General features: G+C 68.7%; 45 protein-coding genes. 12 read left to right on the top strand and 33 right to left on the bottom strand.

All coding sequences use genetic code 11. From position 1 onward, the window contains the following. From Q7V15_RS08855 to Q7V15_RS08940, 18 genes are all read right to left on the bottom strand, one after another. Nucleotides 1-468: periplasmic heavy metal sensor (locus Q7V15_RS08855; protein ID WP_304755155.1), on the bottom strand; the 468-nt coding region annotated here is incomplete at its 3' end. After that, nucleotides 468-890, bottom strand: a complete 423-nt coding sequence (locus Q7V15_RS08860; RefSeq protein ID WP_304755156.1) for a hypothetical protein — start codon at nucleotides 888-890, stop codon at nucleotides 468-470. The genes Q7V15_RS08860 and Q7V15_RS08855, both read right to left, overlap by 1 nt. Nucleotides 891-915: 25 nt before the next feature. Continuing rightward, on the bottom strand, nucleotides 916-1,461 hold the full coding sequence (locus tag Q7V15_RS08865; RefSeq protein ID WP_304755158.1) for an RNA polymerase sigma factor: 546 nt from the start codon (nucleotides 1,459-1,461) through the stop codon (nucleotides 916-918). A 41-nt stretch (nucleotides 1,462-1,502) separates the two neighbouring features. Beyond that, entirely contained in the window at nucleotides 1,503-1,934 is a 432-nt protein-coding gene (locus Q7V15_RS08870) for an EF-hand domain-containing protein (protein ID WP_304755160.1), read from the bottom strand. A gap of 62 nt (nucleotides 1,935-1,996) precedes the next feature. Then, nucleotides 1,997-4,897 carry a bifunctional [glutamine synthetase] adenylyltransferase/[glutamine synthetase]-adenylyl-L-tyrosine phosphorylase gene (locus Q7V15_RS08875; RefSeq protein WP_304755161.1) on the bottom strand — a complete coding sequence of 967 codons (2,901 nt, stop codon included), beginning with the start codon at nucleotides 4,895-4,897 and terminating at the stop codon, nucleotides 1,997-1,999. Between the two features lie 63 nt (nucleotides 4,898-4,960). Beyond that, nucleotides 4,961-6,361: a HAMP domain-containing sensor histidine kinase gene (locus Q7V15_RS08880; protein WP_304755162.1), complete on the bottom strand. Its 1,401-nt coding sequence runs from the start codon at nucleotides 6,359-6,361 to the stop codon at nucleotides 4,961-4,963. Nucleotides 6,362-6,372: 11 nt separating this feature from the next. Next, nucleotides 6,373-7,044, bottom strand: a complete 672-nt coding sequence (locus Q7V15_RS08885) for a response regulator transcription factor (RefSeq protein WP_304755163.1) — start codon at nucleotides 7,042-7,044, stop codon at nucleotides 6,373-6,375. 28 nt (nucleotides 7,045-7,072) lie between these two features. Further along, nucleotides 7,073-8,620, bottom strand: coding sequence for a Do family serine endopeptidase (locus Q7V15_RS08890; RefSeq protein WP_304755164.1), 1,548 nt, complete (start codon nucleotides 8,618-8,620; stop codon nucleotides 7,073-7,075). Nucleotides 8,621-8,768: 148 nt separating this feature from the next. After that, nucleotides 8,769-9,221, bottom strand: coding sequence for a cytochrome c-type biogenesis protein (locus Q7V15_RS08895; protein WP_304755165.1), 453 nt, complete (start codon nucleotides 9,219-9,221; stop codon nucleotides 8,769-8,771). Next, nucleotides 9,218-11,239, bottom strand: a complete 2,022-nt coding sequence (locus tag Q7V15_RS08900) for a heme lyase CcmF/NrfE family subunit (protein WP_304755167.1) — start codon at nucleotides 11,237-11,239, stop codon at nucleotides 9,218-9,220. Before Q7V15_RS08900 ends, Q7V15_RS08895 begins: the two co-directional genes overlap by 4 nt. Continuing rightward, complete coding sequence (gene ccmE, locus Q7V15_RS08905) at nucleotides 11,236-11,757, bottom strand: cytochrome c maturation protein CcmE (protein ID WP_304755168.1); 522 nt, start codon at nucleotides 11,755-11,757, stop codon at nucleotides 11,236-11,238. Before ccmE ends, Q7V15_RS08900 begins: the two co-directional genes overlap by 4 nt. Beyond that, the gene (ccmI, locus tag Q7V15_RS08910) at nucleotides 11,754-12,839 is read right to left on the bottom strand and encodes a c-type cytochrome biogenesis protein CcmI (protein ID WP_304755170.1); all 1,086 of its coding nucleotides are present in this window, start codon (nucleotides 12,837-12,839) and stop codon (nucleotides 11,754-11,756) included. Before ccmI ends, ccmE begins: the two co-directional genes overlap by 4 nt. Nucleotides 12,840-12,896: 57 nt before the next feature. Continuing rightward, complete coding sequence (locus Q7V15_RS08915; protein WP_304755171.1) at nucleotides 12,897-14,192, bottom strand: hypothetical protein; 1,296 nt, start codon at nucleotides 14,190-14,192, stop codon at nucleotides 12,897-12,899. Between the two features lie 158 nt (nucleotides 14,193-14,350). Next, entirely contained in the window at nucleotides 14,351-15,739 is a 1,389-nt protein-coding gene (locus tag Q7V15_RS08920; RefSeq protein ID WP_304755172.1) for an ATP-binding protein, read from the bottom strand. 19 nt (nucleotides 15,740-15,758) lie between these two features. Then, on the bottom strand, nucleotides 15,759-16,445 hold the full coding sequence (locus Q7V15_RS08925) for a response regulator transcription factor (RefSeq protein WP_304755174.1): 687 nt from the start codon (nucleotides 16,443-16,445) through the stop codon (nucleotides 15,759-15,761). 25 nt (nucleotides 16,446-16,470) lie between these two features. Continuing rightward, complete coding sequence (locus Q7V15_RS08930; RefSeq protein WP_304755175.1) at nucleotides 16,471-16,806, bottom strand: PepSY domain-containing protein; 336 nt, start codon at nucleotides 16,804-16,806, stop codon at nucleotides 16,471-16,473. Nucleotides 16,807-16,901: 95 nt separating this feature from the next. Then, nucleotides 16,902-17,837, bottom strand: coding sequence for a J domain-containing protein (locus tag Q7V15_RS08935; protein WP_304755176.1), 936 nt, complete (start codon nucleotides 17,835-17,837; stop codon nucleotides 16,902-16,904). 116 nt (nucleotides 17,838-17,953) lie between these two features. Further along, complete coding sequence (locus Q7V15_RS08940) at nucleotides 17,954-18,421, bottom strand: YcgN family cysteine cluster protein (RefSeq protein WP_304755178.1); 468 nt, start codon at nucleotides 18,419-18,421, stop codon at nucleotides 17,954-17,956. A gap of 66 nt (nucleotides 18,422-18,487) precedes the next feature. On the opposite strand from Q7V15_RS08940, the gene Q7V15_RS08945 reads away from it, so the two are divergent. Then, the gene (locus tag Q7V15_RS08945) at nucleotides 18,488-20,725 is read left to right on the top strand and encodes a PBP1A family penicillin-binding protein (protein WP_304755180.1); all 2,238 of its coding nucleotides are present in this window, start codon (nucleotides 18,488-18,490) and stop codon (nucleotides 20,723-20,725) included. A gap of 37 nt (nucleotides 20,726-20,762) precedes the next feature. Here the strand turns inward: Q7V15_RS08945 and Q7V15_RS08950 are convergent, their stop codons facing one another. From Q7V15_RS08950 to Q7V15_RS08960, 3 genes are read right to left on the bottom strand one after another with little or no spacing between them, the layout of a single operon-like run. Beyond that, a complete protein-coding gene (locus Q7V15_RS08950; RefSeq protein ID WP_304755181.1) occupies nucleotides 20,763-21,233 on the bottom strand; it encodes a response regulator in 471 nt (156 codons plus the stop codon). After that, on the bottom strand, nucleotides 21,220-22,227 hold the full coding sequence (locus tag Q7V15_RS08955; RefSeq protein WP_304755183.1) for a sensor histidine kinase: 1,008 nt from the start codon (nucleotides 22,225-22,227) through the stop codon (nucleotides 21,220-21,222). The genes Q7V15_RS08950 and Q7V15_RS08955 overlap by 14 nt, the downstream gene beginning before the upstream one ends. 2 nt (nucleotides 22,228-22,229) lie before the next feature. Further along, nucleotides 22,230-22,760, bottom strand: coding sequence for a methanogen output domain 1-containing protein (locus Q7V15_RS08960; protein WP_304755186.1), 531 nt, complete (start codon nucleotides 22,758-22,760; stop codon nucleotides 22,230-22,232). A 160-nt stretch (nucleotides 22,761-22,920) separates the two neighbouring features. Between Q7V15_RS08960 and Q7V15_RS08965 the strand changes: the two genes are divergently transcribed. The 8 genes from Q7V15_RS08965 to Q7V15_RS09000 all read left to right on the top strand — a co-directional run bounded on the left by Q7V15_RS08965 (nucleotide 22,921) and on the right by Q7V15_RS09000 (nucleotide 32,088). After that, nucleotides 22,921-23,169 carry a hypothetical protein gene (locus tag Q7V15_RS08965; protein WP_304755187.1) on the top strand — a complete coding sequence of 83 codons (249 nt, stop codon included), beginning with the start codon at nucleotides 22,921-22,923 and terminating at the stop codon, nucleotides 23,167-23,169. 47 nt (nucleotides 23,170-23,216) lie between these two features. After that, the gene (locus Q7V15_RS08970; RefSeq protein WP_370689797.1) at nucleotides 23,217-25,049 is read left to right on the top strand and encodes an ABC-F family ATP-binding cassette domain-containing protein; all 1,833 of its coding nucleotides are present in this window, start codon (nucleotides 23,217-23,219) and stop codon (nucleotides 25,047-25,049) included. Between the two features lie 530 nt (nucleotides 25,050-25,579). Then, entirely contained in the window at nucleotides 25,580-27,673 is a 2,094-nt protein-coding gene (locus Q7V15_RS08975; protein WP_304755190.1) for an ATP-binding protein, read from the top strand. A 70-nt stretch (nucleotides 27,674-27,743) separates the two neighbouring features. After that, on the top strand, nucleotides 27,744-28,736 hold the full coding sequence (locus Q7V15_RS08980) for an ABC transporter substrate-binding protein (protein WP_304755192.1): 993 nt from the start codon (nucleotides 27,744-27,746) through the stop codon (nucleotides 28,734-28,736). 12 nt (nucleotides 28,737-28,748) lie between these two features. Further along, complete coding sequence (locus Q7V15_RS08985; protein WP_304755194.1) at nucleotides 28,749-29,501, top strand: ABC transporter ATP-binding protein; 753 nt, start codon at nucleotides 28,749-28,751, stop codon at nucleotides 29,499-29,501. Beyond that, a complete protein-coding gene (locus tag Q7V15_RS08990; protein WP_304755196.1) occupies nucleotides 29,498-30,265 on the top strand; it encodes an ABC transporter permease in 768 nt (255 codons plus the stop codon). The genes Q7V15_RS08985 and Q7V15_RS08990 overlap by 4 nt, the downstream gene beginning before the upstream one ends. Before the next feature lie 37 nt (nucleotides 30,266-30,302). Beyond that, nucleotides 30,303-30,983: a hypothetical protein gene (locus tag Q7V15_RS08995; RefSeq protein ID WP_304755198.1), complete on the top strand. Its 681-nt coding sequence runs from the start codon at nucleotides 30,303-30,305 to the stop codon at nucleotides 30,981-30,983. A 7-nt stretch (nucleotides 30,984-30,990) separates the two neighbouring features. Then, entirely contained in the window at nucleotides 30,991-32,088 is a 1,098-nt protein-coding gene (locus tag Q7V15_RS09000) for a DUF2336 domain-containing protein (protein WP_304755199.1), read from the top strand. Between the two features lie 12 nt (nucleotides 32,089-32,100). On the opposite strand, the gene Q7V15_RS16500 is transcribed toward Q7V15_RS09000, so the two are convergent. From Q7V15_RS16500 to Q7V15_RS09040, 7 genes are all read right to left on the bottom strand, one after another. Then, nucleotides 32,101-33,159: an energy transducer TonB gene (locus Q7V15_RS16500; protein WP_370689798.1), complete on the bottom strand. Its 1,059-nt coding sequence runs from the start codon at nucleotides 33,157-33,159 to the stop codon at nucleotides 32,101-32,103. Between the two features lie 63 nt (nucleotides 33,160-33,222). After that, the gene (locus tag Q7V15_RS09015) at nucleotides 33,223-34,602 is read right to left on the bottom strand and encodes a hypothetical protein (RefSeq protein WP_304755201.1); all 1,380 of its coding nucleotides are present in this window, start codon (nucleotides 34,600-34,602) and stop codon (nucleotides 33,223-33,225) included. 200 nt (nucleotides 34,603-34,802) lie between these two features. Beyond that, nucleotides 34,803-35,537 carry a 16S rRNA pseudouridine(516) synthase gene (locus Q7V15_RS09020; protein WP_304755203.1) on the bottom strand — a complete coding sequence of 245 codons (735 nt, stop codon included), beginning with the start codon at nucleotides 35,535-35,537 and terminating at the stop codon, nucleotides 34,803-34,805. Next, nucleotides 35,534-36,442: a class I SAM-dependent methyltransferase gene (locus Q7V15_RS09025; protein WP_304755204.1), complete on the bottom strand. Its 909-nt coding sequence runs from the start codon at nucleotides 36,440-36,442 to the stop codon at nucleotides 35,534-35,536. The genes Q7V15_RS09020 and Q7V15_RS09025 overlap by 4 nt, the downstream gene beginning before the upstream one ends. 3 nt (nucleotides 36,443-36,445) lie before the next feature. After that, nucleotides 36,446-38,041 (bottom strand): peptide chain release factor 3, encoded by a 1,596-nt coding sequence (locus Q7V15_RS09030; RefSeq protein WP_304755205.1) that lies wholly within the window; start codon nucleotides 38,039-38,041, stop codon nucleotides 36,446-36,448. A 71-nt stretch (nucleotides 38,042-38,112) separates the two neighbouring features. Further along, a complete protein-coding gene (locus Q7V15_RS09035; RefSeq protein ID WP_304755207.1) occupies nucleotides 38,113-38,493 on the bottom strand; it encodes a hypothetical protein in 381 nt (126 codons plus the stop codon). A 99-nt stretch (nucleotides 38,494-38,592) separates the two neighbouring features. Then, on the bottom strand, nucleotides 38,593-38,925 hold the full coding sequence (locus Q7V15_RS09040) for a DUF1491 family protein (protein ID WP_304755208.1): 333 nt from the start codon (nucleotides 38,923-38,925) through the stop codon (nucleotides 38,593-38,595). 177 nt (nucleotides 38,926-39,102) lie between these two features. Here Q7V15_RS09040 and Q7V15_RS09045 point away from each other — a divergent pair, with 177 nt between their 5' ends. Further along, nucleotides 39,103-40,005: a hypothetical protein gene (locus Q7V15_RS09045; RefSeq protein WP_304755209.1), complete on the top strand. Its 903-nt coding sequence runs from the start codon at nucleotides 39,103-39,105 to the stop codon at nucleotides 40,003-40,005. Between the two features lie 15 nt (nucleotides 40,006-40,020). On the opposite strand, the gene Q7V15_RS09050 is transcribed toward Q7V15_RS09045, so the two are convergent. Next, on the bottom strand, nucleotides 40,021-41,682 hold the full coding sequence (locus Q7V15_RS09050) for a HAMP domain-containing sensor histidine kinase (protein ID WP_304755211.1): 1,662 nt from the start codon (nucleotides 41,680-41,682) through the stop codon (nucleotides 40,021-40,023). A gap of 254 nt (nucleotides 41,683-41,936) precedes the next feature. On the opposite strand from Q7V15_RS09050, the gene Q7V15_RS09055 reads away from it, so the two are divergent. Next, the gene (locus Q7V15_RS09055; RefSeq protein ID WP_304755212.1) at nucleotides 41,937-42,764 is read left to right on the top strand and encodes a sensor histidine kinase KdpD; all 828 of its coding nucleotides are present in this window, start codon (nucleotides 41,937-41,939) and stop codon (nucleotides 42,762-42,764) included. A gap of 55 nt (nucleotides 42,765-42,819) precedes the next feature. Further along, nucleotides 42,820-43,251 carry a SufE family protein gene (locus Q7V15_RS09060; protein ID WP_304755213.1) on the top strand — a complete coding sequence of 144 codons (432 nt, stop codon included), beginning with the start codon at nucleotides 42,820-42,822 and terminating at the stop codon, nucleotides 43,249-43,251. A 7-nt stretch (nucleotides 43,252-43,258) separates the two neighbouring features. Here the strand turns inward: Q7V15_RS09060 and Q7V15_RS09065 are convergent, their stop codons facing one another. From Q7V15_RS09065 to Q7V15_RS09080, 4 genes are all read right to left on the bottom strand, one after another. Continuing rightward, nucleotides 43,259-43,756, bottom strand: a complete 498-nt coding sequence (locus Q7V15_RS09065; protein WP_304755223.1) for a PAS domain-containing protein — start codon at nucleotides 43,754-43,756, stop codon at nucleotides 43,259-43,261. Between the two features lie 171 nt (nucleotides 43,757-43,927). Then, nucleotides 43,928-44,347 carry a MucR family transcriptional regulator gene (locus Q7V15_RS09070; RefSeq protein ID WP_304755215.1) on the bottom strand — a complete coding sequence of 140 codons (420 nt, stop codon included), beginning with the start codon at nucleotides 44,345-44,347 and terminating at the stop codon, nucleotides 43,928-43,930. A gap of 218 nt (nucleotides 44,348-44,565) precedes the next feature. Further along, nucleotides 44,566-45,783 (bottom strand): DUF2336 domain-containing protein, encoded by a 1,218-nt coding sequence (locus tag Q7V15_RS09075; RefSeq protein ID WP_304755218.1) that lies wholly within the window; start codon nucleotides 45,781-45,783, stop codon nucleotides 44,566-44,568. A 58-nt stretch (nucleotides 45,784-45,841) separates the two neighbouring features. Continuing rightward, nucleotides 45,842-46,378 (bottom strand): enoyl-CoA hydratase-related protein (locus Q7V15_RS09080; protein ID WP_304755219.1); only part of this gene is annotated, 537 nt, incomplete at its 5' end.

A 46,378-nucleotide genomic window follows, 5' to 3' on the forward strand; every position in this document is an offset into this window, starting at 1 on the left:
GCCTCGCCCTTCCCCACGGCGCGCAGGCGGACGCGAGAGCGCCCCGGCCAGAGCCTGGCGTTCCTCCAGGCTGAGGTCGGCGGCGAAATCGACGATGCGGCTCTCCAGGCGGCTGCGGGCCTGGGCCTCAATAGCCTGGGCGCTGGCCAGGGCTCGCCTGACGGCGGCGGGATCATAGGGGTCGGCGGCGAGGTCGCCCCAAGCCGCACGCCGGGCCTCACCAGCCCGCATCAGCGAGCGGCCCACCTCGCGGGTTTCCCCACGCAGGGCCTGTCGATAGGCGTCCTGCCGCGCCTCTGGCAGGGCCGAGGCGGCGGAGAAAATCGGCGGCGGACCTGGGCGCATGGCGTTCATCCTCCCTTCGGACATTCGGACCCCGATCACCAGTCCGCCCACAACAGCGCCGATAGCGAACAGATTGACCGCCAGGGAGACGAACAGGGCGATGGTCAGGCTGCGCTGCGACATCAGACGTCTCCCACCAGATCGACATCCAGGGTGTCATAGGCGCTCACCGCCGCCGTGATCACCTCGAGTTCGCCGATGGGTGCGACGGCCCCCGACACCACGACTCCGGCCATGACGCCGGCGACGCCGGCGGCCATGAGCCCCGCTCCCAGGCTGGTGCGCCACAGCCATCCCCGCCAGGGCGGAGCCCGCTCAGCCGGCGCGCAGGCCAGGATCGCCGCCTGAAGGTTCGCACTCGCGGCCGGAACGCGCCAGGCGTCCAGCGCCCAGTCCAGGTCGCTCTCGCGCGCCAGTACAGTCGCCGCCGCCTCCGGCGTCGTCGACATCAGCAGGGTGGCGTCCTCACGCTCATCGGCCGGCCAGCGGGACACATCGCCCCCATAGGCCTCGGCGAGGGCGGCGAACCTGTCCAGATCCATCATCGGTCCTTCCTTCATCCGAGCGCACTCACCGCATGTCGGCCAGAGCGCCGCGCAGGGCGCGCCGACCGCGGGACAATAGGCTCTCCAGGGCTTCGACGCTGACTCCCATCAGGCCTGCGGCCTCGATGTTGCCCAGCTCCTGATAGTGACAGAGCACAACGGCTTCCCGCTGCCGGTCCGGCAGGCGGGCCATGGCGGCGGCCACCCGGGAGCCCACCTCGGCAGCCTCCAGACCCCGATCGGGGGCTGGCCCCTCGTCGATCTGCTCGGGCGGGAATTCGGTGGGAATCTCCCGGCGACGGCGCAGCCGATCGTAACAGAGGTTCAGCGCCACCCGGTGCAACCAGGTGTCGAACCGGGCCGCGCCCGGCCGCCATTTGGGCGCCTGACGCCAGGCGCGGACAAAGACCTCCTGGGCCACATCCTCGGCCTCGGCGCCATCCCCCAACATCCGCTGAGCTAGGCCATTGATCCGTGGAAGCTTGCGGGCCATCAGGGCGCGCACGGCCGTGGGGTCGCCCAGGGCCACCCGGCCCAGCAGTTCCTCGTCCGGGTCGGTCGCAGCCGCCAAGCCTCACCTCGCCCGCGCCATGGCCGGGCCCTGTCGGTTGATCACGATCCGCCACTCGGGAGACTCTGACGAAGACTGGTGAGCTCGGCCCGGTCAAGTATGCCGTCCTTATCGGCGTCATTCGCCGCAAAGCGGCGCTCGGCGCTGGCCTCGATCTCGGCGCGGGTGATGACGCCATCGCGGTTGGCGTCGAGGCGAGTCCAGATATCCGCCGCCTGAGCGGCCCCGGCAGATCCGCGGAACCGCCGCGCCATATTCTCCATCGGCTTGAATTCGGCCCGGGTGATCTGACCGTCCCGGTTCTTGTCGAAAGCCTGCAGCATGGAGTCGGCCTGGCTCTTGCGGAACTCGGCCAGGGTGACCTTGCCATCCTTGTTCAGGTCAGGATCTGGGGCGCGGCCCATCATCTGTGCGTGAACGGGCGTGCTCAGCAGGGCAAGCGCCAGGGCGCTGAACAGAAGCTTGCGATACATGGGCGACCTCCGGGAGTGGCGCATTCAAGGGGTTGAACGCAGCGTCACGCCATTTCCGTCGATCAAGGTTGCACCAGCATTTCATAGGCTGTCCGCGCCGCCTTGCGGGCGGACTCCAGCCGGGGCCGGACCTTTCGGAAATCGCTTTCCCCAGCGGCTCTGGCCATCAGTCGTCGGAAGGCGGTGGGTTCCTGCGAGGGATCTGCCCCATCCTCCAGGGCGACCTTGATCAGCTGGGTGAGGTTCTGCTGCAGACGCCAGGCGTCCTCCAGGACCTCCAGCGGCTCGGCCGGACCCAGGCCCGCCTCCCGGAAGGCCGCCAGGGCGCGGGCCGTATGGGGATGGAGGCGACCGCCGTCGGCGGCGTGGGCCAGCTGCAGGAACTGGGCGGCGAACTCCACGTCCACCAGCCCCCCCCGGGCCAGTTTCATGTCCCAGAGCCCCTTGGCCGGTCGCTCCTTCTCCAGCAGGGCGCGCATGGCGCGGACATCCCGGGCGAGCGCCTTGCGATCCCTTGGTCGACGCAGAGCCGCCTCAATGAGGCCTGTAGCCTCCTCAGCAAAGGCCGGCGTGCTGGCCCACACCACGCGGGCCCGGGTGAGCGCCAGGAACTCCCAGGTCTCGGCCTCTCCGGCGTAATAGGCCTCAAAGGCCGAATGGCTCACCGCCACGGGCCCCTGGGTGCCCGACGGCCGCAGCTGCATGTCGACCTCATACAGGCCGCCCTCAGCCGTCGGCAGGGACAGGGCGGCGATCAACCTTTGGGTGAAGCGACCATAGAAGGTCTCGGCCCCCCACCCTTTCAGGCTCGACATGGCGCGGGGATCATCGGCCCGATACAGGGTCATCAGGTCGAGGTCGGACGAGGCGGTCATCTCCCGCGAGCCGCACTTGCCCAGCGCCACGACCGCCACCTGGCCTGGAAAGGCCCCGCCCAGCCGTTCAGCCTCGGCCAGGGCGGCCGGCGCCAGGGTGCGGATACAGAGATAGGCCAGATCGGCGAATCCCCGGCCGACCCGTTCGGCGCTGGCCACACCGCTCATCACCTGGACACCCAGGCGGAAGGCCTGCTCGCGATGAACCCGGCGTACGGCGTCCATGACGGCCTCAAACCCGTCGGCCCGGGAGACGGCGATCGCCATCACGCCTTCGTCCTCGGCGGGATCGATCTCGGCGAAGAAATCCCCATCGACCAGGGCGTCGATGGCCGCGGGTCGCCGCGCCAGGGTGGCGGCCAGTTTCGGGGCGAAGGCCAGAACCTGAACCAGCAGTTCAAACAGCTTCGGATTGGCCAGGAACAGGGACTGGATCTGCACCCCCGATGACAGGCTGGCGAAGAAGTCGCTAAACCGGTTGAAGGCGGCGTTGGGCGCGCCGGTGGCGTTGGCCGCCTCCAGCAGGCGCGGGGCCAGCCGGGTGAACAGCTCCCGTCCCCGTTCGGTACGGGTGGCCGGAATGCGGCCGTGGTGCCAGGCGCGGATGGTCTGGGAGACCTGTAGCGGATTGTCGAAGCCCATGCGCGACAGGGTCTTCAGGGTCGCGGGATCATCGTCGACCCCAGTGAAAATCAGGCTGCCAAAGGTGGAAGACAGGGGCTCTTCGTCGGGAAACAGTTCGCCATAGCGACGGTTGACCGTCTTCAAAACCCCGGTGATGGCTGCGTCGAACCCCTTGACCGACTCATGGCCAAACAGGGCCGCCACTCGGGCGCGCTCTCCATCGGCTTCGGGCAGGCGGTGGGTCTGTTCGTCAGCGACCATCTGCACCCGGTGCTCGACGGCGCGCAGCGCGTGGTAGGCGTCATGCAGTTCCTCCGCCGCCTCACGTGTCACGTGCCCGGCCTCGGTCAGGGCCTGGAGCGCCTCCAGGGTGCGCATTCCCCGCAACTCGGGATTCCGACCTCCCAGAATGAGCTGTTGGGTCTGGACGTAAAACTCGATCTCGCGGATGCCGCCCCGGCCAAGCTTGAGGTCGGCGCCCTTGGCCGTCAGCCGGTCGTCGACCTTGTGCACATGGATCTGACGCTTGATCGAATGGATGTCGGCGATGGCGGCGAAGTCGAGATTCTTGCGCCAGATGAAGGGGGCGAGTTCGTCGATAAAGGCCTGGGCCCGCGGCAGGTCGCCCCCGCAGGCCCGCGCCTTGATGAAGGCCGCCCGCTCCCAGTTCTGCCCTACGGTCTCATAATATTCGAAGGCCGCCGTGACCGACACCGCCAGGGGGGTCGATGAGGGGTCTGGCCGCAGTCTCAGGTCCACCCGGAAGACATAGCCCTCCTCGGTCCGGTCGTTGAGCAGGGCGGCGACAGCCTGGGTCAGCCGCACGGCGAAGGCGCGAGCCTCGACTCCCTCGGCCACCGGCAGCCGGTCGGGCTCGTAGAAGACCGATATGTCGATATCGCTGGAATAGTTGAGCTCGAAGGCGCCCTGCTTGCCCATGGCCAGGCAGAACCAGCCTGGAACCGGACCCTCGGCGCCCTGCCCCACCGCTGTCAGACGGCCCGCGGCGACCTCGGCCCGCGCGGTCACCCTCAGGGCGGCGGCCAGGGCCGCGTCAGCAAACTGGGTGAGCGCGCCGGTGACGGCGTCCAGGTCCCAGACGCCGCCCAGGTCAGCCAGGGCGATCTGCAGATGGGCCTCGGCCTTGAGCCGGCGCAGTTCAGGTCCCGCCTCCGCGGCGGTCTCCAGTTCGCCCGTGGCGGCGGTGCGCGCCAGGAGATCGACGAAGCGTGTCTCGGGGTCGCCAGTCAGTATGTCCCGCAGCCTGGAGGGCGCCCGCCGGGCGAGACCGGCGAGATAGGGCGAGGCGGCGAACACGGGGGCCAGGGCCGGCCAGGTCCGGTCAAGCAGATCGAGCCAGCCTTCCGCCAGTGCGGCGGGCGCCAGCATCTCCCGGGCCCGTTCGGCGGCTTTCGGATCAACAACGGGGCCGCAGGGGCGAAGCGAGTCAGCTAGCTGGGTCATGAGGCCAGTTTGGGCGGTCGCGGCCATCTGAGGCAAATCGCTGGTCGTATTTCCGGCGACCCTTCATGCTGGAGGCAGGATCACCGCCACCCGCAGGCCTGGGCCGATCTCGCCCACCTTGCCCGGGCCCTCGGACAGTTCCACCCGCCCGCCATGGGCCTCGGCCACGGCCGCCACCAGGGACAGACCCAGGCCCGCGCCCGGTTGGTTGCGGCTGTTTTCCAGGCGGACGAAACGCTCCACGACCCGCTCTCGATCAGCCTCAGGCACCCCGGGGCCGGTGTCAGTCACCGAGAACTCCACCTCGCCCGACGAGCGTCGACGGACCCGCAGCATGATGGCGCCGCCCTTGGGGGTGTACTTGATGGCGTTGTCCATCAGATTGGCCAGGGCTTGGGCCATGAACTCCCGGTTCGCCCGAATGCTCAACCCCCTGGCCAGCTCGGCCTTGAAATCGAGCCCGTCATCCTCGCACAGGGGCTCGTAGAGCTCGCAGATGTCGGCGGCCAGGTCGGCCGGATCGAACACCACCGGATCAGGGGCGGTCCCGGCGGCCTGCAGTCGGGCGATGGCCAGGACGGCGCCAAAGGTCTTCAGCACGCCGTCGGTGTCGTCGATCGCCTGAGCAAAGGCCGCCTGCGGATCACCGCGGCCAGCCTCCAGGTCCAGGAACGAGGCTTCAAGCCGGGCGCGGAGGCGGGTCAGGGGCGAGCGCAGGTCATGGGCGATGGCGTCGCCGGTGTGTTTGTGGCCGGCCATGGACCGCTCCAGGCGGTCCAGCATCTCGTTCAGACCGACCGCCAGCTCATCCAGTTCGTCGCGGGTTCCTCGCACTGGAGCGCGGGCGCTGAGGTCGCCATTGCGCACCGCGTCCACCACGGTGTTGAGCCCGAGCATCGAGCGGCTGACATTTCGGCTGACGACCACCCCGCCGGCGAGGCCCAGCACGATGATCAGGGCGCCCGCCCCCCAGAGGGCGCGGACGATCTTGACCACATAGGCTTCATCCTCGGCCACATCGGCGCCGACGAACAGGATCTCGCCGCCCGAGAGCCGCTCCTGAAGACCCCGGGCTGGCCGGTTGATCTCCCGGCCCTGAACGTCGAATTCCGTCACCCGGAAGCTGGTCCAGGTCGCCTCTCCGTTGAAGGACTCTAGGGGCGACTCTTCGATGGAGCCAGAGATCAGGGCCCCGTCCGGCCGCATCAGCAGGTAGAGATAGGGACGTTCGCTGGCGGCCCGCTCGATCAGGGCCTGGTTCAAGGCGTCGGCGCCGGCCCGCCCATAGGCGCTCTGCAGGGTGCGCATTTCCCGGGTGATCAGCTGATCGACGCGACGGGTCGCCTCCCCGGCGGTGGCCACATAGATATAGGCCAGGAAGGCGCTGGCCGAGGCTGCGAACAGGGCCAGGAACAGCAGGGTCAGCCGGAATGGCGTGGTGCGGAAGATGCGCGGCAGGCGCATGTCAGCGCCCCTTATGCGTCGAGCCGGTAGCCCGCGCCGCGCACCGTCTGCAGCATCGGCCGGTCAAAGCCCTTGTCGATCTTGGACCGCAGCCGGGAGACGTGGACGTCGATGACATTGGTCTGAGGATCGAAGTGATATTCCCAGACTTTTTCCAGCAGCATGGTCCGCGTCACCGCCTGGCCGGCATGGCGCATCATGAACTCCAGGAGCTGGAACTCCCGGGGCTGGAGATCGATCTCCTGGCCCTGGCGGTGGACCGTGCGGCCGATCAGGTCCATCTCCAGCTCGCCGACCCGCAGCAGAGTCTGGACCGACCCCGTCTCGCGTCGCCGGGCCAGGGCCTCGACCCGGGCGATGAGCTCGGCGAAAGCGTATGGCTTGACCAGATAGTCGTCGCCGCCGGCCTTCAGGCCATCCACCCGGTCGTTGATCTCACCGAGGGCCGACAGGAACAGGACTGGCGTCTGGTCGCCCTCACGGCGGAGGGTCTCCACCAAGGTCACGCCATCCATCTTGGGCATCATGCGGTCGACGATCATCACGTCGAACTCGCCCTGGCGAGCCTGATCCAGCCCGGCCTCGCCGTCGGCGGCGGAGACGCAGTCATGGCCGCTTTCGGTCAGGCCACGGGCCATGACGGCGGCGGCCTCCAGGTCGTCCTCAACAATCAGAATCCGCATGCCCGCCCCCGTGGATATCGACGCAAGCCTACCGCGCGATATCCAGCGGAAGGAAGAGGGTGCGGCCATCGCGATTGACGCCGATCAGGACGCTGGGCCGGCCGGCCTTCTGAGCCGCATCGACCTCGGCCGCCAGATCACTGGCCGCGGCGACGGCGCGGCTATTTGCCCGCACGATCACATCTCCCCGACGAAGCCCCTTGCGGGCCGCGTCCGAGGAGGACGCAAGCGCGGTGACCACCACCCCACGGATCTCCGCGGCGATGCCGAAGGTGCGACGGGCCGCATCATCGATCGGCGCCAGGGACATGCCCAGAACTTCCGGATATTCCGGCTGGGCGGGCGCCTGTCCGCGGGGAGTCGAGCGTGATCCGCTATTGTCGTTGGCCGCGAGTTCACGCTCATTCGGGCGCACGCCCGAGCGGACCTGAATGGTGCGGCGGGCGCCGCCGCGGATGACTTCGAGGCGCAGATTGTCGCCAGCGGTGGCCTTGGCCACTTCACGGGTCAGCTCCGAGGAGGTGCGAACCGCCACACCGTTCACCGAGATGACCACGTCGCCAGCCTGCAGACCGGCGCGGGCCGAGGGGCCGCCCGGGACGGTGTCGGAAACGATGGCGCCGCGCTGATCGCCGAGCCCTTGAGCCTCGGCCATCTCGCGGGTGTAGTTCTGGATGGTCGCGCCGATATAGCCGCGGGTCACGCCGCCGCTGGCGATCAGTTGCTTGGTGATCGTGTCGGCCGTGGCCGCCGGAATGGCGAACCCGATCCCCACCGAGCCCCCAGAGGGGGAGAAGATCGCCGTATTGACCCCGATCACCCGGCCATAGATGTCAAAGGTGGGCCCGCCGGAGTTTCCCCGGTTGATGGGCGCGTCGATCTGGATGAAGTCGACAAAGGTCTCGCCGATGTCGCGGCCATAGGCCGAGACGATCCCCGAGGTGGCCGTGGCGGTCAGACCGAAGGGATTGCCCACGGCGATCACCCAGTCCCCGACCCGGGGCAAGGCGGTGTTCTCAAAGCTCACATAGGGGAAGTTGGCCCCCTTGACCTTGAGGACCGCGAGATCGGTGGCTTCGTCGCGGCCGACAATCTCGGCGACGAGTTCGCGTTCGTCCTTCAGGACGACCTTGATCTCCTCGGCGTTCTCGACGACGTGGTTGTTGGTGACGATGTAGCCATCCGCCGAGATGAAGAAGCCGGAGCCCGCAGACATCTGGGTCGGACCCGGCTGTTCCTCTTCGTCTTCCGGCGTCGCGCCACGGGGCGCGCGGGGGATGATGCCGAAGGGCAGGCCCTCAAAGCCCGGAATCTGACGCAGGGCGCGCGCATCGGCGCGGGAGGTCACATTGACCGAGACCACCGCCGGGGACACCTGTTCGAAGATGTCGGCGAAGGACAGGGGCGCCCCGGGGGGCGGCGCAAAGACCGGCGCCGTCGAGGCGCGGATCACCGGCATGGACGGCCCTGACTTCTCCGCCATGGGCAGTTGCACATCGGTGGCCGCCAGGGCGGCTGCGGCGACGCCGATGCCAGCGACGGCGCCGAGAAGATATCCGGTCTTCTTAGAGGTCATAGGCCTTCGATTCCTTGCGGGCTCTTGGGGTCATAGCACATGCCCGCCCTCCCCTAGCTAGGATGGATGCGCCGAAGCGCAACCGATCTCAACTTACCAATTGGAAAGCTCTAGCATCGGTTCGCGGCGGCTATGAGGCTAATTGTGGTCAGGTTTCATCCTGGCGCAGGCGGGCCAGGGCCTCGGACTCAGCGCCAGTCAGCTCGGGTTCGGGCGGCGGCGTGCGCCAGCGACTGGCCAGCATTCCGCCCCCCGCCAGCACCACCAGGAACGGGATCAGCCAGAGCGCCGCATTGGCCCAGCTGAACCTGGGCTTGAGCAGGACGTACTCTCCGTAGCGGTCTGTGAGGAAGCGGCGGACTTCGACATCGGTGCGCCCTTGGGCCACCTCCTGGCGGACGATGGCCCGCAGGTCCTGCGCCAGTTCGGCGTTGGAGGCGTCAATCGACTCGTTCTGGCAGACCAGGCAGCGCACCTCCTTGAAGAGGGCCCTGGCCCGGGCCTCCTGGCCCGGATCGGCCAGACGCTCAGTGGGGTCGGAGGCCGCGCCCAGACAAAGGACGGCGCAGGCCACCACCAGCCATCGGGCCAGGCCGCTCACGCCTGCCCTCCCACGGGCCCGGGCGCCGCCGCCGGGGCCGGAGCGACGGGGGCGGCGCGGCGCCCGGCGACCAGCCGCAGGCGACGGTCCGAAAGCGAGATCGCTCCGCCCAGGGCCATCAGGCCGGGGCCAAGGAAGATCAGCAGAGCCCAGGGATTCCAGTAGCCGGTCACCAGCCAGACCGGCCCCCCGTCGGCGGCCTGCCGACGCTCGCCCAGGACCACATAGAGATGGCTGAGACCACGGGTGCAGATGGCCACCTCCGATGTGGTCTGGCCGCCGGCGGAATACTGGCGGCGTTCAGGCTGAGCCATGCAGGCGAGGGTTCCGTCGGGCGCGAGGGCGCGCAGGGTGGCCTGCTCGGCCTCATAGTTCGGCCCCTGAACCGGCGCCACATCCTCCAGGACCAGGACATAACCGGCCACCTCCAGGCGCTGGCCTAGGGCCAGAACCTCGGCGGTCTCGGCCTTCCAGGTGGTTTCGAACACGGCCCCGAGAACGAAAACGCCGAGCCCCGCATGGGCCAGCGTCATGCCCCAGGCGCCCCGGGGCAGGCCGCCCAGGCGGCGCAGGGCCTCCGCCCCCGGAACGCGGAATAGACGGATACGCTCGGCCACCTCGGTCAATGACCCGATGATCAGCCAGACCCCGAGGGCGAGACCCGCGGCCCCAAACAGGCTGCGAGGCTCAACCAGGGCCAGGGTCGCCACAGCCGCGACGGCGGCCAGCAGGGCGGCGACCCACAGCCTTTGCAGGGCCGCCCCGGCGTCGGCCCGCTTCCAGGCCAGCAGTGGCCCGGCCGGCAGCAGGAGCAGCAGGATGAACATCAGGGGCGTGAAGGTCAGATTGAAGTAGGGCGGGCCCACCGAGATGGCCTCTCCGGCGATGGCTTCGCGGATCAGGGGATAGAGGGTTCCCAACAGAACGGTGGCCGTGGCCGCCGCCAGCAGGATGTTGTTGAGCACCAGGGCGCTTTCGCGACTGATCGGGGCGAAGAGCCCGCCCCGGGCCATGGCCGGCGCCCGCCAGGCGAACAGCGCAAAGCCCAGCCCCGCCGTCACCCCCAGGATGGTCAGCAGCAGGACGCCCCGGGTCGGATCGACCGCAAAGGCGTGAACCGAGGTCAGCACGCCCGAACGCACCAGGAAGGCCCCGAGCATCGAGAAGGTGAAGCCGCCGAGCGCCAGAAAAATGGTCCAGCCCGGCAGGGCGCCGCGCCGCTCGGTGACCACGGCCGAGTGCAGCAGGGCCGTGGCGATCAGCCAGGGCATGAAGCTGGCGTTCTCCACCGGATCCCAGAACCACCAGCCCCCCCAGCCCAGCTCGTAATAGGCCCAGAAGGCGCCGAGCGTGATGCCGATGGTGAGCGCGCTCCAGGCGGCCAGGGTCCAGGGCCGAACCCAGCGGGCCCAGGCGGCGTCGGCGCGGCCTTCGACAAGGGCGGCGATGGCCAGGGAGAAGACCACTGACAGGCCCACATAGCCCACATACAGGAAGGGCGGATGCAGGATCAGGGCCGGGTCCTGCAGCAGAGGATTGAGCGAACGTCCCTCCACCGGCGGGTCGGTCAGCCGCCAGAACGGATTGGAGGCGAACACCGTATAGGCCAGGAAGGCGATCCCGAGGGCGCCCTGGGTCGCCACCGCCACAGACTTCAGTCCCGCCGAGAGTCCGCGACCATAGCCTGCCAGCAAGGCGCCGAATCCGGTCAGGGCCAGGCACCACAGGAGCATCGAGCCCTCGTGGCTGCCCCAGGCGCCGCCGACCTTGTAGAGCATCGGCTTGGCGCTGTGAGAATTGGCCGTCACGTTGGCGACGCTGAAATCCGACACCACGAAGGCGTAGACCAGGGCGGCGAAGGACACCGCCAGGGCGGCGAAGGCCGAAATGGCCGCCGCCTCCCCGACCGCCGCCAGAACCGGCGCCCGGCGGATACGGGCCAGGGCCGAGGCCACTGTCTGCAAAACGGACAGGACCAGGGACAGCACCAGGGCGAAGGCGCCGATCTCGACGATCATTGGCCTGCGCCTGCGCCATAGGGGCCGGTGACCGGGTCCCGGGGGTCGGGCTCGCGCGCCGCGCCGTCGCCGCGCCACTCCCCCTGTTCCCTCAGGGCGTTCTGCAGGTCGCGGGGCATGTAGGTCTCATCGTGCTTGGCCAGCAGGCGCCGGGCCTCGAACACCCCGTCCTCACGGAAGGCGCCGGTGGCCACGACCCCTTGCCCCTCGCGGAAGAGATCCGGCGGATCCCCCTGGAAGACGACGGGGGCGACGGCGATCTGATCGGCCACCACGAACTCCAGCCGGCCATCGGGATGCTTGACCACGCTGCCCCCCTGGACCAGCCCGCCGAGTTGGATCGTCCGGCCAGGCTCAGGCCGGGTCTCCTGGGCCTGGGCCGGTGTGTAGAAGTACGAGATCGAATCCGACAAGCCCCACAGGGTCAGGCCGACGGCGAGCGCCAGGACGGGCGCAACCGCTGACAGGACCACCAGCCGCCGCCGGGCCTTCCGGGACTTGGGCAACCAACCGCTCATGGCATGGGCTCCGCAGCCGCCGCCTGGGTCAGCTGTGACAGGATCTGGGGATTATCGGCATAGCGCGCACGGGCCTGGGACAGCGCGGCGTCGCGGCGGGCCGCATCGCCCAGCACCCCATAGGAGCGGACCAGCCGCACCCAACCCTCGGGGTCATCCGGCTCGACGGCCAGCCGCGCGGCCAGGCCCTCGACCATGGCCAGGATCTCAGCCGCCCCTACGGTCGCGGCCGCAGACGGCGTCGGCCTGGGGCCCGCCGAGACATCGGCGATGGCCGCCTGCAGGACCGGACGACGGGGATCGGCCATGGGGAGATCGGCCAGCAGGCTCCGCCATTCGGCCAGGCCTTGGGCGACCTCGCCAGCTTCAATCCGGCCGCGGGCCAGATGGAACCGGGCGGTGGCGGCCTGTGGGTCCTGTTCCAGGGCTCGCTGGAAGGCGGCCGCCGCCTGGGGGGTCACCTCGCCCTCTGCGGCCACCATGAGGGCTTCGCCCAGGGATTCCCAAAGATCGGCCCTGTCGGGCGCAAGACGCAAAGCCTGGCGCAGGGCGCGGGCGGCGGCGGCGGCGTCGCCTGACGCCATCTCGGCGATCGCCAGAAATCGCAAGGGCTCCGGATCGCTTGGCCGCTCCTGGGTGACCGAGCGCAGCACCGCGGCCATGCGCGGCGCGTCGAGCTGGGTCGGCGGAGCCGCCCGCCACTGGTCCAGCCTCTGGGCGTAGGGTTGATCGCCATATCCGGGGGAGCCCGTGGCGAGATACAGGCCGAGCGCCGCGACCGGCGCCGCCGCCGCCAGGGCCACCAAGGTCCGACGGCCGCCCATGGTCGCCGTCCAGGCCGGCCCCGAGGCGTCGGCGGCCGACAGCAGTCGGCGAGCAGCCTCGGCATGGGCGCTGCGGCGCTCATCCGCAGCGATCAGGCCCCGGTCGGCCAGGTCCTCGATTTCGGCGAGTTGGCGCTGATAGAGGGGCAACGTCGAATCGCCGGTCTCACCGCTCGCAGCCGCCCGGGCGGCGCGGTGCAGGATAAGACCCGCAATGGCGGCGGAAATCACCCCAACCGCAATCCAGAAGACGATCATGGCCGCCGTTTAAACCAAAGCCTGGCCCCACGCGAGGGGTCTGGCCAGGCCGCGACGTCAGATCGCGGCGAGTCTGCGACGCAGGATGTCGGCGGCCTGTCGATCCCTGGCCAGGGCGACCAGCTCGATCGCCGCGTTCAACAGGGCGCGGGCCACCTCCGGATCGGGGGCGTCCCCCTGCTTCAGGTGGTCCAGGGCGTCCTCGGTGAAGGTGTCCAGCTGAACATCCAGGTCCTCCAGCACCTTGGTGCGGGCCGCAGCGAACCCCCCATAGTTGGCCGCCCCGCGGATTTCCTGGCTGAAGGCCACCAGGGTCTTGGCCTTCTGCAGGGCCTGGGAATCGGGGGGCGAGGTCAGGCGGGCGGCGTCCTTCGACACCCGGCCCATCCAGACCTGCGTCAGGGGTATAACGGCGTCTACGGCCTTGGGGATTTCCCGCAGCCGGCCTTCCACGAGCCGGGCCAGGGCGGTCTTCTGCTTGGCCAGGCGGCCGCCCCAGGGGCCTTGGCGGGCGAGTTCGACATTGCCCTCAAGCTCCGCGATCTGGGCGGTCACCTTGTCAATCGCCTGGGCGGCGGCGCGCACGGCGTTCATGCCGCCCGTGGTGTCAAACTGCTCGACCTCAGCGAGGCCAGCATCCACCCCGTCCAGGACGCGCAGGCCAAACTCAGCCAGCTCAGATCCCGCCAGATAGGCCTCCGGCGGCTTGTCCATCACCGCGCTGATCAGGCGCAGCACCATCCAGGGATGGGTGAGATGCGCCGCCAGCATTTCAAAGAAGCGGGGACCGGCGTCCTCGGCGATCTCGACCGAGTCCTTGTAGGCGATGCGCGCCAGGGCGGCGTCCTCGTCCGTCACCCGCTGAATCCACCTCGGCAGGCGCCCGACAGCGGCGCGTACGACTGGAACCATCTCGAGGCATTCGGCCAGAAGCATGGCGCCGCCAGGGCGCGCCGCATCGGCCAGTTCGGCGGCGGCGGCGAACTTCGGATGGTTGCGGTCGCGCACACCGCAGGCGGCGCGCCGGGCCAGGATATCGAAGGGCTCGGGAGAGCTCTGGTCGGCCTGAAATTCCTCAAACAGGGCTGCGGCCCGGCCAACCTCGTGGGTGGCCTGGTCGCGCAGGCCCCGCCAGACCAGGGCCAGCGACCGGGCCGGAAAGGTCAGGCGTTCGGTGCGGCCGTCGCCGACACAGAGCGGTGTAATGGGATGCAGGACCGCATTGCGTAGCTGGCGGTCCCGAGCTTCGGTTTCGACCAGCATCCGCACGTCGACGAGGCCTGAGTCTCCCCCAGCCCCGGACAGGGCGCCGCGCAGGTCGCCCACCACCCGGTCGGGCGCGGACTCGACCATATGTCTGAGAATAGCCAGCTTCTGTTCGGGCAATCCGCCCATTCGATCCCCTCGATGCGCCAACGCAGCACGGGTCCGACCCTGCCCCAGGGTCGGTTAAGGCTTCCCTTAACCCTACCGGCGCGATCTGCGGTGTGACGCCGCCTGGAGGCGAAGCCTCAGGTTTCGGCCCGGGGCAGGTCGATCACCACCGACAGGCCGCCGAGCTTGGCGTCATCCAGGCGGAGATCCCCCCCATAGGCCCTGGCCAGCTCGTCGATGATGGACAGGCCCAGACCAGACCCGGGCGCGCTCTCATCAAGGCGCGCCCCACGACGCAGCACTTCGGGGCGGCGTTCGGCCGGCAGGCCCGGCCCGTCGTCGTCAACGCTCAGCCGCAGACGGTCGCCCGAGAGGACAACGGCGCGGACCCGCACCCGACCCAGACACCATTGGGCGGCGTTTTCCATGGCGTTGCCGGCGATCTCCAGCAGGTCCTGGCGCTCCCCCTGGAAAAACAGGTCCTCGTCACAGTCCCAGTCAATGTCGACGCCCTTGTCCTGGAAGATGCGCGACAGGGTGCGGGCCAGTTCGTCAAGGACATCGGCGACGTCGGTGCGCTCGCCCCGCCCCGGTGTGCGGGCGGCGGCCCTGGCCCGGCGCAGGTGGTGGTCCACCTGCTGGCGCATCACCTCGGCCTGGCGCTCGACCACCTCGCCGAGCGGGCCTGGGGTCTGGCGGGATTCTGTGAGCATCACCGACAGCGGGGTCTTCAGCGCATGAGCCAGATTGCCCACATGGGTGCGTTGGCGCTCGACGACCTCCTGGTTGTGGCTGACCAGGGCGTTCAGCTCCTCGGCCAGGGGCTCCAGCTCGATGGGATAGCGGCCGGCGATCCGCTCGGCCTTGCCCCGGCGGACCTCGGCCACTTCGCGCCTCAGGGCGAACAGGGGACGCAGGCCGAATCGGACCTGGAAAACCACCGCCCCCACCAGACCAGCCCCCAACAGCAGGAAGGCCAGGGCCGTGGCGGTGATGAAGCCCCGGACGTCCTGGTCAATGGGCGAACGGTCCTCAGCGGCCATGAAGATCAGCGGCGCCTCGCGCCCCGGCAGGGTGGCCCGGCTGGCCATGGCCCGCAGGGGCTGGCTGATCGGGCCCGGCGTCTCATAGATGACCGGGCGGCCGGGACTGGCTTCCAGCCGGGCGACCAGATCCTCCGGCGCCACGAGCTCAGCGTCCCAGAGCGAACGCGAACGGACAATGATCCGCCACTGACCATCCGGCAGGGGCTCGACCACCTGCCAGTAACGGCCGGAATAGGCGCGGAGCGCGCGCAGGTCGGTGAGGGCCGGCGCCAGGACCTGGCCCGCCTCGTCCACCGTGGTGCCGGCCAGCAAATTGTCGATCAGCTCGGCCAAGCCCTCGTCGAAGCGGCGCAGGGCCGCCTGCTGGAACAGCAGCGACAGCACCAGGGCTGAGACCAGCAGAACGGTCAGACTCCAGCCGGCCGCCAGAATGACCAGGCGGCGGACCAGGGACGATTTGCGAAAGCCGTCCAGCTTCACAGGCCCGGCCGAGGGGCGCTCAAGAGGCGCTCGCCTCGGTTTCCTCGGCTGGGCAGGTCAGGCGATAGCCCAGGCCGCGGACCGTCTCGATGCGGTCGGCGCCGATCTTCTTGCGGATGCGGCCGACGAAAACTTCGATGGTGTTGGAATCGCGGTCGAAGTCCTGGTCATAGAGATGCTCGACCAGCTCGGTGCGGCTGATCACCCGGCCCTGATGCATCATCAGATAGTGCAGAAGCCTGTATTCCAGCGAGGTCAGACGCAGGGGTTCGCCATTGACCGAGGCCCGGGCCGCCCGAGGGTCCAGCCGCAGGCCGCCGCAGGTTAGGTTCGGGGCCGCATGGCCGGCCGAACGGCGCAGCAGGGCGCGCAGGCGGGCCAGCAGCTCCTCGGTATGGAAGGGCTTGGTCAGATAGTCGTCGGCGCCGGCGTCGAAGCCCGCCACCTTCTCGCTCCAGGCCCCCCGGGCGGTGAGGATCAGCACAGGGGTCGCCATCTCCCCGCGACGCCAGCGCTCGAGCACCGAGACCCCGTCCACCTTGGGCAGGCCAAGATCGAGGATCACCGCGTCATAGGGCTCGGTCTCGCCCAGGAACTGCGCCTCTTCGCCGTCCGGCGCATGGTCGACGGCATAGCCGGCGTCCGAAAGCGCGCCCTTCAGCTGGCGCGACAGGTCGGGATCGTCCTCGACTAGCAGGATGCGCATGAGGTTCAGCTCCCCTTCGGTGTGCTCAGCCGCCCTGGCGGCCGATAATGGTCCCGGACTCGGCGTCAGCGATAAAGATGATCACCTGTCCGCCCGGCGTCTGCCATTGCACGAAATAGGCTGGCCGACCGTTGTGTGATCCCTGGGTGGTGTTGAGATGGCGGCCGGGGGTGCGCTGGGCGATGGCCGACAGCACCTGCGACAGGGGCGCCTGGCGGCCCGCTCGGACGGCGGCGCGGGCGTCATCCTGATCGGCGCGACCGGCCCCGAAGGACGAGCGCATGTCCGCGCCATACTGAGCCTGCGCCACGCCAGGCGCGGCGGCGGCCATCAGGGCGGCGATGAGGACAAGGTGTTTCATGGACCCCGATCTAGGCTTGGGCGACTGAACCGTGGCTGAACGCTGCAGCAAGAAAACGAGCAGACCTCGCCTCACCTTAGCGCGCCGACAGGCCCCTAGCCACGACGCCGAGGGCCGGCCTTGGGCGCATAGGGCCGCTTGGCCCGCCAGGTTTCGGCGAATTTGATGAGTTCAGCGTCCGGGGTGTCCGGCAAGGTGACCACCAGCCGCGCCAGCAGGTCGCCGCGACGTCCCGTCGCATCGGGCATGCCCCGGCCCTTCAAGCGCAACATCGCGCCGGAATTGGCGCCGGGCGGGACCGTCAGGGTCACCTGGCCTTCGGGGGTCGGCGCCTCGACCTTGCCCCCCAGGACCGCATCATAGACGCTGACCGGCAGGTCCATCACCAGCCGGTCGCCCTCCAGGTGGAAGATGGGATGGGGGCGGATGTTGAGTTCTATGAAGGCGTCGCCCGGCCCGCCGCGTCCCGGCGCGCCCTGGCCCTTGAGGCGCAAGGTCTGCCCCTCGCCCGCCCCCTTGGGAATGGTCACATCGATGGTGCGGCCATCGGAGAAGGCGATCCGCTTCTTGCCCCCGGCGATGGCCTCTTCCAGATCGATTTCCAGCTTGGCGCGAACATCGCCGCCGCGGGCGAAGCCGCCGCCAAAGCCAGCCCCCGGTCCCCGGGGTCCGCCGCGGGCGCCGAACATCTCGCCCAGGATGTCGCCAAGATCGACCCCGTCAAAGGTCTCGGCCCGGTTCTGACCGCGGCGGCCGCCGTCGAAGCCGCCGGGGCTCCAACCGGCGCCATAGCCCCGGCCGGTTTCATGGCCATCGGCGTCAATCTCACCGGCGTCGAATTTCTTGCGTTTGTCGGGGTCGCCCAGGATGTCGAAGGCGGCGCTCACCCGTTTGAATCGCTCCTCTGCGGCGGCGTCACCCGGATTTGCGTCGGGGTGATGCTTCTTGGCCAGGTTGCGGAAAGCCTTGCGGATCTCGTCCTCGCCCGCGCCGCGGGGTACGCCCAGTTCCTGGTAGGGATCGCGCGCCAAGGGGATGACCTCATTTCTCGTCGGTAGTCTTATGGGCTCTAGATTGTGCAGGCCGCCAAGTCACGCAAGTGGGCATGTGACAAATATATCACAATTACTGTGTCGCGAAGAGCGCGTCAGTCGCCGCTGCGATCCTCAAGCAGGTCCCAGGCGGCGTAGGCCCAGGCGTCTTCGGGGTCTGAGAGCTCAGCCTCACTGAGGGTCTGGCCACGGATCGAGACGCCCGCCTCGTGCACGCTTTCAGGATCGCCGGTGAGAAGCGGGTGCCAGGCTGGCAGGTCCTTCCCCTCATGCAGTCGACGATAGGCGCAACTCAAGGGCATCCAGGGCAGCTTGGCGATGTTGCCCGGCGTCAGCTTGATGCAATCGGGCACATGCTTTCGCCGTTCAGCATAGTTGGAACAGGCGCAGGTCTCCGGATCGAACAGCCGACAATGCACGCGGGTGGGGATAACCTGACCGCTGTCCTCGTCCTCAAAGCGAACCAGGCAGCACAGGCCGCAGCCATCGCATAGGCTCTCCCACTCCTGAGCCGTCATCTGTTCGAGGGACTTGGCGCGCCAAAAGGGTTTGTGCCTGCTCACGCGACCGTCCTAAACCCAAAGCGTCTCCGCCGCCAAATACTCCCGACGCCTCAACACGCAGCGAACGTGAACGACTGGACCCTGGAACCCTACCAATTTCCCGACGACGAACCGGGAAGACCTCTGCGGCCGCGCAGATCGCACCCCCGTGCGTCGGAGGTAGGGGATCCGCAGCTCGCCCCAGCGTCAAACGCCGCAGACGACGGCTTCGGGCGCCGGCCCGAGCCCCCGCGCCTTGGACCATCAACAGTGGTCGATGGGGACTCCGGCGGACCCTTCATCCTCCCACGGCCGCCGAAACCCCCGCGCCGGTGGGGCTGGCTCTGGAAAACCATGCTGGTTCTCGCCCTGCTGGTGGCCGCAGGGGTGATCGGCGGCGGAGTCTATCTGCAGCAGCGGTTCCTGCAGAACATGCCCGAACTGCCGCCGCAGTCGCAGCTCTATGCGTTCAACCGGGCGCCGGGCATCAAGTTCTTCGACCGGCACGGAGACCTGATCGCCGCCCGCGGGCCGCGCTATGGCGATCGGGTCCGCCTCCACGACCTCCCCGCCCACGTGCCGCTGGCCTTCATGGCCGCGGAAGACCACCGATTCTATCAGCACGGGGCCATAGACCTGCAGGCCATCGCCCGGGCGACATATGTGAACTGGCGAGCCGGCCGCGTGGTCCAGGGGGGCTCCACCCTGTCGCAGCAGATCGCCAAGAGTCTGTTCCTCACGCCGGACCAGACCTTCGAGCGCAAGATGCAGGAGGCGGCGCTCGCCTGGCGGCTGGAGCGTATGCTGACCAAGGATGAGGTCCTCGAACTCTATCTCAATCGGGTCTTCTTCGGCGCCAACACCTTCGGAGTGGATGGCGCGGCCCGCACCTATTTCGGCAAGCCGGCCAGTCAGCTGACCCTGGCGGAATCCGCCCTGCTGGCGGCGTTGCCCAAGGCCCCTTCACGACTGGCCCTGACCAACGACATGCCCGGGGCCCTGGCCCGCTCCCGCTGGGTTCTGCAGCGGATGCATGACACCGGCTGGATCAGCCGGCAGGAAATGGTCGCCGCCCAGGCCGAGACCCCGGCCCTGGCGCCTACCGCCACCTCCACGGACGGCCCCTATGGCTATCTGCTCGACCACGCCACCACCGAGGTCCTGAAGCGGATCGGACCCAACTCTCCTGACCTTCTGGTGCGGCTGTCCATTGATCCGGTGCTGCAGGACCAGGCCGCGGCGATCCTCAGCCAGGTCATGGCCAGCGATGGGGTCACAGCCGGCGCCGAGCAGGCGGCCCTGGTGACCCTGGGTCCCGACGGCTCCGTACGGGCCATGGTCGGGGGCGTGGACTACGCCCGCAGCGTCTTCAACCGGGCGACCCAGGCCAAACGTCAGCCCGGCTCGACCTTCAAGCCCTTCGTCTATGCCGCGGCCCTGGAGAAGGGCGTCCTGCCCACTGACGTACGGGTCGATGGGCCGGTGCGGTTCGGGGACTGGCGGCCCGGAAATTATGGCGGCGGCTATCGGGGTCCGGTGACGGTGGAGACCGCCCTGTCGCGGTCGATCAACACCGTGGCGGTCAAGCTGGGCGCTGAGGCCGGCGGCCCGGCCCTGGGGGACATCGCTCAGCGGTTTGGCCTCACCTCCATTCCCCGCAATCCCGATCTATCGGTGACCTTGGGGGCCTATGAGGTGAACCTGCTGGAGCTGACCAGCGGCTTCCAGGTGTTCCAGCAGGCGGGCGGACGCCTGACGCCCTCGATCATCGAGGAAATCCAGACCGTTGACGGAGCGAACGTCTTCACCCGCGCGCCCTCAGGGCCCCTGCCGGCTCTGGACGTCAGCTACGCCAGCATGATGGTCAAGATGATGAGCAAGGTCCTGGGCCCCGGAGGCACCGGGGCGCGGGCCGCCTTCGACTGGCCGGCCGCGGGGAAGACCGGCACCAGCCAGAACTGGCGCGACGCCTGGTTCGTGGGGTTCACCGCCGAATATGTCACCGGGGTGTGGGTCGGCAATGATGATGATACGCCGATGAACCGCGTCACGGGCGGCGCCATTCCTGCTCAAATCTGGCGCCGCCTGATGATCGAGGCGCATAAGGGGCTTGAGGTTCGGGACTTCGACTGGCTGCTCCCCGATCCGGAGCCGATGTTCGACCCGGACCCACGCAACGGCTTCTATCAGGGTCTGGCCAGTGAGTTCGCCAACGCCGCCGTCCGAGCCGAGCCGCCACCGCAGCCCTTGCCGCCAAGCCAGCCGCAACCCCGGGACGAATACGACGCCAGCCGCCCCATCCCTGAGGAAGACATACCCTTCTGAGGTCGGCGCTCCTCGGCTGATCCTGAGCCGACAGGCCCTAGTTCAAAGGGCGGGCGAACTGGATCAGGAGCTCGGGGATACGAGACGCCACCACAGGCTTGGTGATCCAGCCAAGGGGGCGGGCCTCGGCGGCGCGGCGGCGGACGTCGCTGTCGTCGTGAGCGCTGACGAAGACCGAAGGGATGTCAAACCGGGTCCGGGCGTCCTTAGCGGCCTCCACCCCGTCACGGTCCCCCAAGAGCCGGATATCCATGAGGATCAGGTCGGGAGTCTCCCGCTCACATATCTCCAGCGCCTCTTCGGCCGAGGCCGCCAGGCCGACGACCTCATAGCCCGCATCTTCGAGGGCGGCCTGCCATTCGCCGGCCACCAGCCAGTTGTCTTCGGTGATGAGCACCCGGCGACCCAGGGGAAAGCCGCCTCCGGCGTCCCGGTCGCCCTGGGACAGACCGTAGCTGCCCTCGCGGGGGCCGCGGGGATTGAGGCGGTAAAGGTCAGGATACGACATGGGTCGCCTCCGGAAGCGGGAAAGAGACGGTGGCGACGGCGCCGCCGTCCGACTGGATGACAAGGTGGCCGCCGATCTGGCGGCAGAGGCCCCGCACCAGCCCAAGGCCCGAAGACGAGGGACCTGAGGCGGCCGGGGCGAACCCCGGTCCATTATCACGGACCGTCAACACCGCCTCTTCCCCTGAGCGGGCGAAGTCCAGCGACACCGCCGCCCCCGGGCCGGCGGCATACTTCACCGCATTGGTCAGCAGCTCATTGGCGATCAGCGCCAGGGGAAAGGCCAGATCATTGGGCGCGACGATCGGTTCGGCCCGCACGTCAATGGCGATCCGCACCCCCGCCAGGGACTGAACGGTCTCGGCGAGAGCGCCGAGCATCTGATCGACACGAAGGCCGTGCGACGACTCTTCGGAGTACATCAGCCGCTGGGCGTCAAAGAGCGCCGAAAGCTTAGACTGCAGCATCTTCACGAACTGCTTGCGGTCCGGATCCTCGCTTTCCCGGCCCGCCGTCGAGACCAGGGCCAGGATCATCTGCAGGTGATTTTTCACCCGGTGCTGCAGCTCCCGGTACAGCACCTTGTTCTGGGCGAGGGACTCTTCCAGCTCCGCCTGGACCCGCCGACGGACGGCGATCTCGCCATTCAGCTCACGAACCTGGGCGGTCAAGGCGGGAAACTGGTCGCCGGTCACGTCCCGGAGTTTGATAGCGTAGCCCATTTCCCCCTCCCCCCGCAGGGCGAGCGCCTCGACCTTGGCGGCAGGCTCGGACGGAACCGCCCCGGCCAGGCGGAGCGCCCCAAGCACCGGGTCGGCCGAGCCGGAGGCCCGCTCAAGCAGGCTCCGGAGCCCGTCGAAATCTGAAAACAGGTGGCGCCAGCTGCTGGCCGCCTCGCCGAACCGGGCGCGGGCCGGACGGTTCATGTCGACGATGCGCCCGTCGCCGGCGAAGATGATGACCGGCTCGCGGATAAGCTTAGCGATGGGATGCATGATCAGAGGTCGGCCAGCTCGGGCCGGACCCGACGGAAATACTCCCGGGCTTCGCCGCCGCCCTCTTTCGGCGTCAGATAGACGGTGACGTGACAGCCAGGGTCGCCTCGGGCGATCGCCTTGTCGATCTGAACCCTCGCATAGCCGAGGTTTTCGCCTGCCACGTGACCAAACACGTTGGAGGTCATCATGCAAAGGGCGGGGCGACCCACCACGAATTCACCGAAGGGGCAGGAGTTGTTGGCGAAGACGATCCGGTCTTCTCTCTGCTCGACGACATAGAAGTCGCCCTTGATCCGTTGCTTCAGATCCACCAGCACCTGGGCCACCTGATCGGCCGACAATTGCTCCACGGCCAGGGCTGCGCGGTACTTCTCGTCCAGGGCCTTGCCCACCGCCGCCCCGACGACGCTGATATAGCCCGACGCTTCCTCCAGACCGACGACGTCCTGCAGGGCGCCTGAAAGCTCCCGCAACAGGGTCCGCAGGAACATGTCCCGCTCCAGGTCAATCTCGAGATGATCCAACGACATCCGCCACCCCTTCAACGCGACCGGGACTGCGATCTCGCAGCCGGACACAACCTATAGATTGTCCACTCTGGAGGGTGGAAGCAGTTTCCCATGGCAAAGGTTGCAAAGCGTCCGCGCCCTCGACCTTGACGTCACGGCCCAATCAGCGGCCCGGATAGGGATGGCGAAAGAAACCGTACATATCCTCCAGGCCTATGTGGCTGGCCGAGGCAAGGCTTTGAAAGCCGAACCTCAGATAGGCTGCGCCAGCGCAGAGGAGGCCCGCCGAAAGGCCGAGCGGCTGGCGCCCCTGCGCTTGGCCGTGGTGGCCTTCTCGGTCTCCGCCGATACGGAGATGGGGGACTATGACGAAAACCCCGTCATTCACTTCCGTTCGGGCCCCCTTCCCCCGCCTTTCGACGAGGCCTGAGGCGCGACTTTCGTCTGGCCGCTTGCAGGTCGGCCAAAGCGCGCTATGTGCCTAGCCACATGAAGCCCCCCATCCTCGCGCTGAAGAACGTCCGTCTCGCCGACGGGCCCCGCATGCTGTTCGACGGCGTCGATCTGGCTCTGGAGCCCCGCACCCGCGCGGCCCTGGTCGGCCGCAATGGGGCTGGCAAGTCGACCCTGATGCGCATTCTCGCGGGCTTGACGGAGGCCGATGATGGCGAGCGGGCTGTCACGCCGGGCACGCGGGTGGCCTATGTGCTGCAGGAGCCGCTGATCGAGGGCGAGACCCTGTTGGATCACGCCACCGCCGGCGGCGCCGCAGCCCATGAGGCCGCCGCCGCCTTGGAGAGCTTTGGCCTCGATCCCGCAAAAGGAACCTCAGGCCTTTCGGGCGGCGAGACCCGCCGGGCGGCCCTGGCCCGGGCCCTGGCGGAGGATCCCGACGTCCTGTTGCTGGACGAGCCCACCAATCACTTGGACATCCTGGCCATCGAGACCCTGGAAGGCGCCATCGCCTCCAGCCGGGCGAGCGTGCTGATCGTCAGCCACGACCGCGCCTTTCTGGAACGGGTGACCCAGCGCTGCTTCTGGCTGGAAAGCCGCAAGGTCCGCAAACTCGACCGGGGCTTCGCCGCCTTCGACGCCTGGGTGGAGCAGCTCACCGCCGCCGAGGCCGACGAGGCGAGACGTCAGGACAAGGCCCTGGAGCGCGAGACCCACTGGCTGGCCCGCGGCGTCACCGGTCGGCGGGCCCGCAATGAGGGCCGGCGGCGCAGGCTGATGGAGATGCGCGAGGCCAAGGCCGAGCGGTTGCGCGACACCCGCGGGTCCATGTCCATGGGCGTGGCCTCGGCCGGAACCTCCGGCCAGCGGGTCGTCGAGGTGAAGGGGCTCTCAAAGAAATTCGGCGACCGGGTGATCCTGGAGGACTTCTCCACCCGCATTCTGCGCGGCGACCGGATCGCCGTGGTCGGTCCCAACGGGGCGGGCAAGACCACGCTGGTCAAGCTGCTGCTCGGCGAGCTGCCGGCCGATTCTGGCCAGGTGGTGCTGGGGACCAATCTGGAGGTGGCCTATATCGATCAGGCGCGAGCCGATCTGAAGGACGACATGCTCTTGAAGGACGCCCTGGCGCCGCTCGGCGGCGACCAGATCATGGTCCGCGGCGCGCCCAAGCATGTGGTCGCCTACGCCAAGGAGTTCCTGTTCACTGACGCGCAGATCCGCCAGCCGGTCCGCAGCCTGTCTGGGGGCGAGCGCAACCGCCTGTTGCTGGCCCGGGCGCTGGCCCTGCCCGCCAATCTGATGGTGCTCGACGAGCCCACCAACGACCTGGACATGGAGACTCTGGACCTCTTGGAAGACATGCTCTCGGACTATGAGGGCACGCTCATCCTGGTGAGCCATGATCGCGACTTCGTCGACCGCCTGGCCACCTCGACCATCGGTCTGAACGGGCGGGGCCAGGTGGTGGAGACTCCCGGCGGCTGGCAGGATTTCCTGAGTCAGAATCCCGGCTTCTTCGGCGTCTCCCCGGCCAAGGCGCCCGGGGGGCGGCGCGGCCAGGGTCAGAGCCGGGGACCGGCCCCCGCCCCGGCTGCTGCAGCGGCGAAAGGCGCCAAGCTCTCCTATAAGGAACAGCGGCGTCTGGAAGAGCTCAACGCCATGATCGCAGACCTGCCCGGCAAGATCCGCACGCTGGAGCGCCAGCTGGCCGACCCCGATCTCTATACTCGCGACCCTGGGGCGTTCGAGCGCTTCGGTCAGGCGCTTGCCGCCGCGCGGGGCAAGCTTGAGGCTGCCGAACTCGAATGGCTGGCCCTCGAAGAGCGCCGCGAGGCCCTGGAAGCCGGTCGCTGAACCCGAGCGCGATCAATCCTTGTGGAAAACGTTCAACGCTGATTTTGCGGGAAATTTAGCCCAGAACCCCCAAAGGATTCACAGCCTATACACCGACTTTACACAGGACGCTCACAAGCGGCCGAAGTCGGGCGCTTGCTTCATAGCGGGTTCGGGATCAAGGTCAAGGGGTCGAGAGGGACCGCAGCCCTGGCGAACCAGAAAAACCGGGAAACCGGCCGACTGGAACGCAGATGGAGCGGGAGGTTTCGGAGCGACGGCGGCGGGGCGACCCAAGGTCAGCGTTCAGAGACAACGGCGTGACGGAAACCTGCGGGGCAGCCCGTGCTCGAAGTCACAGCGACCTAACGATACAGGTCCGGAAGGATCTGGAATGAGGGCGACGCCGCGGCCTGCCGCAGCGCCGCCCTCTTGCCATGGGCGCGGCTCAATCCACGCCGTGGGCCGACCGGCAACCGCCGCCCGTTTCCGCTTAACGATTTGGCGCCACCCCCTGAGCCAGACTGCGGCATTCGGAGGGGATCTCGGCCATGGTGACAGGACGGCGGCTGCAGCGCGAAATGGCGCTCGGTCTGACGATCTGCCTGGCGTTCGCCAGCGCGGCCCTGCTCAGCGTGGCGCTGACCCGAGACACCAACAGCGTCGCCGCCCTCTGGCTGGCCAATGGCGTCCTGGCCGCCGGGTTCCTGCTGCTCTCGCCGCGCGGCGCCATCGCGCTTGGCGCCGCCTGCGCGGCCGCCAGCCTGGCCATCAATATCCTTACCGGCGCGCCATCGGATATCGCGCCGGTGTTCACGGCGCTCAACATCACTGAGGCGCTCCTGGCGGCCCTCCTGATCCGGCGGCTATGCGGGACCAGGATCCGGATCGGGGGCCTCCCCCAACTGGTGCGGATCGTGCTCCTGGCGGTGGCGCCCGCGGCGGCCATCACCGCTGTCCTGGCGGCGTGCGCCCTCGCCGCCCTGGGGCGGCCCTTCACCGAGGTGCTGAGCAATTGGTTCCTCGCCCACAGCCTGGGCATGGCCATCACCCTGCCCGCCGTCCTGCTGCTGGCTGACCGCCGCTCTGGCCCCGATCATGAGCGCAGCCCGCTGGTCGAGGCCGCAGTCTATGGGCTGGTGATCACCGTCAGCTTCGCCGCCTACCTGCCCTGGACCTTCCCGGCGCCGCTGCTGATCACGCCCACCCTGGTCGTCGCCGCCTTCAGCCTTGGCCCCCGGGGCACGGCCCTGTCCGCCGTGATCATGGCGGTAATCTGCACCATCGTGCTGACCCTGGGCCCTGGGGGCGCCATTTCGTCGATGTGGTCGCCGGCATCGCGAATCCACAATCTGCAGTTCGTCATCGCCACGGCCCTGTTCACCAGTCTCTCGGTGGCGCTGATCCTGGCCGAACAGGCCCGCACCCGGCGGCTGCTGGCCATGCGCACCCGGGCGGCCAAGCGCGCCCAGGCCCGGGCGCAGGACGCTGGGGCCGCCAAGGGCGAGTTTCTGGCGACCATGAGCCACGAAATCCGCACGCCGATGAACGCCATCCTGGGCTTCACCCAGACCCTCCGCCGGCGAGATGACCTGCCCGACGAGGCCCGCCGGCAACTGGAGTTGGTCCACCGGGCCGGCGGCTCCCTGCTGGCGGTGGTCAATGACATTCTCGACTATTCCCGCCTTGAAACCGGCGAGGTGGAGCTGGCGCCCCTGGCCCAAACACCCCTGGCCGTGGCCCGCGACGCCCTGGACATCATCATCCCGGCGGCTGAAGCCAAGGGGCTGGACATCATCCTGGATCAGGTCGGCCCGACACAGTCGGCGGTCATGATCGATGATCTGCGGGTGCGTCAGGTCTTGCTCAACCTGCTGAGCAACGCGGTGAAGTTCACCGAGACCGGTCAGGTCCGGCTCATCCTGACCGCCCGGGACCAGGGGACCGAAATGCTGCTGCGGTTTGAGGTTCAGGACACAGGCGTCGGTATTCCGCGTGATCGGATGCACCGCCTTTTCCGTCGCTTCTCCCAGGCCGACTCCTCGGTCAGCCGGGCCTTCGGCGGGTCAGGCCTGGGCCTGGCGATCTGCAAGGGACTGGTGGAGGCCATGGGCGGCCTCATCGGGGTCAGGAGTCAGCCGGGGTCGGGGTCGACCTTCTGGTTCGAGTTCACCGCCGAACGCGCCGAGGTCAGCGCTGACGCCCCCGCGCCCGAGGATTTGGTCGAGCTTGGTCGCGCGCACGTCCTGCTGGTGGACGACCACGCCATGAACCGCGACCTGGGCGCCACCATACTCGACCTGCTGGGGTGCCAGGTGAGTCTGGCCTGCGACGGCGCCGAAGCCCTGGAAATGGCTCGCTCCGGCGCCTTTGACGTCATCCTCATGGATATCCACATGCCGATTATGGACGGGGTGGAGGCGACCCAGAAGATCCGCGCCCTGGAGGGCCCGGCCAGTCAGGTCCCAATCATCGCCATGAGCGCCGACGTCATGCCTGAAATGGTGGAGCGCTGTCGTCGGGCGGGCATGTCCGACGCGGTTGGCAAGCCGGTGCAGATCGAAGCGCTTCACGCCGCCCTCAACCGGTGGACCAGTGGACCGTCGGCCGCCGACCAGGCAGGCGACATCCCCGCGGTCGCCTGATTTGGCAAGCCGCTTGGCGGCGAGACCACAGCCCCCTACCTATAGTGGGGTTTGTTCCTGGGGGTCTTCGATGAAGCTGCTGCGCCATCTCGCCATCGCTCTGGCCGCCCTGGCCTGCGCCTGCTCACCGGAATCAAAGACCGACGAACTCACTGGCGCCGAAGGTCTGACGACCCTCCGCTTCGCCACCGACTGGCGCGCGCAGGCTGAGCACGGCGGCTTCTATCAGGCGCTCGCCACCGGCGAATTCGAGAAGCGTGGCCTTAAGGTCGAGATCATCCAGGGCGGCCCTGGGGTCAATGTGCCTCAGCTGCTCGCCGCCGGCGCGGTCGACATGGGCATGGGCTCCAACAGCTTCATCGTCATGAACCTGGCCCAGGAGAAGGCGCCGGTGAAGGCCGTCGCGGCCTTCATGCAGAAGGACCCCCAGGTCCTGATCGCCCATCCTGACCAGGGGATCGAGACCATAGCCGACCTTAAGGGTCGCCCCATTCTGCTGTCGGACGCCTCGGTCACCGCCTTCTGGGTCTGGCTGAAGGCCAAGTACGGGTTCACCGACGATCAGGTGCGGAAATACACCTTCAACGCCGCGCCCTTTCTGTCGGACAAGCGTGTGGCGCAGCAGGGCTATGTGACCTCAGAGCCCTATACGATCGAAAAGGCGGCGGGGTTTGCGCCCAAGGTCTTCCTGCTCGCCGACCACGGCTATCCTGGCTACGCCACCATGGTGCTGGCCCGGGACGCCCTGATCACCGAGAATCCTGAGGCCGTCCGCGCCTTTGTTGAAGCCAGCATCGCCGGCTGGCGGTCCTATCTGGACGGCGATCCCGCGCCTGGCGACGCGCTGATCAGGACGGACAATCCCGAGATGACTCAGGACGTCCTAGACCAGGCCCGGGACAAGCTGAAGTCCTATGGGATTGTCGATGGGGGGGACCCGGCCATGACGGGACGGATGACCGAGGCCCGCTGGACCGAGTTCCTGGAGATGGCGCGCGGCCAGGGGGTCTATCCCGCCGACCTGGAGGCGACCTCCGCCTACACCCTCGACTTCCTGCCCTAGGCCGCGCCTCGCATGGAGCCGTTCGTCGCCGAACTGGCGCAGGTCGAGGTTGAGTATGGGCAGGCGAACCTCGCGCTTGGCCCGATCGACCTCACCCTTGCGCCTGGAGAGATCACCGCCCTGGTCGGACCTTCAGGCTGTGGCAAGTCCACCGCCCTACGACTGCTGGCGGGGTTGGAGGCGCCTACTCGCGGCCACGTCCGCCGCACCGCCGGGCGGGGCGAAACCTCTGTCGTCTTCCAGGCGCCGACCCTGGCCCCCTGGCTTTCGGCCCGCGACAACGCCGCCCTGCCGCTGGAGATCTCAGGGCTCTCCCGGCGAGAGGCGCGCCAGCGAGCTGAGGCGGCCCTGGCGCGGGTGGGCTTGGCCGGCGCGGCCGGGGCGCGGCCGGCCCAGCTGTCTGGGGGCATGGCCATGCGGGTCTCGCTGGCGCGGGCGCTGGTGACCGAACCGCGCCTGTTGTTGCTGGACGAACCCTTCGCCGCCCTGGACGAGATCACCCGTCGGGCCCTGGCCGATGACGTCCTGCGCCTGTGGGCCGAAACCCGGCCGGCCATCGTCTTCGTCACCCATAGCGTCGAGGAGGCGGTCTACATGGCCAGCCGGGTCGTGGTGTTCAGCCGTGGTCCTGGACGGATCGCCGGCGAGATGTCGGTGGCTGGGCCCGCGCCCCGCCCTGAGAGTTTCAGGACCACAGCCGGGTTCCGGGCGACCGTGGAGGCCGTGTCGACGGTGCTGGCGCGGGGCATGGAGTTGGCCAGTTGAAGCGGCTCGCCGACATCCTCGCCCCGGTCCTGCTGATCGTCATCCTGCTAGGCGTCTGGGAGATCACCTGCCGCGTCCTGCAGACGCCGGCCTACTTCCTGCCGACCCCGAGCGCCGTGGGCGTGAGCCTGTGGGCCGACGCCCCGACCCTCCTCGCCTCGGCCTGGAACACCCTTTCCATGGCCCTGGCGGCCCTGATCCTGGCCAGCCTGTCGGCCCAGGCGTTGGCCCTGCTGGTCGCGTTGAGCCCCATCCTTGAACGGGCGATCAAGCCCCTGGCCGTCGTCCTGCAGGTCACGCCGGTGGTGGCTATCGCGCCGCTGGTGGTGATCTGGGCCGGCATCGACAACCCAGAGCGCGCCATCATCGCCCTGGCCGCCCTTGTGGCTTTCTTCCCCATATTCTCCGGGGCGATCACCGGCCTGAAGGCCGCCGATCCTGACCTTGAGCGCCTGTTCGATCTCTATGGGGCCGGCCGGGTGAAGCGCCTCATCCGCCTGCGCCTGCCGTCGGCCGTGCCCTTCCTGCTGGAGGGGCACAAGGTGGCGGCGGGTCTCGCCCTGATCGGAGCCGTGGTCGCCGAGTTCGTCGCGGGCTCCGGCGGCGCCCAGGGCCTGGCCTGGCGCATCCTGGAGGCTGGGAACCGGCTGCAGACCGCACGGATGTTCGCCGCCCTGGTGGTGCTCGGACTCATGGGCGCCCTGCTCTATGCAGGTCTCGCGCGCCTGGAACGCTCCGGGCTGCGCTGGTGGCGGGGCCGTTAGCCGCAGGTTAAGCCGCTCGCCCTAAAACGGGTCGGGCATGATCCGTCGCTGTCTCCTTCCTGTGATTTCCGCCGGCCTTGTCCTGGCGAACGCCGCTCCGGGCCTGGCCCAGACGGTGCTGCAGGACCGCTATGGCCCGCCGCCCGCCGCACGGGGCGGCGACCTGCAAGCCCATGCCAGCACAGAAACCTATGGCGGCCCCATGCTGAGCTGGTCTGGAAAGCGTGTCAGCGCGGCCGCCATGGCGCAGCCTGCGGCGCCGGCTCGCCCTGAACCCACGGCCCTGGCCCGGCAGTTTGCCCCATCGACGGCGGGGCCGAGCGCTCCGCCGCCTGGCTTTGCGCCCCCCTCGGCGCCCCCAATGAGGCCAGCCGTTCAGCCTGGCTATGAGCCCGTGCTGCGCGCGCCCCTCGCCCCGACCACCGATCCGGCGCCGGGGCTCCTGGGGGGACCGCCGGCAGCCCCCTTGCCCACCAGCATCTATGGTCAGGCCCCGTCGCAATCCCAGGCGCCCGCTCCGACCTTTGCTCAGGCCTCCGTGGCGGCGCGCCCCGGTGGCAGCCAGCTCTATTCCCTGCATCGGGAGTACGGCATGACCCCCGACGCCATTCCGGCCCCGCTTCCGGGCCCCAACTACATCCTGGTCGGCCCCCCCGACACCCCCGAGGCTATGGGTGACGGGGGAGATCCGGCTCAGGGTCTTGATCGCCAGTTCTGAGTCGCCCATGGAACGGTCCAAGCTTCACGATCTGATCGCCCTGGCCAACGAGCCCTCCAGCGCCCGGCGACGGGAGCTGCTCCGCGGGGTGACCGACCTGTTTTTCGCCGGCGACGGCGGCCATGGCGGGTCAGAACTCGCCCTGTTCGACGACGTGATGGGCCAGCTGGCCAGCGACATGGAGGAGGCCGTCCGGGGGGAGCTGTCCCGACGTCTGGCCGAGGCCTCCGCGCCGCCCCGTCACCTGCTGCGCGACCTCGCCCGTGACACCGCCATCTCGGTGGCCGAACCCATTCTTACCGGCTCCTCGGCGCTCACCGACGATGACCTGCTGGCCGTGGCCCACACCCGCGGCCAGGATCACCTGCGCGCCATCAGCCAGCGGCCGCAGGTTTCGGCCGCCGTATCCGAGGCCATTGTCGAGCGTGGTGACGACCACACCATCGGCGCCCTGTTGCGCAATGACGGCGCTGAACTGTCCCGGGAAACCCATGAGCGGGTGATCGACCGGGCGATGGCCAATTCCGACCTGCACGCCGCAGTCGTCAGCCGCCGCACGGTGCCCGTCGACCTGTTGAACGAGATGTATTTCGTCGTCGAGGCGCAGCTGCGCGACGCCATCCGCGACCGCAACAGCGAGGTCGACCCTGAAGCCCTGGAGGCCGCCCTGGCCGCCAGTCGAAAGAGTCTCGCCACCCGTGACGGCGCCCTGCCCGATGACTACGAGGAGGCCGAGCGCGCTGTTCGCCTGCTCAAGCTGCGCAACGGCATCACCCCGCCGGTGCTGGCCGCCTTCCTGCGCAATCGCGAGACCACCAAGTTCCTGGTCGCCCTGTGCGAGATGGCCGATATCGACTTTGGCACCGCACGAAAGATCCTGGAGCGTCAGGACCTGGACGCCCTGTCCATCGTCTGCAAGGCGGCCGGCTTCGAGCGCTCGCTCTACCTCACCTTCGCCGTCCTGATCCTCGATCGGGAGGCCAACGCCATGGGTCGCGCCCGGGAGTATGGCGAACTGTTCGAGGCCCTGCCGCGGGAAGCCGCCCAGCGCACCATCCGCTTCTGGCGCATCCGTCGCCAGACCGGCGACGTGGCTGCGGCCTGATCGGGTCGTCCCCTAGGGAGCCGGGGCTGGGGTCGCAGGGGCCTCGGGTGGCAACTCATAGCGGATCGGCAGGGCGATCCGCCCACCCACGGTCGGCAGCCCCTCGTCGGTCCAGACCGACAGGCGGAAATGCGACGCCAGGGCCAGGGCGGCCTCGCCAAATCCAAGCCCGGCCGGCGCCTCTGATCCCACCTGACAGTCCTCCACCATCCCGCCCGGCCCCACGACGCAGTTCATAAGCACGCGGGCGCCCGAAACGCCCTTGACCCGCGCCTCCGCAGGATAGGCATCGACGACGGCCCCGGCCGACGGGAGCCGGGTCCACTGGGGCTTGCCGATCACCCGCTTCTCAGGGTCCAGCATGTCCGGCGCGAAGGTGACCATGTACTGGGTTTCAACACCCCGCAGATCGGAGTCGTCGGCCGTTGGGGCCAGCACGAACTGCTCCGAAAGGCTTCGGGCCGCCTTAGCGAAGCCAAAGCCTCGCGGCGTCTCGCTTAGGGTCCTGCAGTCCTTGAGTCGACGGTCTTCGGTCAGGGTGCAGCGTATTGTGGCCGAGCCTCCAACCCCCTCTGCAGCGGCCTTTTGAGGATAGGCTGTAGCCGTCTCGGCATGGCTCGGCGCATCAGCCCACAGGGGCCGCCCCATGAAACGACGCGTCATTGGATTCTGCCCACCCGGGAGAAACGAGCCTGTGGGCGTGCCCAGTCCTTTGAAATCGATCGGGATGCGAACGTCCCCGACGACCGGCTGGCCATCCTTTATCGCCGGCTTCATGAGGAACTGGGGAGTCAGCGCGATTGCGGCCTGACCAAAGCCCATGTCTTCCGGCTGCTCAGACAGGACGACGCACTCAAACAGGGCGCCTTGAAGGCTCACCTTGCAGCCGATGGTCGCCTTGCCGTCGAGCCCCCTATCCACAGCTTTGGTGGGAAAAACAGCCATGAGCTGCGACCGCGTGGGAAGCCTCAGCCAGTCAGCCTCTACATCGGGACGCTCGACCAGTTCCTGCGCCAAGGCCGGCCCAGCAAGAGTCATAACGGTGCATAAGACCAGGTAGCTCAACCGCATCGGCGCGTCCTCCAGCAGGAGGAGGAAGCCTACCAAAGGTTGTCTTTGGTGGCGATGCCCGTTTTACACCCCGTCGCGAGGGACGGCGCGGACGCGCAGGCGCTCCATGGCGTCGATGGCGATGAGGGTGAAGGAGCGCAGGCCTTCCTCGGCGAAGACGTCCAGGGCCGCCTGCAGGGCGAGCGCCGCCGAGGCGCGTTCGCCGCGATCCTTGCCGGTGATATCCAGCCGAGCCTCATAGATGCGCGCCAGATTGACCTGGGCCAGCGCCCAGCTGACCGGATCGACCCCGGCCCGGCGATGGGCCAGCTCGATCTTGAAGGCCGCTTCGGCGGCGTCGAGGACGGCGAGGTCGCCGGACAGTTCCGCCGAACGGGCCAGGCACAGGGCCCGCCCATTGGAGGCCTCAGCCCGCAGGGCCAGCGCCGGTGCGTCGGCCAGGACGAGACCGGCCCGCTCATAGCAGGTGACCGCCTGCTCGAAGGCCCGCTCGCCGGCGGTGGCCTCCCCCAGGATTTGAAGGGCCAGGCCGAGGGCCGCCTGCATCCGGGCCCAGTCCAGTGGACTGTGGTCGCGGGCCAGGTCCTCGACCACATCGGCCAGGCAGGTGACCGCTTCCAGGATTTGTTCAATATCGCCGCTGACCTCGCCCATCAGGGCCAGAATCTGGCCACGCAGGGCCGCGGCGCGGGCATGGGCCAGGGGCTCATAGGCGCCGTCGAGCCCTTCGGCCACATCGGCGGCCTCTTCCAGGGCCATTTGCAGCAGGTCCAGATCCTTCAGCCGCGCGCCCCAACCGGCCAGCATGTCGGCGCGCAGCGTTCGGGCCTCGGCGATCAACAGGTGGGCGGCCGAGCAGCGGCGGGTGAGCGCCTGCAGGGCGGCGATGGGGGCGGAGAAGCGGGCGGCGGTGACCCGGGCGGCCTGGGCGTCCCCCAGGCTCATCCGGCGACGGCCTTCAATGAGGGCCAGACCCACCTCGGCCAGCGGCGCCGCCAGACCCCCGCGGGCGGCCTCGCGGGCCTCGCGGAAAGCGATCTCGGCGGCGGCGTTCAGTCCTTCCTCGCCGAACAGTTCTGCGCCGAGCAGGGCGCAGAAGGCCTGCTCGCAGCGGGCGCGGGCCCAGCCGTCGGGGCGACGCTCCCGGTCAAAGGCGGTGGCGGCGGCCTCGGCCTGGGCGGCGGCCTTGCGCAGGGTGGCGGCGTCGCCCGAGCGGCGGGCGACCTCGCGCCAGACAATGGCGGCCTCAAGCCGGCGCTGGGGCTTGTCCTTGGCGCTGATGCGGCCAGCGGCCACGTCAGCGGCCCGGCCCTCATTGCGCAGCAGGGAGAGGTCGAGGAGTTCGAGCAGGGCGGAGTCGCCCCCAGCCAGGCCGTCGCGCGCCGGACGCCAGCCGCCCTGGGCGCCAAAGATGCGTTTCAACTCCCGGCCGAACTCAAACATGCCGTGGCGCTCCGTCGTCATCAGAGTCCCGCGGCGGGACGCCCCGCGCAGGTTCAGGTGAGACAGAGCAAAGCCGGAGCCGCGCCAATTAACAAGTCATTAACTCTTGAACATGGTTAATGGAACCTTACGGCCTTTAAGCAAAGCGGGTCGCAAATCCGAGACTTGCAGGCTGCTCACTCCGACCGGTGACCCTCGCTTCAGGCGAAGATCGCGCCCTGCTCCTCAGGCGACAGGATGCGCCAGGCGCCCGGCGCCAGGTCCTGCGGCAGAGAAAGCCCCCCGATCTGGTCCCGGTGCAGGGCCTCCACATGATTGCCGACGGCGGCGAACATGCGGCGCACCTGATGGTAACGGCCTTCGGTGATGGTCAGCCGGGCCTCGGTCTCAGACAGGGGCTCAAGGATCGCGGGCGCCAGGGGATCGGTCTCCGACTCCAGCATCAGGGTTCCCGAGGCGAAGAGCGCCGCCTCGTCGCCGCGGAGCGGCCGGGCGAGCCTGGCCACATAGCGCTTGGCCACGTGGCTGCGCGGGGCGATCACCCGGTGCAGCAGGGGGCCGTCGTCGGTGATCAGCAGGAGGCCGGTGGTGTCCAGGTCGAGGCGGCCAATGGTGGAGAGGCCCGGCATCCGCGCCCGCCAGCGCCGGGGCAACAGCTCATAGACGCTGCGGCCGGGTTCGCGATGAGAACAGACCACGCCGAGCGGCTTGTGCATCAGCAGGGTCAGGGGTGCGGGCGGGTCCACCGGCGCGTCCTCGATGGTCATCCGTTCGGGCAGATCGGGGACCACCGGAATCTTCTGACCGCCATCCGTGAGCGCCGCCCCATCGAACACCACCGCGCCCTTGCGCAGCAGCCCCTGGACCTCGCGGCGCGATCCATAGCCCAGATTGGCCAGCAGCCGATCGAGCCGGGCCATCGGGACCTTGCTCACCGGCGCGCCTCATAGAGCTTGTAGCCGCCCTCCTCAGCCAGCAGCTTGACCTTGGCCCCGAAGCTGTCAGCCAGCGGCCGCTCATAGGGCAGGTGGCGGTTGGCCACCATCAGCAGCTTGCCGCCGTGACGCAGGACGCCGGCGGCCTGGGCGATGAAAGCCGCGCCCAGGGCCCGGTCCTCGGCGCCGCCATCATGGAAGGGCGGGTTCATCACCACGAAGTCCAGGTCGCTCAGGGCCGGAACGCCCTGACGGATGTCGGCCCAGACCACCTGGGCCCGGGCATCGCTCACATTTCGCGTCGCGCACGCCACGGCGCGGCGATCGATATCGATAAGGGTCAGCCCGGTGACCGCCTGTGACGCCAGCACCCCATGGGCCAAAAGGCCAAGACCGCAGCCGAAGTCGGCGCCGACGCCGGCCTGGGTCGGCAACCGGCTGAGCAGCAGGGCGGTGCCAGGATCGATCCGGTCCCAGCTGAAGATCCCGGGCTGGGTCCAGAGGCCCAGCTCCGGCGACAGGCGCGGGGCGCCGGCGGCCAGGGCCTCAGACAGGTCCAGCTCAGCGGGGCGGACGACCACGCAGATGCGGTGATGGCGCCGGGCGTCCTCGGCCACCTCAAGCCCGAAGGCCTTGAGCTCCTTGCCCAGACGCGAGCCGCCCTTGGCCTTGGGCGCGAGCGCCCTCATGGTTCCGCCGACCTTCAGGGCGCGCAGGCCCTGGGCCAGGACATAGCGCCGCTCCACCGTGCCTGGCGGCGCGAGGATGGTGAGCGCGTCCAGGCTCTGGTCGGGCTGGTCGTCGAGGGCCTCTGACCCGGGGATCAGGGGCGAGAACTGCGCCGCGTCTGGTCCGGGCTCGGCCAACTCCCGGGGCGGCAGGCCGTAGAGACCCTCCTGCGACATGGCTCAGGCCCGTTCCTTGGAGCGCTCGAAGCGCACCTTGGGGTAACGCTCGGCCACATAGCCGATCTCCCAGGTGGACTTGGCGAGGAAGACGGGCTGTTCGTCGATGTCGCTGGCCATGGCCCCGCGATGCTTGCCGGCGAAGTCCTCCACATCGACCTTTTCGCCACCGAGCCAGCGGGCCTCCGCATAGGGGGCGGGCTCGAAGGTCACCTCCAGCTGGTATTCATTAGCCAGGCGGTCGGCCATCACCTCGAACTGCAGCTGACCGACGGCGCCGACGATGAAGTCGGCCCCGATATTGGGGCGGAACAGCTGGGTGACGCCCTCCTCGGCCAGGCCCTCCAGGGCCTTCTTCAGGTGCTTGGCCTTGAGCGGATCCTTGACCCGCACCCGCTGGAGGATTTCCGGGGCGAAGTTGGGCAGGCCAGCAAACCGAAGGCTCCCGGTCTCCGACAGGCTGTCGCCCACCCGCAGCACCCCGTGGTTGGGAATGCCGATGACGTCGCCGGCGAAGGCTTCTTCCGCCAGCTCCCGGTCCGAGGCGAAGAACATGATCGGCGAGTTCACCGACAGCTGCCGGCCGGTGTTCTGAACTTTAAGCTTCATGCCGCGGGTGAACCGCCCGGAGGTGAGGCGCAGGAAGGCCACGCGGTCGCGGTGATTGGGGTCCATGTTCGCCTGAATCTTGAAGACGAAACCGGAAACCTCCCGGTCGCCTGGCGCCACATGGGTCGCCTCGCCCCCCTTATGCGCCGCCACGGCCTTGGGCGGCGGGGCGTAGGCGCCCAGGCCCTCCAGCAGCTCGGCGACCCCGAACTTGCGCAGGGCCGAGCCGAAAAAGACCGGCGTCATGTGCCCTTCCAGGAAGGATTGCGGGTCGAAGGGCTTGGACGCCTCCTGCACCAGCATCGAGCCCTCCTCCACCTCGGCCTGCTCCTCCGGGTCGAGATAGGAGACCACGGCGTTGGACTTGAACGCGATGGGATCGGGATGGCCGTCGTCATCGGCGGTCTTCTTGGCGAACGGCAGGAAGCGATTGCGGCGCAGGTCGACCATGCCCTTGAACCGCCCGCCCGAGCCCGCCGGCCAGTAGAGCGGCGCAGGGTCCAGGGCCAGCTTGGTGGAGATCTCGTCCAGCAGCTCGAAGGGGTCCTGCGCCTCCCGGTCCATCTTGTTGATAAAGGTGACGATGGGAATGTCCCGCAGACGGCAGACCTCGAACAGCTTCAGCGTCTGTGGCTCGATGCCCTTGGCGGCGTCCAGCACCATGACCGCGGCGTCGGCGGCCGTCAGGGTGCGGTAGGTGTCTTCGGAGAAGTCCTCGTGACCCGGCGTGTCCAGCAGATTGAACATCAGACCATCGTGGTCGAAGGTCATGACGCTGGCCGAGACGGAGATGCCCCGCTCGCGCTCGATCTTCATCCAGTCCGATCGGGTGCGGCGGTTCTCGCCCCGGGCGCGGACCTGGCCCGCCGCGCGGATCGCCCCGCCGGCCAGCAGCAGGTTTTCCGTCAGCGTGGTCTTGCCGGCGTCGGGGTGGGAGATGATCGCGAAGGTGCGGCGGCGCGCGGCCTGGGCGGCGGGAGATTGAGTCATGGGCGCGGGTTAGCGCGCGCGGCCCTCGGACGCAAACGGCGCGACGAACGCCGCTCGCGCTGAAACGGCCTTCAGGCCGCCAGCCGGCGCCAGACCTGACGGTCGCAGGTCAGGGTGTCGAGATCGCCCTCGTCCTGGCGGGTCTTGAGGTCCTCCAGGGCCGCCTGGCCAAGCTCGGCGAAGCGGATGGTCACCTCCTGGGGGTCGGCGTCGAAACCCGGGACCACGAACAGGGCGCCCGTGATAGAGGGCGCCTTGGCCTGGATCAGCGACGCCAGACGCATGGCCCGGTTCGGGCGCTCGATGTGCAGCAGCGGCGTCTCGGCATAGAGTTCCTGGCCCATGCGCATGATCGACGGGAAGGACAGCGCCCGAAAGCGGTCGGCCGTCAGGCGCGGCGTCAGCTTCATCTCGGCGAGGTCGAGAACCACGTCGTTCATGAGGAAGAGCATTGCGCCATACGCCTTTACTGCCGGGGGAAGACGCATCCTGCCCCAGGCCGGCTTTCGGTTACGTGGACGAAACCGGTTAACGAGGCGGCAAGCTTGGGATCAGGCGTCCTCTACGGGCTCGGTGAGGAAGTGACGGCCCTGCTTGTCCTCCACCTCGACGACCCAGATGTCGGGGTCGATGCGGGCGGCGCGGGCGACATAGGCGTCCACCTCCGGCTCCTCGGTGGCCATGGTCGGGCGCATCCAGATCCGCTCGCCATCGCCCCGGGTGGCCTCGGCATAGAGCCGCACGGTCTTGTCCGACAGGTTGACCGCCTTGACCAGGACCGCGCCGGCCCGGGCGTCACCCTTGCGGGCGACGACGCCGAACCCGCCGGAAAGCTCGGCCCGGCGGATCAGGGCCGCGGCCCAGACATCTGTCGACAGGATCATGCCCGCGCCTCCCTTTTGCGCGCCTTGCATAGGGCATGGCTGCGGGACCCTCGCAAGCCGCCCGCTGGGTCGAACGCCGCGGCGGGAAAGAAAAACAGCGCCGCTAACCGAACGACAACCGCTCGTCCCCCAAGATGGATCACCGGCCGCAGAGCCGCAAAGAAACGAGATGGACGCATGACGATCCAGCGCGACAAGGCGCGACGTCGGGTGTCTCGATGGATGGGGACGATGGCGGCGGCGGGGGTGCTCGCAACGCCACTGACGGCGGTCGCGGGGCCGCTGGACCTCTATGTCGAGCGCACCGCCATGGCCGCCGCCGACCAGCGGTGCGGCTTCTTCGACTCCGGTTTGCGCGCCGCCCTGGAAGCGGGCCGCATCCAGACCCGCAACGCCGCCCTGCGCAGCGGCGCCACGGCTGATGATCTCTCACGGGCCGACGCCCGGGCGCGGGCCTCGGCCAGGACCGTCATCTGTGACTCTGAGGCGGTCTCCGCCGCCGCCGCCCATGTCCGCAGCGCCTTTGACGGCTTCGCCAAGCTGCGGCAGATCACCTATCCCGGCGAGACCGCCGACTGGCGCGCCGACCGCACCTCCAGCGCGCAGATCCATCGCTGGCGCCTGGCCCAACAGACGGACTTCGCCGGCGGCCAGATGGTCTTTGGCCTGGCCGGACGCGACACGCGCCCCGTCCTGCTGGCCCTGGCCAGCTTCGCCGATGGCCGGACGCCCTATGCCGCCCGGCTGATCATGCGGGATGAAACCCGGGCCGCGCGCCCCTATCTCGATCTGCGGGGCGATCTCGATCTCGCCCGCCGGATGCCGCCAGCCGGAGCCCTTCGGACCTATTCCGCCGAGGCCCGCAGCAAGGCCGGCCTGGACCTTCGCCCCGAAGCCATGGGCGCCGGCTGGGCGTTCCGGTTTCCGACAGAAGCCGCCGTCCGACTGACCGCCCTCGATCCCCGGGAGGCTGTGGCGGTAGAGTTTCTGTTCTCGCAAGGCCCGGCCGTGCGCCGGGTCTATGTGGAGGTGGGCGACTTCGCCGTCGGCCACGCCTTCCTGGCGATGGCGTCGCGCTAGCGCTCTAGAGGCGGATCACAGGACGGGCGCCGCGGCCGGCTCGGGGTGCGGGGCCTCGGCGTCCTCAGATTGCACATAAGGCGGCAGCAGCACCGGCATCCGCACGGTGACGGTGGTGCCCTCGCCCACAGCGCTTTCCAGGATCATTTCGCCCCCGTGCAGCTCGGCGAAGCTGCGGACCAGGGACAGGCCAAGGCCGGTGCCCGCCGCGCGGCGCTCGGCGTCACCGGCCTGCTCATAGGGACGTCCCACCCGGGCGAGATCCTCGGGGCTCATGCCCATGCCGGTGTCGGCCACCACCAGCTCCATCATGCCGCCGACCGCCTGCAGACCCACCGTCACCGCCCCATTGCGCGGGGTGAATTTCAGCGCGTTGGAGATCAGGTTCAGAGCGATCTGCTTGAGCGCCCGGCGATCGGCGTCGATCTCCAGGGGCTCCCGGGGCAGGACCCCGCGGAGTTGAACGCCGGCCCGGTCGGCCTGGCCACGCATCAGGCGAAGGACCGCATTGACCGCCTCGCGGCCATCGAAGGCCTCGCGGCTCAGTTCGTAGCGTTCGGCCTCGATCTTGGACATGTCCAGGACGTCATTGATCAGGTCCAGCAGATGACGGCCGGACTCGTGGATCAGCTCGGCATATTCACCGTAACGGTCGGGCAAGGGGCCGAACAGACGCGAGCGCATGATGTCGGAAAAGCCCATGATGGCGTTCAGCGGCGTTCTCAGCTCGTGGCTCATATTGGCCAGGAAGCGGGACTTGCCGGTGTTCTGGGCCTCGGCCTCCCCGCGGGCGGCCTCCAACTCAGCCTCCTGGTCGCGTCGCGCGCGACCATCGAACAGAATGGCCGCCAGCCGCAGGGAGCGGCCCCGGCGCAGGCGCACCTCCAGCCATCCCTCCGGATCGGCGGCCGGTGCGAAGCCCAGTTCCACCTGACCATCTCGCAGGGCCACCTGAAAGGCGCGGGCGAGATCATGGCGGCCCTGGGGCTGGGCGAGGTCGAAGAAGGACCGCCCCGCCAGATCGGGGCCGGCCAGCGGCCGCCCATAGGCGCCCGCGATCCGCCCGTCCGGCAATATGTCGAGCAGCTGGGCGGGTTGATCTCCCACCAGCCGATGCAGCCGGCTAAGCACGCCGCCCCGGACCCGGTCGCGACGCTCCAACCGACGGAGCAGGCTGACCAGGCCGAGCGCCAACCCGCCGACGGCCGTGACCATGGCCACGGCCCCCAGCAGGGCGGCCTGTGGGTCGGTCATCGGGGAGGCCGCCGCCAGCAGGCTGACCAACAGGCCCAGGCCAAGCAGGGCCAGGGCCGCAGCGCCCGCCAAGGCCATCTGGCGGGTTCGGCCCTCCATGGCGGTGGCCGCCAGCGGGGCGAGGCACCAGGCGCCCATTGGCCCCAGGGCGCCGCCGCTGAGCAGCATCGCCATCCCCGGGCCAAGCACCCAGGCCGCCAGACGCAGTCTTTCATGGGCGCGTCGCTGGGCGACCGAGTGGCCCAGATCGACGAGGGCCGCCACGCTGCCGAGCATCAGGGCGATGACCGCCGTCGCCGCCCCTTGTCCGCCGGTCGCCAGCAGGTAGGCGCCGCCCCCCGCCGTGAGCGCCAGCCATCCTGCGCTCCACCAGAAGGCCTCCGGCGACGGAGCGTCCGGCAGGATGTCAGGTCGGGGGTCCATGGTGGCGGTGGGTCGCAGTCTTAGTCTCACGTCACGGAGGGGCCGGGCGGCCTTGCTGAGGCGGAATCGCTGAGAATGAACGCCTGACTGTAGCCCTCGCTCCCGCCCCTAGCGAGCCCGCTCGCCCCCTGGGCGATGGGCATGGGGTCGCAGCCCGCCCAATACGAGGCCGAGGGAGGCGATCAGAGGACACGAAACCTTTTCGTAAGCCCGCAGCCCCAGTCTGGAGATCAGTGTTTTTGTGAGCCCATCCCATGGTAGATGGCGCCCCGCGTCGCCCACCCCCATCGATCGAACCTCCGCTGTCGGCCGACGCGGCCTCCCGGCGTCAGGCGCGGCGGGCGGCCCACCGGCGGCTTGAGGCCCGTGCCGAGGAACACCGGCGGTCCTTCCTGCGTATGGTCAGCCACGAACTTCGCACCCCACTGAACTCGATCCTGGGCTTTTCTGAACTGATCAGCGCGGAGATCTACGGCCCCCTGGGCGCGCCGGAATACAAGGAGTACGCCAATCTGATCCGCGACAGCGGCCAGAAGCTGTTGTCCCTGGCCAATCAGGTCCTGGAGATCGCCCGGCTGGAAAGCGGGACAGCTGACCTCATCACCCGGCGAGAGCCTCTGGATCACATTCTGGATGACGTGCTGGATGGGCTCGCCGAAGAGATCAGGGCGCGGCCCGCCAAGGTCGTCGTCGAGGACCAGGGCGCCCTGCCTGACGTGATGGCCGATCCCAAGGGCGTCCGCACGGCCCTTGCCGCCCTGTTGTCCAACGCCATCATCCACGGGGGCGACGGGGGAGAGGTGCGCATCAAGGCCTGGCGAGAGAACAGCGAGGTGCTGATCGACATTCTCGACCAGGGTCCAGGCGTCGATCCCCGGGACATTCCCCGACTGCTGCGCCCCTTTGAGCAGGGCGAAAACGCCCTCATCCGGCGCGGCGAAGGCGCAGGCCTTGGCCTCCCCCTGGCCTTCATGCTGTGTCGCGGCATGGGCGGAGGCCTGGTCCTCACCCCTCGTCCCGAAGGCGGTCTCTGTGCGGCGATACGGCTGCCCGCCCCCGCCCAGGTGGGCGCACCCTGCTGAGCGCCGAGCGGTCGCCGTTGCGCCGCCGCCCCGGGGGGCTTAAGTCCGGTCCCTGATGGACGGCATCGAAGCAACGCTCAATGAACTGGCCGACGAGTTCGACCTCCTGGGGGACTGGGAGGAGCGCTACCGCTATGTCATCGAACTGGGAGCCGACCTAGCGCCCCTGAGCGAGGCTGAGCGCTCGGACGCCAATAAGGTCCGCGGTTGCGCCAGTCAGGTCTGGCTGGTCACCGAGCCGCAGGCGGATGGTCGCGTTGAGTTTCGAGGTGATTCCGACGCCCACATCGTGCGCGGCCTGATCGCCATTCTGTTGCGGCTGTTCTCTGGTCGGCGACCGGCTGACATCATCGCCTTTGATGTTCGCGCCGCGTTTCAGAGACTGGGCCTGTCGGGCGCCCTGTCAACGCAGCGCTCCAATGGGCTCGCCGCAATGGCCGACCGGATCGCGCGGGACGCCACGGCCCTGAACGCCGCCAACGCCTGAAACGCCGTCAGGCGGCGCGAATCCCCGAAAATCCGGACTCGCTCTGCAGGCCGACGACCGTGTCGTAGCCCAGGATCATATCCACATCGCGTCCATTGGACGCGAGCGGCAGGCGCAGCCAGAGAATGGACATGTGGCCGGCGCCCCGCCAGGCCAGGCTGTGGACCCCCACGCCGGGGCGACGTTCAGCGACGACGGCCGACAGTTCGTCGCGCCAGTAGTCGGCCGCCGCGGCATTGTAGACTTCACCCAAGGTACGGCCGGTGATCTCCCGGCCATAGATGCCATAGAGTCCGGTCCCCGCCAGCCGGACGCGGAAGTCCAGCGGCTCGCGCCGGACATCAATCAGGCTGACCGTCGGCAGCAACCGCTTCAGCGCCGCCGGATCAACATCCCTTCGGCAGGGCAGGTGGGCGCCATGACGCAGCCCCGCCCAATAGCCGTAGATTTCTTCATGAGCACGAGCGGCAGCCGCCGAAGCCCCAATCTGAGCCGCCATGTTCAGATTCCTTAACAACCCATTGGAATCGCGACGAATCACTTATCGCCTGTATGGCGAATCGAGGGCAACCCCTAAATCGCGGCCTGTGACGAAGTAGCGTTCAAATCAGCAAAACGCCCGCCTCCGGGGAGGCGGGCGTTCATGATCACGTCCGATGACCCAAAGGTCGGGCGATCAGCGCTTCTTGCGGGCGGCCTGACGGCCGCCTTGGCCAAGGCCCATCTGCTTGGCGAGGTCCGAGCGCGCCTTGGCGTAGTTCGGAGCAACCATCGGATAATCCTTGGGGAGGCCCCACTTCGCCCGGTATTCCTCAGGGCTCATATTGTACTTGGTCCGCAGATGCCGCTTCAGCGACTTGAACTTGCGACCATCTTCCAGGCAAATCAGGAAATCCGGCGTAATGGAGCGGCGCACGGGAACGGCTGGTTCCTTGGGCGGAGCCTCAACGGCTTCGGGCGCGCTGGTGACGCCCGCCAGGGCGCGATGCACCGCCTGGATCAGGTTCGGCAGGTCGGCCGCAGCGACCGAATTATTGCCGACATAGGCCGAAACGATGTCGGCCGTCATCTCGATGACTTCTGCTTTTTCGTCCATTTGTTCTACCCAGAACGGCGCAATGCGTACGCCACAACATCTGATTCCAAGATCAGTTGTCAGCTACTTATCGCCCACAGTGGCCTCACACAAGGCAATAGGCCTCATATCTGTGTTCGCATGACGAAGAAAAATCGATTGCACATGCCATAGTTGAGTAGCTGCGACGGCGTGTCACGCCATTCACGCATACCGCGGGGCTGAGCTTGAGCGTCGCCCTAGTTGCCGCCCAACTCTTTTGCAAAGGCCAACATCGCCGCGCGCTGAGGCAGAGAGTATTCATCAATGGCGCTGTCGTCACCGTCACGAATGGCGCGCAACAGTTCTGGCGTCATGGCCGAGGACAGGGACCAGTTCCAGTAGCGCAGCACCGTCTGGGCCCGGTCCACCGCCAGGGTGTCAAAGATGAGCATGGTGCGCTCGAAGGCCGGATTGACCGCCCCCGCCTCGTCAGTTTCGGGTCGGCGCAGGCCCCGCCAGAGGGCGCGCAGCGCCGCCCGGGGCAGGCCCGTGGCCTTGCACAGGATGGCGAGCGGTTCGCCCCCCGGATCGGTGAACAGCTTGGCGCCGGTCATCGGCTTCAGCCCCGCCAGATACGAGATCTCCTCGGCCACCTCACGGGTCATGCCATGCTGGGCCGCCGAGACCGCGGCCTCCAGGCTCGTGAACGGGCTCTTCTCGATCGCCGCGCGGTTGCGTTGACGCCGCTCGATGAACTGAAGCGCCTTGCGCGACATCGGGTCCTGCCAACCCTCCTGCGCAGCCATTGGAAAAATATCGCCGGCGGCGTCCTGCAGGATCTCCCGCGAAACGGCGAACCGTTGAAGGATGGTGCGGCGGGCCTCCGGATCGGCCCACCAGAACAGGACATAAGCCTGGGCTGGCCGCAGCTCGGGACGACGGAGAAGGGCCGTGGCCAGTTGCGGCGCGTCCCGGCTCATGGCGACCAGCGCCTCCAGTGCGGCATAGCCAATCCGGGCGTCCCCATTGGCCAGGACGACCTCCAGAACCCTCATCTCACCAGCCGCCACCAGGGCCTCGACCACCACCTCGCTCAGTCCCTTGCGGCCGGCGATCATCAGTCGATGTTCCGAGCCCGCGGTGCGCGTGCAGTCGAGCAGTTCGGCGTCTGACAGGCTTTCACAGTCCTCCAGCAGCGGTCGCGCCACCTGCGGCTCATCACGCAGCAACAGGCGGGCGAGTTGGGCTGGAACCTCGGCGAGCCCGGCGAGGCGTCGGGACACCCGCACGCGCTCCTCCGGCGAAGCGTCACGCAACATCTCGATGAGCAGGTCAGCGGTCACCGAGCGCTCAAAGGCGTTCACCCGGCTGGACGGCAGACAGACCACGTCCGCCAGCCGTCGCAGCAAGGCGCCACGGGCCCGGAACTGCGGCGGGCTTGGCGGATCGTCGGGCAAGGGCGCGCTCTGGCTCATGTCAGGCGCCAGTTGAACACGAGGGCGTTAACCCTAGGTTTGCTTCCTGCCTGCGGTTTCAGGCGAAGGGCGGCGCGCTCCAACCCGCCCAGATGTCGGGCAGATCCGTTGAAACGGCGTTGGGAAAGGCGGGCGGGCGCTTCTGGAGAAAGGACTCCACGCCCTCCTTGGAGTCCCCCGACGCGCCCCGGGCCTGGATGGCGCGGCTGTCGGCCCGGTGGGCGATCATCGGATGTTCGGCGCCGGCCATGCGCCACATGAGCTGGCGAGTCAGGGCCACGGACACCGGGGCGGCGTTGTCGACGATCTCGCGCGCCAGGGCCCGGGCGGCCGGCAGGAGGTCGTCCGGCGCATGCAGCGACCGCACGAGACCCCGCTCCAAGGCCTCCTGAGCGTTGAAAACCCGGCCGGAATAGCACCATTCCAGGGCCGTCTGCATTCCCACCAGGCGGGGCAGGAACCAGGATGAACAGGCCTCCGGGGTTATCCCTCGCCGGGCGAAGACAAAGCCGAAACGGGCCTCGGTGGAGGCCAGCCGGATATCCATTGGCAGTTGCATGGTGGCCCCGACCCCGACCGCCGGGCCATTCACCGC

Source organism: Phenylobacterium sp. (assembly GCF_030651755.1).
In the GTDB taxonomy this organism is placed as follows: Bacteria; Pseudomonadota; Alphaproteobacteria; order Caulobacterales; family Caulobacteraceae; genus Phenylobacterium.

What these genes read in the sequence shown, in the direction of transcription:
- Q7V15_RS08980 (WP_304755192.1), top strand. Translation starts at nt 27,744, where the DNA reads ATGAAGCTGCTGCGCCATCTCGCCATCGCTCTGGCCGCCCTGGCCTGC.
- Q7V15_RS08870 (WP_304755160.1), bottom strand. Translation starts at nt 1,934, where the DNA reads ATGTATCGCAAGCTTCTGTTCAGCGCCCTGGCGCTTGCCCTGCTGAGC.
- Q7V15_RS09075 (WP_304755218.1), bottom strand. Translation starts at nt 45,783, where the DNA reads ATGAGCCAGAGCGCGCCCTTGCCCGACGATCCGCCAAGCCCGCCGCAG.
- Q7V15_RS09040 (WP_304755208.1), bottom strand. Translation starts at nt 38,925, where the DNA reads ATGATCCTGTCGACAGATGTCTGGGCCGCGGCCCTGATCCGCCGGGCC.
- ccmI (WP_304755170.1), bottom strand. Translation starts at nt 12,839, where the DNA reads ATGATCGTCTTCTGGATTGCGGTTGGGGTGATTTCCGCCGCCATTGCG.
- Q7V15_RS08885 (WP_304755163.1), bottom strand. Translation starts at nt 7,044, where the DNA reads ATGCGGATTCTGATTGTTGAGGACGACCTGGAGGCCGCCGCCGTCATG.
- Q7V15_RS08875 (WP_304755161.1), bottom strand. Translation starts at nt 4,897, where the DNA reads ATGACCCAGCTAGCTGACTCGCTTCGCCCCTGCGGCCCCGTTGTTGAT.
- Q7V15_RS08985 (WP_304755194.1), top strand. Translation starts at nt 28,749, where the DNA reads ATGGAGCCGTTCGTCGCCGAACTGGCGCAGGTCGAGGTTGAGTATGGG.
- Q7V15_RS08915 (WP_304755171.1), bottom strand. Translation starts at nt 14,192, where the DNA reads ATGGTCGAGTCCGCGCCCGACCGGGTGGTGGGCGACCTGCGCGGCGCC.
- Q7V15_RS08965 (WP_304755187.1), top strand. Translation starts at nt 22,921, where the DNA reads ATGGCGAAAGAAACCGTACATATCCTCCAGGCCTATGTGGCTGGCCGA.
- Q7V15_RS09030 (WP_304755205.1), bottom strand. Translation starts at nt 38,041, where the DNA reads ATGACTCAATCTCCCGCCGCCCAGGCCGCGCGCCGCCGCACCTTCGCG.
- Q7V15_RS08950 (WP_304755181.1), bottom strand. Translation starts at nt 21,233, where the DNA reads ATGTCGTATCCTGACCTTTACCGCCTCAATCCCCGCGGCCCCCGCGAG.
- ccmE (WP_304755168.1), bottom strand. Translation starts at nt 11,757, where the DNA reads ATGAGCGGTTGGTTGCCCAAGTCCCGGAAGGCCCGGCGGCGGCTGGTG.
- Q7V15_RS09000 (WP_304755199.1), top strand. Translation starts at nt 30,991, where the DNA reads ATGGAACGGTCCAAGCTTCACGATCTGATCGCCCTGGCCAACGAGCCC.
- Q7V15_RS08900 (WP_304755167.1), bottom strand. Translation starts at nt 11,239, where the DNA reads ATGATCGTCGAGATCGGCGCCTTCGCCCTGGTGCTGTCCCTGGTCCTG.
- Q7V15_RS09060 (WP_304755213.1), top strand. Translation starts at nt 42,820, where the DNA reads ATGGACGGCATCGAAGCAACGCTCAATGAACTGGCCGACGAGTTCGAC.
- Q7V15_RS08955 (WP_304755183.1), bottom strand. Translation starts at nt 22,227, where the DNA reads ATGCATCCCATCGCTAAGCTTATCCGCGAGCCGGTCATCATCTTCGCC.
- Q7V15_RS09025 (WP_304755204.1), bottom strand. Translation starts at nt 36,442, where the DNA reads ATGTCGCAGGAGGGTCTCTACGGCCTGCCGCCCCGGGAGTTGGCCGAG.
- Q7V15_RS16500 (WP_370689798.1), bottom strand. Translation starts at nt 33,159, where the DNA reads ATGCGGTTGAGCTACCTGGTCTTATGCACCGTTATGACTCTTGCTGGG.
- Q7V15_RS09015 (WP_304755201.1), bottom strand. Translation starts at nt 34,602, where the DNA reads ATGTTTGAGTTCGGCCGGGAGTTGAAACGCATCTTTGGCGCCCAGGGC.
- Q7V15_RS09055 (WP_304755212.1), top strand. Translation starts at nt 41,937, where the DNA reads ATGGTAGATGGCGCCCCGCGTCGCCCACCCCCATCGATCGAACCTCCG.
- Q7V15_RS08860 (WP_304755156.1), bottom strand. Translation starts at nt 890, where the DNA reads ATGATGGATCTGGACAGGTTCGCCGCCCTCGCCGAGGCCTATGGGGGC.
- Q7V15_RS08925 (WP_304755174.1), bottom strand. Translation starts at nt 16,445, where the DNA reads ATGCGCATCCTGCTAGTCGAGGACGATCCCGACCTGTCGCGCCAGCTG.
- Q7V15_RS09035 (WP_304755207.1), bottom strand. Translation starts at nt 38,493, where the DNA reads ATGCTCTTCCTCATGAACGACGTGGTTCTCGACCTCGCCGAGATGAAG.
- Q7V15_RS09045 (WP_304755209.1), top strand. Translation starts at nt 39,103, where the DNA reads ATGACGATCCAGCGCGACAAGGCGCGACGTCGGGTGTCTCGATGGATG.
- Q7V15_RS08930 (WP_304755175.1), bottom strand. Translation starts at nt 16,806, where the DNA reads ATGAAACACCTTGTCCTCATCGCCGCCCTGATGGCCGCCGCCGCGCCT.
- Q7V15_RS08995 (WP_304755198.1), top strand. Translation starts at nt 30,303, where the DNA reads ATGATCCGTCGCTGTCTCCTTCCTGTGATTTCCGCCGGCCTTGTCCTG.
- Q7V15_RS08975 (WP_304755190.1), top strand. Translation starts at nt 25,580, where the DNA reads ATGGTGACAGGACGGCGGCTGCAGCGCGAAATGGCGCTCGGTCTGACG.
- Q7V15_RS09070 (WP_304755215.1), bottom strand. Translation starts at nt 44,347, where the DNA reads ATGGACGAAAAAGCAGAAGTCATCGAGATGACGGCCGACATCGTTTCG.
- Q7V15_RS09050 (WP_304755211.1), bottom strand. Translation starts at nt 41,682, where the DNA reads ATGGACCCCCGACCTGACATCCTGCCGGACGCTCCGTCGCCGGAGGCC.
- Q7V15_RS08880 (WP_304755162.1), bottom strand. Translation starts at nt 6,361, where the DNA reads ATGCGCCTGCCGCGCATCTTCCGCACCACGCCATTCCGGCTGACCCTG.
- Q7V15_RS08890 (WP_304755164.1), bottom strand. Translation starts at nt 8,620, where the DNA reads ATGACCTCTAAGAAGACCGGATATCTTCTCGGCGCCGTCGCTGGCATC.
- Q7V15_RS08960 (WP_304755186.1), bottom strand. Translation starts at nt 22,760, where the DNA reads ATGTCGTTGGATCATCTCGAGATTGACCTGGAGCGGGACATGTTCCTG.